We start from the raw sequence: 57671 nt of genomic DNA, 5'->3' as shown, positions 1-57671 counted from the left end.
GCGAGTACGTCCCTGGGGATTCGCTTTCTCGCATCGACTGGAAGGCCACGGCCCGGTTGGCGGAGCCGTATATCCGCGAGTACGAGGCCACTGCCGACCGCCAGACGCTGTTGGTCGTCGACCATAGAGACGAGATGGGTCTCGGCGCCGCCGGGCGCACGATGCTCGATCACGCCCGGAGCGTCGGTATCGCCGTCGTCGCGACTGCACAGCAGTTGACCGACCCGCTCGGATGGCTGGCCGTCGGCGACGACGGCCTCACCGACTTCGTCCGCCCCAAGAGCACCCCGAATCAGTACCAGCGGGCCCAGCGCGCGCTCGAAACGCTCGAGCCGACGGCGGCGGAGCACGCCAACGCGACGCCGCCTGACGAATCTGGGAGCCAAGACACCCCGCGACGGACCGAGAGTGACTCCGCGGTGAGAGCTGACGGACCGCGCGCGCCGACCACGGTCCGGGAGCGGCGGCGCGTCGCGCGGTCCCTGTCGGCCGATGATTCGGCGTTCGCGACGCGTCTCCGTCCGTTTTTCGCCGACACCACGGAGTACCTGCATCGCATCTCCGATGATCCGCTGTTTCAGGGGGTACGAGTCGGCGGGCGGCGCGTGGCCGGCACCACGTGGTTCGTCATCGTCACGAGCGACCGCCGGCCCGCCGAGTTGCTCGAAGCGGTCCGGACGGCGCGACAGGGTGGCAACCACGTCCTCGTCTTTCTCACGCCCTCCGTGCTGTTCGATGCCGTCGATCCGGACGACCTCGGGGCGGCTTACGAACGGTACCGTTCGTTCGAACAGCTGCGTCAACGGCTCGACCAGTACCAGCGCGTCACCGCCTTCGAGGTCGGCCCACGCGACCGACTCGCAACCGTTCTGACGGGTGCGCCGGCTAGCACCGACCAGCGCGGATCAACTCCATAACGATGAGCACACGAACACAGCGACGTGACGGCGCAGTGCGCGACCGGTTACGGAACGGGCTTCGAGAGCGGACGCTCCTCGGGGGTGTCGGCGTCGCCCTCGTCGTCGCCGGCGGCTCCGCGTTGGGTGGACGGCCCGCGATCATCGTCGGCGTCGTGGCGTCGCTACTGTGGCTGCTCGGATCGACGCCTGCGGCCATCGCCGTCGGAACGATCGGCATCACCGGATTCACGGAGCCAGCGACGGTGTCGACGGTGTTCGCCGGGACCCAGACGACGTTCCCGTCGCCCGTCGTCGGCGTCGGTCTCCTCGGTGCCGGCGTCGCCGGACTCGCTTTCGAACCCGTCGTGACCGCCCGCCGGCCGACGCGAGCGCTCGGAATCGGGAGCCTCCTCGTCGTCGCCGTCTTCGCCAGCGTGCTCGCTATCGCCCACCTCGAAGCGCTATCGATCTACGCCACCACCGCCGTCTCCAGCGGGCTCGTCCTCTTTCTCAGCGGTGTCCTGTCTCGAACCGTTACCGTGCGGACGGCGGGCGAGGAGGGCGAGTCGTGAGTCGCGTCGACGAGACGGCGCGGGGAGACGAGGATCGATCCGCCGAGGAACTGCTCGCTCAACTGGAGCAGTTGCGGGCGGAGAACCGACGCTTGCGCCGGGCGTACGCGGCGACCCAGCGGACCCGGTACCGACGCACCGCCGTCGGCCTATATCTCCTCGGCGCCCTGGGGGTCAGCGCAGCGGTACTGTTCCCGAACACCAGGGGCGTCCTGTTTGCCCTCGGCGCGACGGGGCTGTTCGCCGGTCTACTCACGTACTATCTGACGCCGGAGCGGTTCGTGGCTGCGCGTGTCAGCGAACGCGTCGCCGCGGCACACGGCGCGACGCTGCACGCCCTGATCGCCGACCTCGGACTACAGGAGGCACACGTGTACGTCCCGCTCACCGACGGTCACGACGCGCAGGCGGCGGATGTCCTCCTGTTCGTTCCGCAAGCCGCAGCGTACGAACTCCCGCCGTCGCCGTCGCCCGGTATCGCCGCTCCGGAGAACCGTCGGTCGCGGGGGCTGTTCGCCGTTCCGACCGGCGGCACCCTGCTTCGGGAGTTCGAACGAACGCTCGACCGGCCGCTCCCGTCGGATATCGACCGCCTCGCCGAGCAGTTGGCCGACGGCCTCACCGAACAGTTCGAACTCGCGGACGCGGTGCGAACCGAACGTACATCGGTCACGAACGACGGTATCGACCCCTCGACAGCGACGGCCGACGCGAGTGAGACGACGCGTCTAGCGGTCGTGATCGAAGAGCCAGCGTTCGAACCGGGGACGGTCGACGACCCGCTCACCTCGTTCGTGAGCGCGGGCGTGGCGAAGGGCCTCGACGCCCCCGTCGAAATCGCCGAACGCGCTACGTCGGAGGGGGGGACGTACCGTCTCGCCCTCGAATGGGACGAGTCACGGCGCGCAGAGTCCGACGCCTAGTCGTCGGCCACCGCGCTGGGTTCGAAACCGGTATCGACTGAGGGCACGCTGGTGTCGTCGATCACGGACTGGATGATGTCGCGCGCCGACCGTTCGCTAAGTTCGGCGTCGGTGCTGAGCACGAGCCGGTGCCCGAGCGTCATCAGCGCGAGGGACTTGACATCGTCCGGAATCGCGTAGTCGCGCCCCTCGAGCGCGGCGTTGCCTTTGGCCGCTTGGAGCAGATCCAGCGCGGCGCGCGGCGAGGCGCCGTGTGCCAACTGGTCGGTGGTTCGCGTGCCGTCCACGAGATCAAGGATGTACTCCTTGATCTCCGGCGCGACGTAGACCTCCTCGACGGCTCTGCTCGCGCTAGCGAGTTGCTCCCGGGTGACGGCCTGATCGATGTCGTCCGCGCCGAGATCAGGATGCTCGTCGAAGCGGTCGAGTAGTTCAGTCTCGTCGTCCCGGTCGGGGATCCCGGCGATCAGTTTGAACTGGAACCGGTCGCGCTGGGCCTCCGGGAGCGAGAACGTTCCCTCGTACTCGATGGGGTTCTGGGTGGCGATGACGAGGAACGGATCGGGGAGCGAGAGCGTGTCTCCGCCGATCGTGACGGTCCGTTCCTGCATGGCTTCGAGCAGCGCGCTCTGGGTCTTCGGCGTCGCGCGATTGATCTCGTCGGCGACGACCACGTTCGCGAATATCGGCCCGCGCTGCAGGTCGAACTCGCCCGTGTGTTCCCGGTAGACCTCCGTGCCGGTGATGTCCGCCGGGAGGACGTCGGGCGTCATCTGGATCCGGCCGTAATCGAGGCCCGTCGCTCGGGCGAACAGCCGTGCTCCGGTAGTCTTTCCCACGCCGGGAACCCCTTCGATCAGGACGTGCCCGCCTGTCAGGAGGGAGATCGTCAACCCGCGGATGATCGGATCGTTCCCGATCAGCACCGATTCGACGGCGTCTCGAATGTCTGTGTACACGGTACGCGGCGTCTCGACGGGGTCAGTGTCACTCATCGTTGGAATCCTCTCGATCGATCGCTGCGCGCACGACGCGTTCGAGCCGTCCGCGGTCCCACTCCGGATGGTCCTGTCGGAGCACGGCGACGAACCCCTCGACCCGCTCCGACGGCGTCGAATCGTCGCCTGATTCACCCGGTTGCCCGATGTCACCGGTCGGATCGCGTTCGCCGAACGCCTCGCCGCGTTCGAGATACCGCCGCGATGCCACGACTGTCCCGAGGAGGCCGACGAGCGTCACCATCTGAAGCCCCGGACTCCGACGCAGGACGAGGAGGGCGTTGGCGACCGGCGGGACGGGCGCCGCTCCGTCACTGGAGAGCACGACGCGTTCGTGGTCCGCGAGAAGCGCTGTGGCGAGCGCTTCGTTCCCCGGTCGGTCCAGCATCGCGTTGACGAACACGCTCGAATCGCTGAGGACGACCACGCGCCCGTCGGCCACCCGTTCGGTCGTCAGGACGGGGCGCGAGCCGAGTGATTCGGTGCTGTCGAACTCCCCGTTTCGGTTCGTGTCGATGTACGCGAACTCGGAGGTCCGCGCGAGGACCGTCGCCCCACCGGGGTCGACGACGCCCGCGTGATTGAGGATGATACCGGAGCCGTTCGGCAGTTCGGCGTTTTCGGTCGGCTCGGCTATCGGGAGCGCGGGCGACCGGTAGTACTCTCGGGGATCGCGGAGCGGGCCGTCCTGGATTCGGGCGGTCGCTCCGACCGTCTCCAGCAGGGGGGTGCTGTTCGTATCGGCGTCCGCGGTGACGACGAGCGTCCCGCCCCGTTCGACGAACTGTTCCACGTCACCTCGTGTCTCGGGCGTCAGTTCACCGACGCCGAGCAACAGCAGCACCGTCTCGTTGGGCCGCGTTTCGGCCGGGAGCATCGCGTTCGACACGACGAACACGCTCCGGTCGCCCTCGTCGGCCAACGCTCGCAGGTCGGCCGTTCCCGTCCAGTCGGCGTTGTACGCGGCGAACGGCGCTGTGGCCGTCACGCCGGCCGTCACGAGGGCGACGACGAACGCGAGCGACAACCCCGCGAGAACGGCCTGAGGCGCGCCGATGGACAGCGTGCGTCCGAGGACGGAGAGCCGCATGCTGGAATCAGACCCGGTATCGCCGCGCGCCGACGATCACGAGCAGGAGCGTCGCGACGACGACCTGAACGATACGTGTCGAGCCGTCACCGCTCGTCGCCGTCCCGTCGGCGGTCCCCGTCTGCGTGTTCGGCGTGAGCGCCCCGCCGTCGGTCGCCGTCGCGTCTGGCGTCGATGTCGCGTCGGCCGTCGCCGTCCCGCTCGTATCCTGTGAATCCGGCTCGACGGTTACGACGGCAAACTCCGAGAACCCGGGTGTCTCGGCCGTGACGACGACGCCCGTGTCGGTCGATTCGACCTCTGTCGGGATCAGCTGTAGCCCGCCGTCGACGGCCCGCACGACGCCGATGTTCTCGGGGTTCCGATCACCGAGGGATTCCTCACTCAGCGTGAACCGCAGCGTTGCGGGGCTGTCCGCCGCCGCTGGCGGCACCTCGATGTTCACTGATGTCACGACGTCCGAGTCGCCGAACTGCTGGGTGAACGTCGATGACGGCGAGGCGTGGCGTTCGACTGTGAGATCCCCGGTCGCCTGCACCGCCCCGTCGGAGAACGTGATTTCGGTCAGCGTCTCGGTGTCGATCTCGACGCTCACGCCCTGTGACTCGGCGTCCTCGTCGACGATCCCCTTGGTCACCGACTCCGCGACGTTCCGTGCTTGGTCCTCGGCGGGCGTCGTCTCGTCCGACGTGTCGTCCGGCTCCGCGGTGTCGCTTTCGCCGCTACTGCCGCCTCCGCCACCGCCGCCTCCGCCTCCGCCACCACCGCCGTTCGATGTCTCCGCCTCTTCGATGGTGAGCGTCTGCGGGTCGCCCAGTCCGAGGATCTCGTTCTGACCGAGCGCCTGTTCCGAGCCGCGAACGGTCGCGTACACGTCGTACGTTCCGGGCGAGAGCTCGCTCGTGTCGACCGTGGCGCTGTACGTCCCCGAGCCGTCTTCGGTCGCCGTCTCACGGACCGTCGTCCCCTCGTTCGCGACTGCTATCTCGACGCGTTCTCGGTCCTGCCCGCGGAGTTTCTCGATGGTGGCGGAGATAGACACGTCCTCACCCGCCGTGGCCGATCCCGGAACGTTCACGGCCGTCGAGTAGCCCCGGACCACGAGCGGGTGGACCGCTTCGCGCGAGCCGTCCTGCTGGAGCATGAAGGCGTAGGTTCCGGACTCGTATCCGGCCCCGCTGTCGTTCTCGAGGGCGAACTCGAACGTCGTGGTCCCGGTCCCCTCGCGGGCGTCGACGATAGCCTGATCGCTGTTGTAGAGATAGAGCGTGATATCGGTCCCCTCGGGGGCGTTCGCAGTCACCGAAACCGAATCACCGGGGTCGCCCCGTGAGATCGTGGTGATCGTGAAGGTGTCGCCACCCTGTTCGACCGTCCGGTCGGGGACGTCGATCCCTCGATCCGTGGTGACATCGTACTCTCCGTTCGCCCCTGCTAGCGGAGCGCCGAGCGCCGCTATACAGAGCAGAAACACACCGAAGCCGGCGAGGACCGATTGTCGCATGGCCGTGAAATGACCGTGTAATACTAAATATCCCGCGGTCGGTCCCGGTGATCCACCGTCCTGTCGACGAACACTCGCTCTCCCCGCAGAAATGGGGATTCGACACGATGATCGGCCCGTCACTTACGGATCTGTATTATATATTAATACTGATATGATCTGAGACTGCGGAAACACCGATTAGCAGGAATAACCGCATAGAACGGGAAAATGTGCTATTATCTCCGATTTTAGGCCGTGCGAAAAATTGTACGATTATTGAAAAGTTATAAGGGGATGGCGAGCGTCGTATGAAACGCAATGAACACTCACAAGACGGTTCGTCAGGAAGCAGGCACGGTTGGCGAGAACCCGGTCCGACTCGAAGAGGAGAAGACGGCGCGGATCATCGAGGCGCTGAACACGGACCTCGCGGACGCGTACGTGCTGTACCATCAGCTCCACAAGCACCACTGGAACGTCGAGGGCGCGGAGTTCCGCGACATCCACGTCTTCCTGCAGGAGGCGTACGAGGCAGTCGAGGCCGCGGCCGACGAACTCGCCGAGCGGCTCCAGGCGCTCGGCGGCGTTCCCCACGCGAACATGGCTACCCTCTCCGAGGTGGCTACCGTCGACCCCGAAAACGAGGATGTCTACGACATCCGAACCTCGCTGGCGAACGACCTCGAGATGTACGGCGACATCATCGAGAGCTACCGCGAACACATCGAGCTCGCGGAGGGTCTCGGCGACCACGCGACCGCCCAGATGCTGCGCGAGCAGCTCGAAGGCATCGAGGACCATGCCCACGTCTTCCACCACTACCTCGAGGACGACACGCTCGTCCTCGACTCCGCGTCGAACTAATCTACGCGATATCGGGCGCTTTTTCGTCGGTTCGACCGGGAAGTTCGACTTCGATTTCCAGGGTCGGCTCGCCGACGCCGTCGAAGTCGATGTCGAGGTCGACCGGCTCACCGAAGGCGAAGGGGAGTTCCCACTCCTCCTCGACGAGGGTCAGTTCGTCGCCGTCACGGAGTTGCTCGCCGAGGTCGATCAGAAAATCGCCGGCTTCGCTCGCGTCGAGACGGTACTCCTGTTCGAACTCGCGGCCGGTGCGAATCGTCGTTCGGTCGGTGGTCTCTGACTCCGTCATCGATCGTGTCGTCGTCGGCCTCGAACGCCTCTTTTTCGATCCGTCCGCAGCGGGGCGGCGATCACGACTGTTCCCCGTTCGACAGCCGACTCTGCATGGGATCCCCATCGAGGAGGGTCGCGGCGAGCCGGTTTGCCACAGCGGGGCTGATGTTCCCGGCCACCGACATCGCGGCATCCTCGGGGTCGTCCAGATCGAGCACCTCCCCGAAGAACCGCGAGAGGGTGGTGTACGTCCCGTGGATCTCCTCGGCTCTCGCCCGTCCGTCGGCAGTCAGGGTCGCCCCCTCGTACGGTTCGTGCGTGACGAGGCCCTGCTCGGCGAGTCGCTGGAGCATCTCCGTCGTCGCGGACGGGGAGCGACCGACCGCCTCGGCGACATCACCCGGTGGGACGGGTGCCCCCGCCCCTTGCTCGGCGATGTAGAGGACGAGGAGATACTCGGACGCCCCGCTCATCGTCCGGTCAGGCCCTCCGTACCAGATGGTCGCGGACGGTTCGCTGACACGCGGCACAGACATCGTCCAGACGCGTGGCCGTCGTCAGGACCGGATAGTCGACCGGAGACTCCCCGTAGAGATACGGAACGAGGTCGCGGTGGTGGATCTCGGCGCCGGCGTCCCCGGTCGTCGTCTCTCGGAGGAACGCCTGCCGCTGCTCGGTGAGGTCCGCACACCGATCGCGGTGTGCCGCGAGTGTCTCGTGTCGCTTCCGGAGCGTGTCGAACCCCAGCGCCGACAGCGGCGTCTCGTTCGCGTCGGCGATCCAGTCGGTGACCGTCCAGAGGACCGTTCCGGCGTCATCGAGCTGCGCGCGCTCCCGCTCGAGCGCCCGATCCAGCGTCTCGATTTCGGCCTGCCGGGCAGTGGTTTCGGCGACGATGGCCCGCTTGAGTTCCGCCGAGAACGGCGGCGCAGTCGTCGGGGCGAGCGCGACGGCGATCGAATCCGTGAACTCGGCCCGGATGGTCGCGAGCAGAGGTTCGGCGTCGGCCGCGTCGTCGACGCTGTGCGGGCGGACGGTCTCGGCGAAGGCCGTCCGAACCGTTCGACAGCGGTCGTCGGTACTGGACTCCCCGTGGACGGCGCCGGCCGTCGTCGAGATGCCCGACGAGAGCGACGGCGTCGGCTCGGGTGCGATCCCCGCCACCCGGTCGCGGAACGTCTCGAACGCGTCGCGCTTGGCCACGACCGCCGCCCGTTCCGCGTTGACGCGCGACCGGGCCTGGTCGACGTGTGTCTCGACGGCCATCTCAGCCGGTGCGTGGCGGTGCGGCGGGGCGCTCGTTCGAGGCGATTCCGGACGGGGCGCCCGTCATTCGCCCTCCGCCCTCCCGGTGACGATGTCCGCAACCCGCTGGCGATCGAACAACTGCTCGTCTTCGGGAAGTTCCGGGTAGTGATCGCCGTCCTCGTAGCCCGGCCACGCCCCGAACCGGTCGGGGTAGAGCTGTTTCGCCCCCATTTCGATCTGGAACAGGTTCATGATCGGCCCCTGGTAACGCATCCCGGCGGGATAGACGCGGTCGTTCTCGACGGCAGCGAGCTGGCTGCCGACCTCGTGGCTCTCCAGCGACTGCCGGACCTCGTCCATCTGGTAGTTCGGCGTCAGCCCCCACAGGTGGAGGAAGACGTCGGGATCCGCCTCGAGCATCGTCTCGTAATCGACGGTCCCCCATAGACCGCCCCAGTCGGCGTCGTCGAACGGGTCGTGCGCCCCCAGCGGTCGCGTGTCGGCCAACCAGTACCCCGGCTTGTTGAGGTGGTAACTGTAGAAGCTCGATCCGTCGGCCGCGAGCGTCGACCGCACCACCGTCGGGCGCTCCTCTGCCGGCGGCAGGTCGGCCTGGATGGTCGAGACGAGATCGTCGTGAACCCGAGCGAGCGCCTCGTAGCGCTCCTGCTCCTGGAAGACCTGTGCAACCTTCCCGAACAGGTCCCACAGGGAGTAGTAGTCGTAGTCGTCGTAGCCGTCCGGAGGCGTCGCCTGCGTCCCGCTGTAGAAGTTTCCAACCCACGGCGCGACCTGGTCGGCGATCTCCGCGATGTCCTCGCGACTCCAGTTTGTCTGTGTCGACGCCCACGCGGGATCCGCGAGGTGAACATCGCTGTCGAGCGCGTACAGGTGCTCCTTGGATAGGCCGTCGCTCAGGGGGTCGACGAGTCCGTCCCACGCCAGATCGACGCCGTCAAGGCGGTGGTAGTAGTGGCTCATCGTCGTCCCCGACATCTCGGGGACGTAGACCGTGTTGACGGCGTCGCCGCGTCCCAGCGCGACGGCCATGTCCAGATACTGCGGAAAGACGGTGAAGACGCGTTCGGGCACGCTCTCGAACCCCACTGATCCGGCCGGGGACATGGTCACGCTGTACGACCCCGTCGTCTCGGCCGGTTCGGTGGCCGACCCTCCCCCACCGAGACACCCCGTGAGTGCACCTCCCAGGGCGACCGCACCGCACGTGATCGCGTCTCTCCGCGTCGTCAGTGTGCGCGTCGCGTCGTCGCCCACCATGATATTTAGGCCTACCTAAAACAATAAAGCGTTTTCGGATTTTCGGGGCGCCTAAACTCTCACCGAGCCAGCCGCGCGGCCGGTGTTACCTGCCCTGCCAGCTTCGGTAGCCGAGGATGGAGCCGGTCGCGACGACTCCGCCCGTGAGGAAGGGGAGCGGTCCGAACCAGTTCTCCCGGTTCTGCGCGGCGGTCATTCCTTGGGAGTCGCTCGGCGTCGCCGGCGCGTTTTCGTCCGATGTGGCCGCGGCGAACTGGATCGCCTGGTCGGCCTGTCCGGTCGTCGCGCCGATCTGGTAGGTCGCGGACACTGTCGCTGCCCCCGACGGCCGTTCGTTCAACTCGACGGTCGCCGTCTCCGACGCGCCGGGTTCGACCGTCGACATCACCGTCGTCGGCAGCGGCGTCCCCGTCGCTGCACCGGAGACGACGACGTTCTCCAGCGGCGTGTTCCCGTGGTTGCTCACCCGGTACTGGAGGACCGTCGACTCGTTTTGCTCGGAGAGGGTCGCGTAGACGGCCGCGTCGTTTCGAAGTGGTGCGACCTCGATGTCTTTCGTGGTGGAGACGGTTCTCCCGCCGTCGTACTGCAGCGTCGCGTTGAGCTGCTGGGTCCCCGCCTGGGACGGACGCACGTCGAACTCGAACGTCGTCGAGTTCTGCGCGGCGAGCGCGGGCTGAAGTTTCGTCCGGTTCTCTAGTCCATCGCTCCCCGAGAGGCGGAGCGAGAGGTCCGTCAGTTCGCTGTCGCCGCCATTCGACGCCGTCACCCGAACGGTCGACTCGGTGCGGGCGGTCAGACCCGCCGTGTCGACGTTCAACTGCGGCTTCGTCGTCGATGTCGTCGGCTCGGAGACGCTCACGTAGAGGGGGTGACGCGTGTAGATCACGCGGTTCCACTTGCCGTCGGAGTCGTACTGCACCCCGCGAACCTCGACGAGGAGCTTTCGCTCCCCCGCGGACTGAAGCGTCGCGCTGAGCGGCACGTCGATGGTGTCGCCCGCGCCGAGCGTGCCGAGGTCGCTCGCCTCGGCGTAGCGCGTCCCGCTCGCGTCGACGAGCGTCACCTCCGTCACCTGGAAACTACCGCTTCCCGACCCCGAGTGTCGGATCGTCGGTGTGACGGTGATCGTCTCCCCGACCGTCGGTTCGTCGTCCGAGACGCTCATTCCCGAGACGGAGACGTGCGCGGGCGCCGTCGCGACGACGGTCGCTGCACTGCCAACGAGTAGGAAACACAGGAGAACGGCTGTCCACACTGTCCAACGTCGCGTCGTACCGATCGATGGTAGCATCGGTTTTAGGCTAGCCTAAATTCTATAAATAACTGCCGGTCTTTAGGCTGGCCTAAAAACAAGAGTGGGCCGATCTACCGAACGGGTGCTCCCCGACCGCGGCGGACGGTCCGGACCCGTCCGACCGCAAGGTGTCCCGTTGGTTACTGTTCGACGCTCCCGCCGTCAGCATGGGGCGTCGGAGCGCGGTGACCCGAGTCAGCGCCGTCGTGTCGGGCGCGGAGCGGCGTGACCCGTGGTCCCCGTTCCGTCCACTCGATGTCGGCGTCGACATCGAACACGTCCGCGAGCAGCCCCTCGGTGACGACGGTTTTCGGCGACCCGCGCGACCGGATCTCGCCGTCCTTGAGCGCGACCATACGATCAGCGAGTCGCGCCGCCTGTTCGATGTCGTGAAGCACGACGACGACGGTGATGTCGCTCTCGTCGCGTAGCGTCTCGATGATCTCCATCACTTCCAACTGGTGATGGAGGTCGAGGAAGGTCGTCGGCTCGTCGAGCAGGAGAACGTCCGTCTCCTGGGCGAGCGCCATCGCGATCCACGCCAACTGCCGCTGCCCGCCGCTGAGGCTGCCGACGGCGCGGTCTCGGAGATGGTCACAGCCTGCGAGATCGATCGCCCGGTCGACCGCCCGCTGATCCTCGTCGGTGACGCGTTCGAAGACCCCCCGGTGGGGGTAGCGGCCGTGGTACACGAGGTCCTCGACGGTGATTCCGTCGGGCGAAGTGCTCTCCTGGGAGAGCAGTCCGAGCTTTCGAGCGAGTTCTTTCGACCCGTGGGCCTCGACGTCGCGCCCGTCGAGCAACACCGAGCCACGCTGGGGCGCGAGCTGGTCGGCGAGCCCCTTCAACAGGGTGCTCTTGCCCGAGCCGTTGGGTCCGACGAGCGCGGTCACGGCGCCGGGTTCGACCGTGATCGATTCGCCGTCGACGACCGGATCGTCGCCCCCCGGATACGCGAGGACCAGTTCCTCGCCCGCGAGCGATGCGGACCCACCGGCGGTCGATGGGTCGGGGCGGTTCTCGGTGTTCGAATGATCGTCGTGCATCAGAGTTCACCCAGTTTGTCCTGTTTGCGCATGAGATAGAGGAAATACGGCCCGCCGACGAGTCCCGTGACGATGCCGACGGGAATCTGGGCGCTCGACCCGGTGAGGATCTGCAGGCCGAGTCGCGCGCCCACGTCGGCGACGACCATCAGCGCCGGGCCTGCGAACACGCAGCCGACGACGAGTTGGCGGTAGTCGCTGCCGACGACGTTCCGAACCATGTGCGGGACGATGAGGCCGACGAAGCCGACGATACCCGCGACGGCGATGCTCGCGGCGGCGGCCAGCACGGCCACGCCCGAGAGCGCGAACCGGACCCGCTCGACGCTCATGCCCAGCGACCGCGCCGTCCGCTCGCCCAGCAGGAGGACGTTCAACTGCCGCGAACTGGCGAGCGCGAGGACCATGGCGACCACGGTCCACGGCAGGGCCATCCGGACCTGCTCCCAGTCCGTCCCCGTCAGCGAGCCAGTCGTCCACGCGATGGCGGACTGGACGACGCCGATGTCGTTCGCGAAGAAAAACAGCGCCGTCTGCAGGCTTCCGAAGACGGTGCCGACGATGACCCCCGCGAGAACGAGTCTGACGGGCGACGTCCCGTTTTTCCACGCGATGGCGTAGACGATCAGAAATGCCACCGAGCCGCCGACGGCGGCGATCAGTGGCAGGAACGCCGACAGCCCGGAGAACACGACCAGCGTGAGCAAGATCAGCAGGCCGGCTCCCGAGGAGACGCCGAGGATGAACGGACTGGCGAGTTCGTTGCGGGTGACCGCCTGAAAGATCGCACCCGAGACGGCGAGGTTCATCCCGACCAACACGCCGACGAACACGCGGGGCAGGCGGATGTTCCAGACGATGAGGCTGCGGTGGTTCATCTCGGGGAGGTCGCCCCCGAGGAGGAAGGATCGCCACGCCTGCCCGTCGAAGAGCACCGCGGGGTTGAACACGGCCTGCCAGGCTTCGACGACGGTCATGGAGAACGCGCCGAAACTCACCTGGACGAGTCCGCCTGCAACGACGACGGCGAGACTGCCCAGACAGAGCGCCACGAGCGAGCCGTTGATCCAGCCGAGCCAGCCGTCGCGGTGTCTGGCTGCACCGGTGTCGGTCACCGATTCACTGGCCACGAGAACTCACCTTCCTCATCGCGCCGGCCGCAGGTTCACGACCACGTGCGACCACACACCGTCGGTGGCTGTTCGTTCCGACCATCGTTACAGCGCTCCGTCGACGATGGCCGCGACGCGGTCACGGTCGAACAGGTCGTCCTCGACCCCGTAGAGCTGCCGAGCCGTGCGCTCGGTGAGCACCATGTTCGTGATCGGTCCCTGATACAGGCCACCGGCGCGGTAGATGTCGCCGTTCTGCACCGCGGTGAGTTCGCTCGCGGTGTCGTGGTCCCGGAGGAACGACGCGACCGTCTCCTGGAACTCGTCGGCGGATTTGGCCTCGTAGCCGCGGAGCAGCAGCACCTCGGGATCGACCTCCAGCAGCGTCTCGAGGTCGATGGCCGCGCGGCTGCCGTGGAAGTCCTTGACTGCCGTGTTCGCGAGGGCGTCGCGAACGCCGAGGTCGCGCAGGTGTTTGAATCCGGTCCCCTTGCCGATGATGTAGGGGTAGAACGATTCGGGCGCGTCGCCGACGCCCCAGGTGACGGCGACTGACGGGCGCTCGTCCTCACCGGGGACGACCGGGGAGAGGGACTGCTGGAAGTCGGCGTGGACGCCTTCGAACGCCTCGTATCGGTCGACGCGGTCGAACACCCGCGCGAGCTTCTCGAACGCCTCGTAGAGGGTGTAGTAGCGGTAGTCCTCGTGCCAGGGGTAATGCTGGGCGTAGATGCAGTTCCCGAACAGCGGGGCGACGTTCTCCTCGATTTCGTCGACGTCCGATCGCTCCCACCCGTCGAACCGGTTCATGAGGAAGTTGGGATCCATCACGTGGACATCGGCGTCGAGTTCGTAGAACAGCTCCTTGCTCACGCCGTCCTGATAGAGCGGGACCATGTCGCTCGCATCGACCGAGACGCCGGGCACGGCGTCGTAGTACTGGGTATGATAGCGGCTCGTGAGCCAAACGGCCTTCGGCGGTTCGAGGCCGAGCGCCACGCCCATGTCCGCCCAACTGCCGTTGTTCGCCACCCACCGCTCCGGGACGGCGTCGAACGTGACCTCTCCCATTGGCTCGATAGAGACGCTGTGCGACTCGCCCGCGTCCGAGTCGGGCGACGACCCCGCGCCGCCCGCACAGCCAGCGAGCAGTCCCCCGGCAACGACTGCGCCGCCGCATGTCAGATACGCTCGCCGTGTCAGGCCGCTACGGTTCGGTTCCTGCGACATGATGTTTAGGCCAGCCTAAATAGTTAAACCACTTTCGAACTTTAGGTGGGCCTAAATTATCTGAGCGTGACACGACCGGCGGTCAGTCACTCGCTTCCGTGGTGTCCCAGCGTCCGGTGACGGATGCGCGACCCCTCGCTCGACCCGTTACCGTCGAGCGCCACTCCATAGAGAGTCGTGTCGTCCGACCCGACGTACACCGTTCCCGACGCTACCGTCGGCGACGAGAACACGCTGCCCCCGGTCGACAGGCTCCAGCGTTCGTCGCCCGTCTCGCGGTCCACCGCGTAGAGGTTGCCGTCCTGGGAGCCGACGTAGACGGTCCCACCGACGACCGTCGGTGAGGAGACGACGACGTCGTCCGTGGCGACGCCCCATTCCGCCGTTCCCGCTTCCGCGTCGACGGCGTACAGGGTCGTGTCGTAGGCGCCCACAAACACCATCCCGTTGTGAACCGTCGGCGACGACTGAACGCCGAACTCCGAGTCCTCCGTCGCGAACTCCCACGCCAGGTCCCCCGTCGCGGCGTCCAGCGCGTACAGGGTGTCGTCGGACGACCCGACGTACACCGTTCCCGACGCTACCGTCGGCGACGACCGAACGAGGTCGCCGGTTTCGAACCGCCACCGCTCGGTCCCCGATTCGGCGTCGACAGCGTACAGGTTGTTGTCGAACGACCCCGCGTACACCGTGCCGTCGACGACGGCCGGCGATGATTCGGCGGTGTAGCCGATATCGAAGGCCCACTGCTGCTCCCCCGACGCCGCGTTGATCGCGTAGAGGTTTCCGTCCCGGGACGTGACGTAGACGGTCTCGCCCGCGACAGTCGGCGACGCCTTCACCCGATTCCCGGTTTCGAACTGCCACTGTTCGGTACCCGTCGCCGCGTCGACCGCGTACAGCCGAGTGTCCCCCGGGTCCTGTCCCAACCCCGACCCGACGTACACCGTCCCGTCGACGACCTGTGGCGAAGAGTAGACCGTACCGTCCGTCCCGAACCGCCACTGCTCGTCACCCGTTGTCGCGTCGACCGCGTATAGCCGGTTGTCGGCCGACCCGACGTACACCGTCCCGTCGACGACCGTCGGCGACGAGAGTATTTCTCCATCGGTGCCGAACTCCAGCGTGGCTGAGCCCGCGTCAGTGGCGCCATTCGCGCCCCCCGATTGTCCCGCCGGCGTGTCGTCAGTTGACGACGTGGATGCACAGCCAGCGAAACCTGCCATCCCCACACCACCAATCCGTAAGATCTGCCGCCGTCGCGTATCGACCATACGCCACGCAGCAGCCGGTCGAACTAATAGTGTGGTGACCGGTCGACGACGATCCCACCAGTCTACTTCGCCCTCTCTTATGGCGACTATTCCTACCGGCGCCTGTTCCACGGGGTATATACGTCGCCGCGACCGATAGCCATACAACCGAAATACGCGCTGTCCCCGGGACTGGCGTGGACCGCGGCCGATGGCCATCGAAATCGACCGTCGGCGTCCGTTCACGCTAGTCTCTCCTTCACCAGGCGCACTCTGACGAGTTCTGGGATTGCTCTGATCGGATCCCAACCATGGAAATCGAAATCGCAACAATCGGCGGCTACGAAGAAGTCGGCCGCCAGATGACTGCCGTCCGTGCCGGTGACGACATCGTCGTCTTCGACATGGGCCTGAACCTCTCGCAGGTTCTAGTCCACGACAACCTCCAGACGGAGCAGATGCATAGCCTCGACCTGATCGACATGGGCGCCATCCCGGACGACCGGGTGATGAGCGACCTCGAAGGGGACGTGCAGGCGATCGTCCCCACCCACGGTCACCTCGACCACATCGGTGCCATCTCGAAACTCGCCCACCGCTACGACGCCCCCATCGTCGCCTCTCCCTTCACGCTCGAACTCGTCAAGGAAGAGATTCAAGACGAAGGGAAGTTCGTCGTCGAAAACGATCTCGTCGAGATGGAGGCGGGCGAAACCATGCCCATCGGCGAGCGCTGCGAACTCGAGTTCGTGAACGTCACCCACTCGATCATCGACGCGATCAATCCCGTCCTCCACACGCCGGAAGGGGCCGTCGTCTACGGCCTCGACAAGCGGATGGACCACACGCCGGTCGTCGGCGACCCCATCGACATGAAGCGGTTCCGCGAGATCGGCCGCGAAGGCGAGGGCGTCCTCTGTTACATCGAGGACTGTACCAACGCGAACCGGAAAGGGCGCACGCCCAGCGAAGCCGTCGCGCGGAGCGAACTCCGCGACGTCATGCAGAGCATCGAGGACTACGACGGCGGCATCGTCGCCACGACGTTCAGTTCCCACATCGCCCGCGTGAGCAGTCTCGTCGAGTTCGCCGAGGACATCGGGCGCGAACCCATCCTGCTCGGGCGCTCGATGGAGAAATACTCCGGGACGGCCGACCGCATCGGCGCCGTCGACCTCCCGGACGACCTAGGGATGTACGGCCACCGCCAGTCCGTCGACCGCGCGTTCGAGCGCATCATGAACGAGGGCAAGGAGAACTTCCTGCCCGTCGTGACCGGGCATCAGGGCGAGCCGCGCGCGATGCTCACGCGGATGGGCCGCGGCGAGACGCCGTACGAACTGGACGACGGCGACAAGGTCATCTTCTCGGCCCGCGTGATTCCGGAGCCGACGAACGAGGGCCAGCGCTACCAGTCCGAGCGACTCCTCCGGATGCAGGGCGCCCGTATCTACGACGACGTCCACGTCTCGGGCCACCTGCGACAGGAGGGGCACTACGAGATGCTCGACGCCCTCCAGCCCCAGCACGTCATCCCCGCCCACCAAGATATGGCCGGCTTCTCCGGCTACGTCGACCTGGCGAGCGGTCTGGGCTATGACCTCGGCCGCGACCTCCACGTCACCGCGAACGGCAACGTCATTCAACTGGTGTAGGTCGGGTCCGGGCCGACGACGCGGTCCCGATGCAGACGTCGGGCGATTACGCGACTGCGTCGTAGCCCGTGTCTTCGACGTACGCCCGGAGGCCGTCGAGGTCACCGACCGCGCAGATCTTGATCACCTCGGCGGAGGTTCCAGATGGTCCATTACTCAGTTGGGCTGATTCTCCACGCTTAACTATTGGTCATCGCACAACCGAGAAATCGCTCGACCGAACGTATAGTCCTCGACAAGTTTCGCGTGAGAGTTATACTCCTCGATTTCAGCGCTGGTTTTGGAATTGATCCGAAACTCGTTCGATCCGCCGTCTTCGAACGTCGCGTAGAAAACTTCGTCTTCGTCGACGAGATGACCGGCGAACAGATCGACATCACCGGCCTCGTAGCGATCCGTGAATATCCGGTACTTCCACGGTTTCTCGGTGTCTTGGTTCGCCTTCTTCACCTGCACTCTGAGGAGACAGCCGTCCCAATCCGCGACGAGGTCGTACTTGTACTCTCCGTGAGTGTGAGAGACCCGACACCCTTTGTCAACGAGGTCGGCGGCGACGGCGAACTCCGACAGTTCCCCGGCACGGTGGCCATCATTGCGGGACATGGTCCCCCGATATCGCCCGAGCGCCATTACTCTGAGGAAGGACGACCAGCCGTGTATTCGCCTCTCTTCGCTACTCCTGCGTGATCGTAACGAAGTTCAACACGAACTCCTGTGGGAGGACCCCACCGTGGTAGAAGCGGGCGTCCGGGAGCCCCTGGTTGCGGAAGCGCTGGATCGGATCCGCAAGGACACTGATCTTCGTCTCGTCGTCGAGGTAGCCGAGATGGGCGTTCTCGTCGAGGAGGACGCCAGGTGCGTTCTCGTCGAGATCCTCGCCGGCGACCCACCGGCGGGTTACTTTCTCGGCCGCGTCCGGCGGGTGGATGTCGTCGATGTCGACGCTCTGTGGCAGGGAGACGAAGCCGTGATCGGCGAGGATGTACGCGCGGTCCCACTCGCCCTGATCGATCCGCTCGCAGATGATGGCCGAAATCGTCTCGAGGCGGTCGCTGAACAGCGCCTCGAAGTCGGTCAGTTCCCCCTCTCCGGCCTTGTCGAGGTCGTTCCAGTAGTACGCGACGCGGGTGCTCGACCAGCCCGACGCGTCGTCCTCGCTCTGCGTGATGTAACTCCAGCCTTCGTCCTTCAGCAACTTCTTGCGCTGGTGGTTGGTGATCGCGTGGCCGTTGCGTTCCGGAACGAGTTCTCCATCGTCGAGTTCGACGTTGAAACTGAACTTGCTACCGGGCGTGAGCGCCGCCTTCCCGAACGCGGTGTCCGAGGGGAGCGTCCCGACCCAGGCGGCCTCGTCGACTTCGAGGCTCGGGAGGTCACGACGGACGGATTCGGCTAGCTCGTGCGCCAGATCGAAGCGCAAGGCGTCGACGATGAACAGCGCGACGCTCTGGCCGCTCTGGAGGTGGTCTTGCTCCTGGTCGAAGAACTGGTGGGCGTAGTTCTCGCCGACGAAGGGCGAGCCGGCTTCGATCTGGTCGACGACGAGGTCTGCGAGGTCGCTGAGATAGTCGAGATACCGCGACTCCGTCAGCGACGTGCGAAGCTCGTCGAGCGTCGCCGTCGCGGGATGCTCCGCGGGCAGGTCGCCCTCGGGTTCGCCCGAGACGATGAGGTTGTACACGGCATTATCGATCTGCCACGTGCCGTCGTCGACGTCGCCGTAGAGGTCGACGACATCGGTCGTGTCGCGGCGCTCCGCCCACGTCTCGAGTTCGTGCGCGAGGGTGGCGACCTCGACGGCCTGCGCCCAGACGCGCGTCCACGGCACGTCGCCGTAGGTCGTGTCGAGGCGCTGGTGGCGCGTGGACGCCCGCGACGCGCACGTCTCGTACTCGCCCGCGTGGAACGCCTGCGTCCACGCGTCCCAGAGTTCGTGTTCGAGCGAGGCGTCGACGGGACAGTCGGCGAGGGCCCACGGGTCGTCGTGGGTGCGCAACACGTCGTGCCAGAACCGGGCGTCCGGATCGAGATAGACGTGCGCCAGCTCTTCGGCCCGTTCGGGGCCGACCGTGCTCAGTAGCGACTGGAGTTCGGGTCGAGAGATGGCCAGACTGGAACCGGATTCGGGCCGATACTCGGCGTCGAGCAGCGCCTCATCCAGTCCGTCCTCGACGAGCCATTCGGCGACCGCCCAGCGGCGCGTGCGCGTCACGAGCACGCGCTCGTCGGTGACGCCCTCGACGGCCGTGACGCCGCCCTCGACCAGCAGGTCGCGGAGCTGCAGCAGGTCATCGCCGTCGGGGAGGCTCTCGGTGCCGTGTTCGAGGACGAACTGCACCGGGTCGTCGTGCCCGTCGAGGACGATCTTCGTCTGGAGCTCCTGGAGCGTCGGCAGACCACCCTCGCCGTTGAGTGCCCGGAAGAGCGTCCTTGCGACCTGTTCGCGGTCGTGTGCATCCGCTTTCTCGTAGGCCGTCCGGACCGAGGCCGACTGCAGGCGGTCGTTCTCGAAACAGCGCGCTGCGAGTTTGCCGATGTGGGCTTCGACGACGCCGCCGGTGCTCTCGATGTCTCTGAACCAGTCCACGTCGTCGCGCTTCGCCTGGGGGACGTACCAGACGGTTCGGTCACGGGGCGCGTCGGCGCGGAGCTCCAGCGGCGTCCCCTCGGCGGCGTGGAACGCACACCCCCGCGCCTGGCTCACGCGCTCGACAATCTCGCGGAGGTAGCCGCCGTCGTCCCACCAGAGGATCACTGGGTCGTCGTCGGCCGCGTCGTCGATGGCGTTCTGGATGGCGTCTGCGACGCACTCGGGGAGAGTTTTGGTTGCGGGCATGGTTACAGCACCTGGTCGGCGACCTCGCCGTGGGTCTCGAGGTAGCGGAGCAAGGCGTCGATTTCGTCTTCCAGCCCGTATTTCGCCGCTCGTTCTCGGAGGTCCCCCTCGTCGATGTCGACGTGGCTGAGCAGGAGGAGACAGTACGAGCGGTGACGGGAGTCGTCGTCGATCAGCAGCGTGTGACAGCAGAGTTCCGCCGGCGAGATTTCCGCTACGTCCTCGGAGTAGAGGTAGTAGTGGCGGCGGGTCAGCAGAAACTGGAGGTCGAATGCCGCGAACCGAGCGAGGCCGGTTTCGTGGAACCCCTCCGCGTCGACCTCCGTCTCGGTCTGGGCGAGGCATTCATCGTGGTCTTCCCAGAGAATCGTCCCGTTCGGTGCGACGGATTCGAGCCGTTGGCGATGAAGACGGTGGGCGAGTTCACGAGCGAACTCGTGGAGGCGGCCGAAGTCGGCGTTGAAGGCATAGCGACCGTCGTCCGTGCCGACGAGACCGCGGTCGCGAAGTCCCTTGAGGACGCGGTTGACCGTGTTGCGGTAGTTGTCGCTCCGGTCAGCGATCTCGGAAACGGTCCGCGGCTGGTCGAGATAGTACAGCACTTCGAGGGTCTTGCCGGCCAACAGCTCCGAGAAGTCGATGTGAGAGTGCTGACGGGCGAGGTCCTGGTAGAGTTCGACGGCCCGGCTAGCAGACGGAACGACCCGCTTGCGGCGGCCGTCGCGCTCCGTGTAGACGAGACCCTTCTCGCCGAGGTCTCCGACGGCGCGGGAGAGGTAGCTCTCGCTGTGGTCGAGCTTCGTCGCGAGCTCGGAGATCGTGTCGCCGCGGTCGACCGTGGCGAGGACCTCGAGTTCGATGCGCCGGAGCACGATGTAACGTGATACGCAATTTATTTATAAATAAGTTTCCTGTTATGTTACATCGTGGGGCCGGGTTCTGAACGACGGATGTTCGTGGAGCTGCTCAGTCGTCGATCAACACGATACTGCCATCCTCTAGCCCGTCGAGCCGTTCCGTCACGTTCCGAATCCGCTCCAGGACCGCCTCGGATTCCGAGAGCAACTCGTTCACGCGTTCTTCACTCGGTTTCTCGTCCGCATCGACAGCGGCCGTAACCTCATCGGTCACCTCGGCGTTCGGAAGCTCCTGACGCAGTTCCTCGGCGGCCGCCTGCAGCTCGGCCCAGGCACCGCCGTCCGGTCCGGGCGGCTTCGGCTCCGTGGCCCGCTCGATGAGCTGGCGCACCCGCCGTTCCGTGGGTGGTCGCGAGGCGGCGAGCGCCGTCTCGACGGTCTCGGTCGTCGGCGAGTCCGGATGCGCCTCGCGCAATTCTCGGCCCGCCTCCTGTAGCTGCGACCAGAGGCTCGCACCGCCGGTGTCCTCGAACAGGTCACGGACCTGCGCGTACGTCTCGGTCTGCTGGACGACGGCCGAGTCGACGACATCACGTTCCGAGAGGTCTTCGCCGTTCCAGACCGCCTGGAACATCCCCGCCAGATCGTCGAGCACGACGCCGTCGAACTCGCCGATGGCGGCGTCGACGATGCCCCGAACGTCGTCCTCGTTCGACCGCAGCCACGCGCGCAGGTCGTCGCAGATGCTCTCGGGATCGGCGTCCGTGGTAGCCTCCCCCGTAATCCGCCGGTACTGTGTCCCCGTTGCATCGACGCGATGCCCCGCAGCGTCCCGAAGCTGTGACTCGACCGTCGCGACACTGGGGACGGTACTGCTCTCCGCCGTTACCCGCATGCTGTCGGTGATCGACGCGTTCGGGTAACGCGACGCCATCGTGTCCAGTTCGTCGTCGAAGCGTTCCCAGAGCGTCGTCCCGTCTTCCTCGACGCCGAAGAGGTCGCGAGCGTCCGCGAAGGTCGTGGCCTCCGCGAGCACCGTGTCGAGGTCGGTCCCACTGCCCAGATCGGACGTGGAAAGCTCCCCACCGCCGAGGGCCGGTTCGATCGTTGCCTCGAAGGCGTCGAGCGTCACGTCGAACGCTCGGGTGGCGCCTTTCAGCGTGCGTTTGACCGTCGCGCTGTGCTCGCCGACCCACGCGCCGAGCGCAGTCAGCCATTCGTCCGGCCCGTCGCCCGCCGGTTCCTCGCCGAGCACCGTTGCGACGATCTCTCTCACCGCCTTCGGGTCGATGATCTCGACACCGAAGCGAACCTGCAGCGACGTCAGTCCCCCTTTGGTTCGCACTTGCCGACCGATAGCGGCCGGGTCGGACACGTACTCGGCGTCCTGCTTGAGCGCGACGGACTCGTTCGAGGTGGCGAGTGTGATGAGAAGCGCGGCGATCGACTCCTGTGGCGTTCCCCGATAGTCGCCGTTGGCAGTCCGTGTTTGTTGGCGGAGCGTCTCGACATCGACCGCTTTCTGTGACTCGTACGTGTCGATGAACTCGCGACACCACCCGGTGTCGGCGATCTCGGCACTGCCGGTATCGACCCCGAGCATCGCGGCGTCGGCGTCCGAGAGCGGCCACGCGCCGCTACCGCGGAAGAATTTTGCCATCCCCTTCGCGTCGTCCACCTCGACGAGCGGCCGCGAGAGCGTCTTCCGCGACGAGCCGAACACCGCCTCGACCTGATCCGCGACGACATCGCCCAACACGGTAGCGCGTGCGCCGCGGCGTTCGTGGACCGTATACACCGACGCGTCCGCCAGAATCGCGGTCACCGACGATTCGAGGCAGCGTTTGTCGGCGCGGTGCTCGCGCTCGAGGTCCTCGTGGGACTCGGTCTCCTCGTCCAGCACCTGTCCCATCCCGATGATGTTCCGAATCCGCTCGAGCATCGTCTCCGGAACCTCGATGGTGAGCAGGACGTGTTCGCCACCGTCGCGGTCGTCGTTCACGTCCTGCCACGTCTCGACCTGGTCGGAGACGGTGTCGTGATCGTCGGCCAGTACGCGAACCCGGAGCGCGTCGTACTCGGGGGACGGGGCTCGGTCGACCGGTTCGAGGACGGAGTAGTCGTACCGAAGCGGGACGAGGCGCTCGTCGCCGATGTCGGCCTCGTGGCGGCTCCCGTCGCTGCGAAAGAAGTCGTCGTTCTCGCGTAGTCGCGTCTCCAGCCACGCCGACAGCTGGTGTGGCGAAACCTTGGCGGCCTTGTCTTGCGCCCGGCTGAGGATGCTCTCCTGTTCCTCCGAGACGAGCGTATACACTTCGTCTCCCTGGTCGTTCGTCTCGGTGAGGATCTTCTGCTTGTCGACGAGCGTCTCCAACCCCGACTCGGTTCGCTCGACGACGCCGTCGGCGGACGCCGTCACGTCGTCGACCATCAACCGACCGAGGTTCTCGGGCGTCGCGGGGACAGCCGGCGCCTGGTTCAGGAGGTAGAGCCCTTTCGCGAGGCGCACTTCCCAGGCGGCGTCGTCACCGTCGAACGTCGGCACCAGCGTGTTGTCGACCATCTCCTGGACCCAGAGCGGAAGGTACGTCGTCTCCTCGACCAGCAGGTCGAACAGGATATCCCACGTGACGAGCGATCCCGCTTCCTTCGACGCCCAGCCAAACTTGGTGAACAGCGACCGGACCAGGACGAGCAGTGCTCGGCCCTGGATGTCGTCGCGGTCGGCCGAGCGTCCCTGCGTGATGAGTTCCTGCATCACCGCCCGCAGGAGCGACAGGTCGTACTCGCGGAACGGGTAGGACTCGACCGGGTCCGGGTCGGCGCTCGTCACCGCCCCGTACGTCCGGAGCGAGAGGTCGGGCATCGACGCCACCAGCGACGCGACGCGCTCCCGGCCATCGGGATCGGACTTCTGGAGCCACCGTTTTCGCACGATGATCTCCGCGTCTGCGCCTTCGAGCGGGACCTGCTGGTGTGTCCAGTGGTCTTCGGGAGGCTCTCCGATGAGGCTCGCGCGCGTCTCCGGAAGCGAGTACTGCCCGGTGGTGACGACGACGGGGTTCGGACCCCGCTGGAGCGCCTCCATCGTCGCCTCGAACTCACGGTAGCGGTGGCGACTGTCGCCGACGAAGAGCGCCACCTCGTCCAGACCCAGCAGCAACTCGGTTCGCTTGCTCCCGTCGTTCAGGGCTTCCGTTGCGGTCTCAACACGCGAGACGAGATCACCGGGGTCGAACGCGTCGGGCTCGATGTCGTCTTCCGCGGTTTCGATGGCAGCTTTCACGCCCGAACGGCTGTCGAGCGCCGTCCCGGCCGTCTCCGGCATCGCCGGCAACGCGTCGTAGAGCCAGCTGCGGAGTGTGGCCCGCTCGTCGAGCACGTCGTCGAACGTCTTCCCGTCGTGTTCGACCGTCTGGAGCGCCTCCCAGACACCCTGATACTCCATATCGAGCGTCCAGGTCCACTCGAGCAGCCAGTTCGGCCCGGTCGGATATCCGAGTTCGCGGCCGATCGCTTCGAAGATGAGGAACGGCAGCGGTGGCTCCTTCGACGCGTCGCGGTCGAGCAGGTTGAGGAAGATCGGTTTGAGGCGGTCGGCGTGCGAGTCACCGATGGACCGCTGGAGCTCGTCGAACCCTGGCCACTGCTCGGCCAGTCGATCACCCAGAGAGGCGAACTCGGATTCGTCGTCAGCGAGGAAGCCAACCAGCTTCAGGAGGTGGGTCTTCCCTGATCCGAACGTCGCGTGGATGTAGAGGAAGCGCGCAGCCTCACCGAGACGTGTCTGGATCGCCTCGCCGAGTTGCCCGAGAACCCGCTCGGCGCTGTCGGTCTCGTAGAACTCTCTCACGTCGGTCTCGGCCCGTTCGCGAGCGTTGACCTTCTGTACCTCTTCGAGCTGTCGCGTCGGATCGCTGTGGAAGAGGTCGGCGATCGTCACTGGAGATGTACCCCCTGGATCTGGCCGTCGATCTGGTGGGCGGGGTAGTAGTGTGGCGATTCGCCACCGAAGAAGCTCAGCTTCCCCCCGACGACATCCCCGGGGAACGGGATGCCGACCGTGGACTTGACGTTTCGTCGGTCGAGTTCATCGAGCAGTTCCAACGCGCGCGTGAACGGGTACAGACTACCCAGGTTGAGCAGCAGCACCACGTGACTCTGCGTCTCCAGCTGAGCGTCGCCGAGCTCGTGTTCGATCATCCCCTGAACGAGCTCTTCGGCGAGCCGATCCTGCATCGTCTCCGCGATCCGCTCACCCGAGGATTTCTCGCCGCCGATCTCAGCCAGGGGCTCGCCCAGATCGACGAGGAGCTTGTACACGTCGGTTTGTGGGAGGAGTTCGTCGAGCCAGATCGGCTGCACGGTGATGTCGTCTGGAACCACCGGGGATTTCCCTCGGCCAGTCGACCAGGTCTCGAGGCGGTCCGTGACCCGATGTTCGATCGCCGGGGCGACGGCAGCGATGACGAACGGATTGCGGATTCCGTGCTGGCCCTTCGCGAACGTACACAGCTTCGTCTTGAAGTCGCGGAACGGCGACGGACTTCCCTGGCTCATCGAATGATCACCCCGTCGGCCGTCTCCTCGATTTCGAGGGCTCGCTGTTCGACGAGACGCGCCACGCGACGGTTCAGTTTCTGCCGGTCGTCGGGAACGATGCCGATCTGGTCGATGTCGTCGGGCGCTCGGTCGCCGACGATCGACGACAGTTCGTCGAGCCGAGCAGTCAACGCAGCCGGACCGACCTCGACCGCGCCGTCGAGCGGCTCTACTTGCGCCACGCCGTCCGTTACCTCGGCGATCTCGTCCGCATCTGCACCACCCGACAGCGTCGTGATGGCGTTCTCGATCGTTTCGTACCACTGCTGGAGCTGACGCAGCGGCGTGATGTACTCGCCCTCGAAGGCGATGTGGACGCCTGCCGGGAGGGCGGTCGCCGGGCGCACCCAGGGATGCTCCTCGATACGATCGACCAGTTCACGCAGGCCACGTTCGTCGACGAACGTGTTCCACGACCGCTCGAGGTCGGGGGCGAGATCGGGGACCAACTCTCCGGAGAGCGTACTCCACCCGTCCGCCGTCCACCACGCGCCGTCGAACGACGAGACCACAGTCGAACGGGCGTCGACGAGAGAGCGGGCGTCCTCGTCGAGCCAGTCGAACTGACGACTTCCGATCGTGAACACCGCGTCGAGCTGTTGCAGCGTCGGCAGACGACGATTCCAGACGTCGGTCACCTCTTCGACCCACTCCTGTGTGTCGTTCGTCTCGCCGATGACGCCGTCGATACCGTCACCTTGTGATTTGACGGTCGACAGGCGGTCGTCGGTCGCGCCGATCCGTTCGGTCAGTTCGGCAGCAAACGCCTCGAGTAACCCGGCGACTTCGTCGGTTTGAACGTCCGTGTCGACGGCCAGAGTCACGTCCTCGCGAAGTCCAGTGAGCGTCGAGCGAACACGTCGGTTCGCTTCCTGGAGGTGGATGAGACCGTCCGCGACGGTTTCGGTCGTCTCCTTGAACCCACCCGCCTCCAGAAGCTTGCTCAAGTTCGTGCGTGGGAGGAGTGTTAGCCTCGGCGTCGAGGGTGTGTCGAAATCGAGGACGGCGCCGTCTTCCAGCGTGTTTCCGTCTTCGTCGATGGGCAGCAGTCGCCCCTCCCGACAGAACCCCCAGATGATCGCCCGGAGCGCCGGCCGCGCCTCGTCGTAGAACGGCTTCTGTTCGACGATGCCAGCGAGGATCGTATTCATGTTGAGACCCTCGTCGCGGTCGTTCAGCTGTCGACCGGTGAGGGACATGACGTTTCGCTGGATGGTCTGCTTGCCGTGCCCGCCGTTCTGATTCGACGAAGGGACCTGGATCGTCCGCGCCCATGCGGGCAGCGGTGCATCGCCGTCGAGTTCACGCAGCTCGCGCAGTCGACGCTCGTCGATCTGGAGCATCATCGGGTGGAAGTCGTCGGGATACGTGACGCCCACTGCGACCTGAACCGCCTTCGAGAGGCCGCCGATGTCCGTCCGGTCTTTGACGGTGTGCGAGCCGCTCGCCATCGCGCTGGTCAGCTTGCTGCGGACGGCAGTCGCCCGCCGTTCGAGGTCGCGCTCGACTGCTGGAGGGATGTCGCTCGTCGCGATCGCGTCACGAAGCGCCCACCATTCGACCAGTCGGTTACGCAGGTCCTGGAGCCCATCGGTGTCGATGTCCCAGTACAGTGTGTCTGCATCGGCTCGTTCGTGCGCTGTGCCCGGGCGAACCCCCCGGACGGCGACGTCGATATCCAGCCCCTCCTCGGAGTCGACATTGGTCTCGAACGTCGTCCCGTCGAGTTCGAAGTGATACGAGACCGGGTACTCGTCACCGGACTCACCGTACGGTACGGATTCTGGGAGCGGCAGGTCCTGGGTGATGCGCTCCCAGAGGTGTTCGTCGAGCGTTTCGACGACGGCGTCCCAGTCCGGGGCCGCTTCGTTCTCCTCGGCCTCGTCGTAGATGAGGCGCTCCTCCTGTGTTGCGAACCGGTAGCGAGCCCCGCTCTCGCCCTGCGTCGGCCGGATGAACTTCTGCAGCCGATCCAGTGACTCCTCGACGCGGTTCGTCGTGCTGATCCAGGACTGGCCGTTCAGGTCGCTCATCACGGCGACCGCGATGTTCCCCTCGTTCAGCGGGACGATTTCGTGCACGTGCTGGAGCAGGAGGACCGCCTTCGCGACGTCGAGGTCGAACGTCTGTAGCTCACTCCCGCCGTCGGCTACCTCGTCCGCGATGCCGGTCGTCTCCTCGACGCCCTCGACGACACGCATATCCTGCGGGAGGATTTCGCGGAGTTCGGGCTCGATCAACTCGAAGAGGTCGACCAGCGAGATGATCCGGTCGTCCTCGCCGTCGTCGATCCAGTCCACCAGTAGCCCGTGCATGAGCGCCAGAATGGCCCGCGCAGTCCCCGAGAAGATGGACTTCGCCGGATCGTTCGCCTCTCGACGGAGGTTGAACAGGATCTCGAGGAACAGGGGCGCGTGAGACGGGAGGAACGGGTAGAACTCGACGAGTTCCTCGTCGTCGACCGCATCGAGTGGTGGTTTCGTGTTCTGCTTGATCTCGTTGTAGACGAGCGATTCGGTCGGCTTCACGTCGGCGTCATCGAGGATGCGCCGGACCGCGTCTTCGCCCGGTTCTGACTTCTGGAAGAGCCGCCGTTTGGCGATGTCGCCGACGTGCTTGCTCGGGAGCTGATACCGGTGGGGGAACCGGTCTTTGACGATACTGAAATCAGCTCCGTGGGCCGCGAACTTCGGTTGGCCGTCCTCGATTTTCGCCTGCGCCGTCGCGACGAGCTGGATGTCGCCCTCACCGATGTCGTCGACGTTTTCGGCGAGCGTCTGCAGCTCGGTGAGACGCTCGAAGTCGGTTCCGATGAAGAGGCTCACTTCGTCGAGCAGGAGAACGAGCTTGACTGGGTCCTCGAATTCCGCTTCGCGTGCCTGCCGAAGCGATTCCAGTCGACTGACGACCGCCTCGGGGTCGATATCCGACGGCTGGAGGTCGGTGTAGCCGTCACGCGTGCCCGTCACTTGTTCGAACAGCTCTGGAAGCACGACATCGGACAGCGCGCTGTACTGCTGGATGTCGGTCCAGAGCTCGTCCGGTTTCCACTCGTATCGTGGATCCTCCGGGGTCACCCCGTCGACGACGGCTGCCGCCCGATCCCGTCGTTCCGACCATGCCTCGGTCGTCCGGTACCAGTCCTCGAAGTATGCGACATCGAGCTGGGACGACAGCCCGGTGGAGACCCCGTCAGCAACGCCCGTGAGTGTCGAGTTCTGGTGGGCGTGCCGAAGGACGATTTCACTGAAACTGCGTTGCTTCTGGCCCTGATATTTCAGCAAGTTCACCGACACCGGGATGACGTGATACGCGGCATGAACACGTTCCCAGTCGCTGCGCAACGCATCGAGGTCGCGTTCCGCCGACGTGTCCGGAACGAGGTCACGCCAGATGTCGTCGCGACGCTGGAGCCACTGGGTATCCATCAACCCATCCAGAACGGTCAGCAGGTGGCTCTTCCCGCTGCCGTAGTAGCCATAGAGCCAGTAGTTCGCCCCCGTGCGCATGTCCGCCGTGTCGCCGAGGAGTCGGTTGACGAAGTCTTCGAGGAAGCGCTGGGAGTCGGCCGTAACGTGGTATGACTCGATGGCGTGCTCCCTGTGCTTGTGTTCGCCCGCAGACCGGTCTTGACGATCGATCCGCACTGATTCTTCGAAGTCTTCGGGCAGGTCGTCGAACCACGTTGCGTCGACCATCAATCAGCCCCCTCTCGGGTGATCCACGCGTACGGCTCGTCCACCGGCCGCAGTTGGAGGCTTCCGTGGAGTTCGACGAACTCCCACGCGTCCGTCTCCGCTACTCTGTCGTAGAGCGCCGCCCATCGAGCACTCGGCTGGAACAGGTACTGGAGCCCGACTGGCGACTCGACCGACGCGTCCTCGCCTGCTTCGTACGAGTGCCCCATTGCGACGAGAAGCGGGGCGTCGCCCAGCGATGGGGGGGTGCCCACGACCGTTCGCTGGTTCTCCAGAACACCGACCTCGCGCATGACTGATCGGAATCCTTCGCCCCATCGCTCAGTGGTCGAGTCGGCGTAGTCGAACGGGGTCCCGTCAGCGGACTTGAACTGCTTCAGGACGGCCGTGAGTGTCTCGGTGGAGAAATCGAGCGCGTCAGGATGGTCCGCCAACAGTCGCTGCGCGTACTCGTGGACGACGTAGCGACCGAGCGCGTCATCGGCGACGAGATAGGGATAGAGAACCTGGGCTTTGTCCCGCGGCGTCGCGCAGGCATCCAACACGCTGGGAACGTCACGCGGGTTGGGGAGGCTGGCGGGCGCGTTTTTGAATCGCGACGTGAGGACGCGGGAGAGCTCACGGAAGCTCTCCCGCGTGCTGCGGTTCGCACGGCGTTCCTCGAACCAGACCTCCTCGACCCGACTCCAGGTTCCGTGTTTCTGGTACAGGCGCGCGAGTTCCTCGGCTCGTCCGACGGGAAGTCCACACATGGTTAGATCCATGGTTACTTCCGGCGGCGAGAACTCGCGGGAGAGTGAGGCCAACTGCGGTCCCCCACCATCCGAACGGATCGTCATAGGCCGAGGAAGTCTGCCGATCTACTTTACTGTTCGTCATCGCCCGCCCCGTCTACGTCGTCTACTGGCTGGCGACGCGGTCACGATCGAACGGTGCACTGAGGACAGCGCACTCGCCGTCATCCAGGAGCGATACGCCCGCGGCGAACTCCCGGACGGGGAATCCGAACGGCGGTGCGAACAGCGGGAACGTACCGATCCCTTCGAGTTCGGGCTCACGGTGAGCGCTTCGGAACCCTACAGTTAAGTTCACCAATAGAGTACCATATTGTATGGTATACACAATACAACTGTCTGTGTCCGGTGATTTCGACCGGGTCGTCGAGACAACGATCGACGCTCTCAAAGACGAAGGGTTCGGCGTCCTCTGCGACATCGACGTGCAGGCGACGCTCAAGGAGAAACTCGGCGAGGAGTTTCGACAGTACCGCATCCTCGGTGCGTGCAATCCGACGCTCGCACACGAGGGTCTGAGCGAGGAAGTCGAACTCGGCGCACTCCTCCCCTGCAACGTCATCGTCTACGAAACCGACGACGGCGAGGTCATGGTGAGCGCGGTCGACCCGCAACAGCTCGTCGGCATCGCCAACAACGAGGCACTCGACGAGGTCGCGAACGAAGTCCACGACCGATTCGAACGCGTCCTCGCCAGCGTCGCTGACGCATTCGAACCCACCTCGGAGGCCTGATATCGATGTCGTCCTCGAATCAACTCGACACTACGACGATCGTCCTCCTCGTCCTGGGGGCGATCGTCGTCCTGCCGATGCTCACAATGGGGATGGGGTTCGGCGGAATGGGCTACGGAACGACCAGCTGGTGGTGGCCACTCGTCGGGATGCTCGTCCAGCTGGTCTTCCTCCTCGTTCTGCTGGGAGGGGGATATCTCGTCTTCCGCCAGGTGACACGGTCGAAATCGTCTCAGAATCCCGCGATGGAGGAGTTACGCACGGCGTACGCTCGTGGAGACCTCACCGACGAAGAGTTCGAAGCTCGGCGAGACAAACTCGAACGCTCGGAATGAAGTAACCACGACAGGGGGCGTCTAATCGAGCCCCAAGTACGCGATTGACACAGTCACACTGGGGACATCTGCCGGAGGATCTCGTCGACGCCGAACGCTGCGGCCGCCCCAGCGTTCGGCTGGTGACAGACATGCGTAGAAGATGCAACGCCATACGACTGGCTGATCCCCGTACAGTGAGGGTTCACCGATGAAACGGCCGTTAGTGATCGTGGCCCGCCATCACACCATCGGCTGCCCGGTGGCGTCTTCGTCTGGACGCTCCTCGAAGGTCTCCTTGCAGGTCTGTGAGCAGAAGTAGTGCGTCTCGTCGTCTGTCGCCGGCGGCTCGCTGTCGTCGGTCCGCATCCCACAGACGGGGTCTCGGTACTGGCCGGGCGGACCGAGACCACGGCGAGGCGTACACCAGAAAGCCGGAGAGCGCGAACGCGATGAGGGAGATAGAACCCCTCACGGCGACTGTGGCCGTTCGGAACGCGCCACACTCCTCGGGGGTCCAAAACACGTCCTTCGGAGGGTTGTTTAACACAGGGCGGCTATCAGGGGATGGTGTTAACAACTGCGCGCCCATCAGCCGGGATAGGATGGGACTCCTGAGTACACTCCGCAGAGCCGTCGGGGACGATTCGTCGACTCTGTGGGAGTGCCGAAACTGTGGGGAGACGCTTTCAGAAGACTCCGATGAGTGTCCGAGCTGCGGTGCTGAGGATGTCGCCTGCTACGAGTTCTGAAGCGGATCGCGGCCTCTCATCGCCTGCCGATTCGGTTAGAGTGGAAGTCCATGGTGAAAGCCCACGGCTTTAGTCGTGGGTTGACTTCCGACTGTACTTCTCTTCGAACTCACCGATGAGCTGCCCCATTTTGGCGTACCAGTCATTGAGCGTCCGCTGCATCTCGGTCGTGATCTCCTCAGCATCACGCGGATGGTAGACGTGGTAGTAGCCGCCCTGCTCGTAGTTCACTTGTTCCTTCTGGATGAAGCCAGCTTGGAGAAGACGCTGGACGCCACGATAGGCGGTTGATCGCTCACGGTCGACCTGTTCTGCGATTTCGTCGACGGTGAGTGGCTCCTGTTGAGCTTGAAGCAACTGGAAGATGTCCTTATCGATCTCTTTGAGGTCGTGGAAACACTCCAGCAACCCCTCGCACTGCATATCTTTTCGGAGCATCTCGCTCATTGAGTCAGCCATTACCAGCGGAACGTAGGAGATATGGCCTCAAAAGTATTTGTATAGTTAGCACAATACTATCCCGGTCTATGATGTGGTGAGTCGACACAAAGTTCCGGTCTCGTCGTTCCGGAGTCGGCAGACTGCAGCGAGGACGACAGCGCTACTGACGAGTAGCGCGGCCCCGAAGATGAGCACGGTACTCACCGTGTTGAGCTGGTCGATCCCGTAGACCGTGCCAAGCTTGTTCGACGCGACCGCCACGCTCCCGGCCAGCAACATCGCCGCGAAGTACCCCTTAATCTCGTCTTCATCGACGAGATTCGTCGCCCACGCACCGATGCGTGCCCCGAGGGCGCTTCCAACGAGCAGGAAGACGACGACCGGGACTGCGACCGACCCGGATTGTGCGTACGTGAACGCGCCGAACGCGCCCGAAATCGTGATTTGGAGGATATCCGTCCCGACGGCGATAGCGGCAGGGACGCCGAGCCCGTACATCATCGCGGGCATCAGGAGGAATCCACCGCCGACGCCGAGGAACCCCGAGAGGATGCCGATGACGAGCCCAACAGCGAAGATGAGCGTCCCCGAGACGCGAATACCGCCACGTAACGTCACCATCGGTGGGATGTGGATTGACTGAACCCGGTCTGCGAGGTCGCCACTGGCTTCGGTGTCCTCATCATCCGTCCATGCGTCGCGCAGCGTGAGCAGGCCGACAGCGGCGAGAAGCCCGACGTAGGCGACGTTGATGATGAGGTCGGCCAACCCGGTGGCTTCGAGGAAGAACACGACGCTCTTCCCGCCCTCGATTCCGAGGGTCATCGCTATCGTCATGATCACCGCGAGTTTGTAGTCAACCTGTCCGTGATCCCGGTGGCGGAGCGCACCAATAACGCTCGTCCCGAAGACGAACGCGAGTCCGCTCCCAACGGCGACCGTTGACGGATACCCCATCACCAGCAGCGCGGGCGTCACGAGGAACGATCCACCCATGCCGAAGAACCCGAAGAGGGTCCCGATGAGCAGCCCGAAGCCGACGAACACCGCGAGCATCACGAGGCTCATGCCGAAGATGGCCATCTTCAGGCACCCCCGATCGCGTCGACCACGGCCGGTCCGACTGTGTTACTGAGCGCACCGTACCCAACGTACAGGACGATGGCCTCCGCAAGGACGAGTCCCACGGTGGCTACCGCCTGCGTTGAACTACTCAAGCTCTCAAGTCCGAACATGGGACCGACTCTCTGCTATCTTGCTTTGAATTTCCATCATTATACAATATTACTGGCCAGCCTCGATCCTGTAAGCGTGTGGGACAGGGATTAGCTGCCTCCTGTATCGCCGCCCCGGAACGAGCGAGCGTATCCCTGGACGTACGCACCGAGGAACATGCCCGCAATCGCCCAGAGGATGGGGTAGTTGCCGACGCCGAAGCTTGCGTAGGCCGCGCCGGGGCAGATCCCGGAGAGACCCCAGCCGACGCCGAAGATGGCCCCCCCAATGACGACGTTGTGGTCGAACTCTTTCACCCGCCGCGTGTACTCACTAGCGGTGAGCGGCGCGCGGTCCAGATAGCGCGTCGCGACGGTGAAGGTGATCCCCGTGACGATGGCGGCGCCTCCCATCACGAACAGGAGGCCGAAGTCCTCGAGCTGGAGGAAGTCCAAGACGACCTCCGGGCGGGCCATCCCACTGATGGCCAGTCCCAGTCCGAAGATCAGCCCCCCGATGTAAATGACGGGGAGGACCAGCGGACTGCGGGCGGTGTCACTCATGGAGCCACCCCCAGTGCCTGCACGAGTTGGGCGGTTCCGATCGCGAACGCCAGGAACGTCACGACATTAACCAACGAGGTGTTCGACAGCGAGCCGACCCCACAGACGCCGTGGCCCGACGTACAGCCTTTCCCGAGACGTGTGCCGATGCCGACGAGGACGCCGCCGCCGAGCAGGCGCCACCACTGAACGTCAGTCGTCCAGATGGTCGGATCGGGTGCGAGGGCGAGCCCCCAGATGGCCGCACCACTGACGATGCCGAGCGTAAACACGACTCGCCAGCCGCGCGATTGGACGTACTTGAACCGGTTGAATCGGTCGACGGTAGAGACATACGAGAGTGTCGACTCGAGGAACGTGCTCGCGCCCGCGATGATCCCGGTTGCGAGATAGATGACCGCCGCGCCGAGCCCGACGAGCAACCCGCCGAGGAGATACGGCAGTATCCCGCGCGGGAAGTGGTCGCTCACTGCGAGCAGCGGGACGAGTGACGCCATCGTTAGTTAGTCAGTGCCTCTTCGCTGGCGGCGCAGTTGTTCGGCCCGAGCTCGAGTTCGAACGCCGCTTCGTCGTCAGGAGCCTGCTGGCCGAGGTTGGCCGCGATAATGCCCTCGTAGTTTGCCGGCTGCGGCGGCGTGTCGGCGACGATGAAGTCGACGAACTCGTCTTCGTCCATGGCGAGCGCGTCCATCCGGTCGATCAGGTCGCCGAGTTCCGCGGTGTAGGTGCCATCGGCGTTCGGCGTCGCCGAGTCACTGACATGCGCCGGCGCGACGATCGTATCCTCCGGGAGCGTCAGGACCTGCTCCTGGAGGCTCTCATAGAGCGTCCGGGCTGCATCCTTCGCCGCCTCGGGATCCTCGAGATCGGGTCGTGCAACGCTCTCGGTGAGGAGACCGTCGCCCGTGAACAGGACGTTGCCCACTTTGTACGCGGTCATACCGGTCGTATGCCCGGGCGTGGAAATGACCTCGATTTCGACATCACCAACGGCGAGGGTGTCCCCATCAGTGACCGTCTCGCAAGATCGCTCGTACTCGACGCCACGCTGGGTAGCTGCCTTCGGAAGGACTGCCGTCGCCTCGGTCCTGGTGGCGAGACCACGAATGCCAGAGATGTGGTCGGCGTGGACGTGTGTGTCGAGGGCGTACGTGAGGTCGGCGCCCAGAGTTCGCGTGTCCTGGACGTACTCGTCAGTAAACGCGCGAAGCGGATCAATGACCGCGGCCTCGCCGTCAGAAACGATGAGATACGCGAGGCACCCGCTGGACGGCCGCCGGTACTGGGCGATCGTTGCGTCGACGTCACCAGAATGCTTTGCGTTCCGGTTGGCTAACGAACCGCTTCCCGATTCGTGAACGTCAACGTCGAGCTCCTGGTACTCGTAGATACGTGCCCAGCCGTTCATACCGCGTGCGAGGTGATCGACATCGTATCCGTCTTCATCGAGGTACTCAGCGACGAGCTCACTCGACCCGCCCTTCGCACAGAGGACCGTACTGCGCTGGTCGTCAGGCAGCTCCGAATGAAGGTCCTCAGGAATGCCATCGAGTAACTCGAAGTACGGGTAGTTCACGATTGTGACGTTCTCGGCTTCGATGTGCCACTCTTCGAAGTCCCCCTCCGAGCGTACGTCGAGGATGAACACGTCCTCGCCGCTGTCGATTCGCTGCTTCAGTTCGGTTGGCGTCGTCGATTCGACCGTTTCGTCCGGATCGGCATCTTCCCCTTTGGTCATCGTCACTCTCGTCTATCTACTGCTGCCAAATAAGCCTTTGTATAGTAGTTCATATTATACACAACACTATATCGCGATATTCTGCTAATTAGGCCCCAAAAAGGAGTTTTGGAGGGATGTCTAAAAGGGTATTGTACTTAGGTAGAACTACTACCGGCACGCTTTTCTAAGACCGGGCAGTATTGGGTAATGAAGCCAAGACCATGATACAGTACGATGCCACTGAGACTCTCGACGTAAAGGGCGAACACTGTCCAATGCCGGTCGTCAAGACGAAGCAGAACATCGACCAGCTCGCTGAAGGCGCGATCCTCGAGGTTCTCGCGACCGATCCCGGAAGTATGAGTGACCTCGGCGGCTGGGCCGATACAACCGATGGCGTCGAGATCGTCGACCAGCAGGAGGGCGACGACGTGTACAGACACTACGTGCGCAAGACCGAGTGATCATGAGTACCGACACGCCTGACGCGTCATCCGAGGCACCCTCGCGTGCAGCGCTGGCCGCGCGCGTTGACGCACTCGAGGATGCGCTCGCCGAGGACGACACCAAGAAGATGAGCATCATCGCCACGAAGGGGACGCTCGACATGGCGTACCCGCCACTCATCCTCGCGAGCACGGCCGCCGCGTTCGGTTACGAGGTGACCGTCTTCCATACGTTCTGGGGGCTCGACATCCTCCACGAAGAACGCTCGCAGAACCTGAAGCTGAGTTCGGTGGGCAACCCCAACATGCCAGTCCCGAATGCCGTCGGCGCCTCTCCCCGGAATGGACCGCGTGACGACGAAGCTGATGGAGAACAAGATCGATGACAGCGACACGGCCACGATCGAGGAACTCATCGATACGTCCCTCGATATGGGCGTCGAATTCCAGGCCTGTCAGATGACGATCAACCTGATGGGCTACGACGAGAACGACTTCTACGACGGTGTGACGACAGGTGTGGGTGCTGCCACGGCCATCCAGGATATGGCTGACGCCGATATTCAGCTCCTCATCTAAGTGGGGTCGCTACATCTCACTCTGCACTCTGGGAATCAGCAGATAGAGAAACTTCTCGTGGCAAGTCGGGGATCGCGAGATCAGTACGACGTAGCAACTGCGCGTTGATCGCGACGATAACCGTACTCAGCGACATCAGGAGCGCACCGACAGCGGGCGACAGCAGAATCCCGATCGGCGCAAGGACGCCCGCTGCAAGCGGGAGTGCGAAGACGTTGTATCCGGCTGCCCAGACGATATTCTCCTGCATCTTCCGGTAGCTCGCCTTGCTCAGCTTCACGAGCCGAACCACGTCCAACGGGTTGTTCTGGACGAGGATGACGTCGGCCGACTGCACGGCGACGTCGGTACCGCTTCCGATAGCGATGCCGACGTCGGCCCGCGTCAGCGCCGGCGCGTCGTTCACGCCGTCGCCGACCATCCCCACGAGCTTGCCCTGGTCCTGGAGTTCCTGCACTTTCTCGTCCTTGTCTTCGGGGAGGACCTCCGCGAACACGGTGTCGATGCCCAGTTCGACGGCAACGGCGTCGGCGACGTCCTGAGAGTCGCCAGTCAGCATCGCTACTTCGATGCCCAGGTCGTGGAGGGCGTCGACGACGCGGAAACTCTCCTCGCGAATCACGTCGGCCATCGCGAAGGCGGCGATCAACTCTCCGTCGCGGCTCGCGGCTTCGCCGCTCGCACCGTCCGAGGACTCGCTCCGCTCGCCCTCGCGGACGAGATACACCACGGTCTGGGCGTTCTGACCAGCTTCATCAGCGAAGCGCTGGAGATGATCGGGAACCTCCCTATCGAGCTGGGTCAACAGGTTCGGCCCACCGACGTACACCTCGGTTCCACTGTCGGACGCGTCCGCCGAGCCTCCGTCGACGCCGGAGACATCGACGGTCGCGCGGACGCCTCGGCCCTTGATCGCCTCGAAGCCGGACGCGTCAGGAACGGGTAGGTCTCGCTCGTTGGCGGCCTCGCGGATCGCTCGCGCGATCATGTGTTCGGAGTCGCTCTCGACGGCCGCCGCCAGCGCGAGCGCGTCGGCCTCGCTCACGCCGTCGACGGTCGCCATGTCGACGACGCCGTGCTCGCCCTCGGTGAGCGTCCCCGTCTTGTCGAAGATGATGGCGTCCAGATTCCGCGCGTCCTCCATCGCGATCCGGTCGCGAACGAGCATCCCGTTCCGCGCGGCGAGCGACGTGTTGATCGCGACGACCAGCGGGATGGCGAGTCCGAGCGCGTGCGGGCAGGCGATGACGAGCACCGTGACGACGCGCTCGATGACGGTCGCATCGAACGAGACCGCGAGCGTCCACGCGATTGCTGTCACGACCGCCGCCCCGAGGGCGACATAGAACAGCCAGCCGGCCGCGCGGTCGGCCAGCACCTGTGTCTTGGATTTACTCTGCTGGGCTTCCTCGACGAGGCGCATGATGCCCGCAAGCGTCGTCTCCTCGCCGGTCGAACCGACACGCACGCGGAGACTCCCGTCGCCGTTGATGGTGCCGCCGATGACCTCGTCTCCGGGTTCTTTCGAGACCGGTTTCGACTCCCCCGTGATCATCGACTCGTCGATGTCCGAATCGCCCTCCTCGACGACGCCGTCGGCCGGGATACTCGCGCCCGGTCGGACGAGGACGAGATCGTCCTCGGAGAGTTCGCTCACCGGGACTTCCTCGGTCTCTCCATCGTCAGTAATCCGCTCGGCGGTATCGGGCATCAGCTTCGCCAGTTCGTCGACCGCGCTCGAGGCACGCCGCACGGATCGCATCTCGATCCAGTGCCCCAACAGCATAATGTCGATCAGCGTGACGAGCTCCCAGAAGAATGCCGACTGCGTGGGAAAGACCACGCTCGCGAGACTGTAGACGAACGCGACCGAGACGGCCATCGAGATCAGCGTCATCATCCCCGGCGACCGGTCTTTCAGCTCCGGCACCGCCATCCGGAGGAACGGAATCCCACCGTACGCGAAGACGATCACTGCGAAGACGGGATTGATCCACTCGCTCCCCGGGAACGCTGGGACGGAGAACCCGAGCCACTCCTGTAACATCTCGCTGTACAGCAGGACGGGAATCGACAGGAGCGTCGAGACGAAGAAGCGCCGGCGGAACAGCTGCTCGTGGCCTTCGTGCATCCCGCCATGACCCTCGCCGTGTCCCTCGTGAGTGCCGTGGCCGTGCCCTCCGCCCTCGTGTCCAGCGGGCTCGTGCTGCTCGTGGACCTCCCTCTCACTCTCCGCAGCAGGGTGAACCTCTTCCTCCAGTAGCTCCTGTTCTACCCGTTGCTCGTCAGATTCGGCGACCGCTTCATCGTGCTCGCCGTGCTGGTGACTGCTGTCGTCTTGGTGGTGTTCCCCTCCCTGGGGATTCTCATTTGTCTCGTTGTGGTCGACCATAGATCATATGCTCTGTAGAGGTGGATCCGCCGGCCTCCTGAATCTTCGCCCCCGAAACTGTCCAGCAGGACCAGCGTCGGCAAGCTTCAAAGACAGGTTGCCGTTGTCTCGAAGCGGTCCGTGCTATCCTCGGGCCTGAGCAGTATACCCCGCGTCTGCGACGGCCTCCACGAGAGCTGTGACATCTGTTTCACCATCGACGCTCGCCTGTTCGCTCTCACTGTCGACGGTCACGTCAGTCACGCCTGAGACCTCTTGAAGCGCCTCTTCGACCGTCTGCTCACAGTGACCGCACGACATTCCCTCTACGGTGATGGTCGTCGTCATACAGGAATACATACGGTCTCCTCTCTTTAGCGGATTTCCCCTTCGATCATGTTGATACACCACAGGGGAAACTTTGAATTCGAAGTTTCATCTACAGCCGTAACGAAACCGTCCCCCGGTTCTCCAACTGTCGACACCAAGGATGTTCAGCTGGGATTTGAGGACCTTCAGATGTCCGTCAGTGGTCGTGTCCCTCCATCACCATCGGATGCCCGGTGGCGTATTCGCCGGGGTCCTCCTCGAAGGTCTCCTTGCAGGTCTGCGAGCAGAAGTAGTACGTTTCGCCGTCGTGCGTCGCCGATGGCTCGCTGTCGTCGGTCCGCATCCCACAGACAGGATCCCGGTACTGACCGGGTGCACCGAGGCCGCGGCGGTAGACGTACACCAGAAAGCCGGAGAGCGCGAACGCGATGAGGTTGAGGTAGAACGTGTAGTTGAGCTCGAAGTACGTCTGCTCGGTCGCCGTCTCCCCGCCGGCCAGATCCGGAACGATGCCGAAGGCGTCGAACAGCAGTTCCATGAGGAAGCCAGTGAACGCCATCGTGACGAAGAAGACGCCGAGGATGTACAGCATGATCTTCCAGCCGTAGTACTTTCGGTAGACGTTCAACACGGGAACCGTGATGAGGTCGGCGTAGACGAAGGCGATGACGCCGGCGAAGCTGATCCCCCCGCCCCAGAGGGCGACGGCGAAGGGAACGTTGCCCATGCTGCCGACGAAGCTGATGACGGCGATGGCGACGCCCATGATGGCGTTCTCGGCGGTCACGAGCAGGCCATCGCCCTGGATGAACAGGGCGTTCCACACCCACTGCGGGACGAAGACGATGACGAACCCCGAGATGAGGAAGCCAGCGATGATGTCCTTCCAGATCATCGACCACTCCTTGCGGAACTGGTTCCCGACCTTGTACCAGCCTCCCCACGACCGCAACTCCTCGCGCCACCCGCCGCGGCTGGACATCTCCTGGCGGTAGGTCTCCATACAGCCCTCCGAGCAGAACTTCAGCGTCTCGCCGCCGTCGGCCGTGAGCGTGTACTCGTCTTTGCCTTCCATCCCGCAGGTGGGGTCCTCGGCGACGCCCGCTCTACGGTCGCGCTCGTTGAGCGTCTCCCGAACCTCGTCGAAGAGGTTCTCGGGGAGCGTGAGGTGGACGATGACCGCCATGACGGCGATGAGGATGAGGCCGCCGAGCAGTTCCGCGACGAGGAACTCCCAGCCGAGGAGGATGAGGATCATCAGTCCGAGTTCGACGATGAGGTTCGTCGACGCGAACATGAACGCGAGGAAGTTCACCGCGTGGGCGCCCTTCTTGAACAAGCCCTTTCCGATGGCGACGGCCCCGAAACTGCACCCGCTGCTCGCCGCGCCGAACGCCGTCGCCTTGGCGAGACCGTTCAGATCACCATCGCCCAGAACCTGAGCCATTTGCTCCTTGGAGACGTAGACCTGGACCAGACTCGTGACCGTGAGACCCATGATGATCGCCCACGCCGCCGTCCAGAGGAATCCGACGCCGATGCGGAGTGCTTCGAACACGCCGCCCAGTATCGTTGCCTGCATAGGTGTACCATCGTAGGGATCGTCTATTGCAGTTGCCCCTAGGATAATCCGCTTCGGCGACACCTCTACTGCGGATTCAAAGATTGAACCCCTTGGCTAGCTATGGTTCTAAGGCACAATCGCATTAACCCAGGATCACGTACCTGACACTAGGGACGGCCTCTCGGAGGAAACAGACATGCCTCAACACACGGACGACACACGACTCGTAACGATTCTACTCATCGTCATCGGTGCGTTCATCATCTCCCCGATGTTCTTCATGGGCTTCGGGATGATGGGTTTCGGCCCGATGATGGGCGGTATGTGGGGCGGTGGAATGTGGGGCGACGGAACGATGCCTGGCTGGATGTTCGTCGTCGGTATCGTGATGCAGCTCCTGTTTCTTGCTACCCTCGTCGCCGGCGGCTACCTCCTCTACAGCGCGGTCGCTGGCAGCGAGCGCGACTCCGACCGGGCGCTCGAAGAGCTCCGGCTCGCCTACGCCCGTGGCGAACTGACCGACGAGGAGTACGAACAGCGGCGAGAGGCGCTCGAACGCGACGCGGAATCACGATGAGGCGGATCTGATGGGTGTCGGCGGCGTGCGATCTCCGTCGCAGAGTCCGTTCGTCACGCAGAAGGATGGGCGCTGCAGGATTTGAACCACGGTCGCTCGCTGCACTCGCTCCCTGATTCAAATCCTTCGCGGTTCCATTGCTGCCGCTCACGGGGTTGTTCGCGGCAGCAAGTGGGCGCTGCAGGCCCTGGTCATTGAGCGTGACTACCCTTCATTTTGGCCGCCTCAGGCGCTGTAGTAGATGGTTCGGGATAGGCAGTAACCGGGACTCGTGGGATTCGCTTGACTCGAAACGACCAACCATGGATCTCGAACCAATCGATCCCGAGACCGCGCTCGAACTGTACCTGAAAGACAAGCAGAACGAACTGGCTGAGGCCTCACTCAAAGGGAAGAAGTACCGGCTCCAGCACTTCGTCCGCTGGTGTCACGAGAAGGGCATCGAGAACCTCAACACCCTCACGGGTCGCCAGCTGCACGAGTACCGACTCTGGCGGCGTGACGACGGCGACCTGAACAAGGTCAGTGAGAAGACGCAGATGGACACCCTGCGAGTGTTCGTTCGGTGGCTGGAAGCCGTCGACGGCGTCGAACAGGATCTCAGCCAGAAAGTGCTGTCCCCGGCGATCACCCCGGACGAGAACTCCCGGGACGTGATGATGGACAGCGACCAGGCCTCGTCGGTTCTCTCGCACATGGAGAAATACGAGTACGCCGAACCGCAGCACGTCGCACTCACGTTGATGTGGCACACGATGATGCGAGTCGGCGGCGTCCACGCGATAGACGTCGATGACTACAACTCAGAAGAACAGTACGTGAAAATCCGGCATCGCCCCGATACCGGCACCCCGATCAAGAACAAGGGCGATGGTGAGCGACTCGTTGCACTCTCAGACGACATCTGCGATCTCCTCGACGACTGGCTGGACAACAAGCGACCCAACGTAACCGACGAATACGACCGAGAGCCGTTACTGGCCTCTCGGCAAGGTCGCCTGCAGAAGACGACACTCCGCACCTACGTGTACCGATGGACGCGTCCGTGCACGTACGGCGAAGAGTGCCCTCATGACCGCGATCCGGAAACCTGTGAGGGCACCGTCCAGCACGCGGCCTCGAAGTGCCCATCGAGCGTCAGCCCACACGCCATCCGGCGCGGAAGCATCACGCACAGCCTCAATAACGATATGCCGGATAAGGTCGTCAGCGACCGCGCGAACGTCAGTCCGAGAGTGATCGAACAGCACTACGACCGCCGCACGGAACAGGAGAAGATGGAACAGCGGAGGGACTACCTCGATAATCTGTAGACAATATTCACGCAATACGCCCGTTGAGGTTAGGATCGCTCGTCGATCAACCCGAACCCATTTTTGAACTGAGCCAGACTATCATATTTCAATAGCCGGAGATACGAGAAGAGTCGCATGTACATCGGTGTCGATGGATGTCCGGACGGGTGGATTACAGTTCAATTCAACGAGGGCGGCTACGAATCCTCTTGTCTATACAAGGATATCGAAGAGCTCTGGCAGGAATACGGCGAGACGGCGGAGAGGATCTTGATCGATGTGCCAATCGGTCTTCGGGAGAACTCCAACGCGAAGCGCCCGTGCGACGATGCAGCTCGTGGGAAACTTCGTCCGGAGCGTCACTCCAGCGTGTTTCCCGTTCCAGTGCGGGCTGCTGTTCACGAGGAAAGTTACGAGGACGCAAAAGAGACGCAGGAAGACCGCACTGATGGAAGTCTCGGCGTTCAGTCGTGGGGTATCGCCGATAAGATTGCCGAACTGGATACCTTCCTCCGCAAGACAGAGCCGGATGCCGTTGGAACGATCCGTGAATCCCACCCTGAAGTCTGCTTTTGGGCGCTGAACGGGGAATCCTCCACGGAGTACTCGAAAACGGGCCAACCGGCTGCGGCGTTCTGGGAACGAATCGAGATACTCGAAGCCATCGACGGTTCTATCGTTGATGCCGTCCGCGATGTTACGACCGACCTCGATGCTGAGGTCGGTAATGATGACGTCATCGATGCGTTCGCGTTAGCGCTTACTGCCAGTCCAAAGACCGGCCCGCTTCACACTCTTCCTGACGAGGGATTAGAGAGGGATCAGGGCGATCCGACCGGTGATCTCCCGATGGAGATGGTATACGCGTATCCGTAGATCGGCTTTGAGATGTCGAATAAAGGAATCTACCTGATTTCGCCATCTACCTACCCCCACCGCGAGGCCAAACCGTTTTGCTGTTTCTCGAACCACTTGCGGTCATTCATGCCCTCGGAACAGCCACGAACACCCGAAGTCGAGGTCTCAGAAGATAGCGACTCTGGATTCAAAGTGAATATCTACGATGGTGAGTACCTGATCCAGGTTCGACCGGGCAAGAACGGGTATCAACTCAGTTTGGCATCGAAAACGGGGATGGGGGATGCGGCGTTTCTCCGAACGTATGGACGGGAGGAACGGTTCCGTGAATTGCTCGAAACAAAATTCGAGGCTATCGATTCGGATGCAGTATTCGAAGTTCTGGAAGAACATTTTGATGAAGAGGAGTATCGGATTGTAAATCTCAAGGAGAGCGTCAAGACATTCCACGGGCGTGGGGCAGATCTCTTCGTGGAGACAGGGGAGACGATCCCGACGTTGACCGATGATCGAGACTATCGGGACGACCAGTGGTCAAAGGACAAGACCTATCGAATCAGGATATGGCCAGCCAACGATCTGTGGGTCGAGGTCGTAGACGCCGATAATGGAGAACAGGTCGCTGACTATTGGCCAAACAGTCTTCTCGAAAACATCCGGAACGAAGAGAAGGACGACCACGACCGAGAGCGTGGTCCGACCTCTGTACCAGGTGTCCACGCACCCATAGGGTCACCAAGATTGGATAACGCACCTGTTGTGCACACTCACATCGACTGTACCCACTTAGAACAGCTTGAGAACACGCAATTCAATCCAGCGGGTGAGACACCTCCCAAAGTACCCGCCGGTGAATTCGGTAAGTTACCGCTTCGCTGGTGTTCTACATGCCGATATCGGGAGCCCACGCCTGATGAGATCCGTCAACAGTATAGACCCTGATCCGCGTGATCTCCTCAGCAGAACTAGCGATTAGTCGTGATTGAAACCCGAGTTGGGATCATCGTCGGCGTTCCGGAACTCGTCCTCGAAACGTTCGCGTTCTTCAGTGTCGTCCGGGAGGTCGTAATGGAGCTTCTGAACCCGCGGTGAGACATCGCACCGCTGCTCAATACCCTCCGCTGAGACGCCCCTATTCTTCTGATCGGTGATATACCCGCTCCGGATGTGGTGCGGGGCTCGACTACTGGGACACTTGAAGGCGGAGTTGTTCTTCTGCGCTGCTTCGCAGTCCTCGGGATCGCGGTCGTGTGGACAGTCTAAACCTACCGCGCACGGTCGAGTCCACTTGTAGGCGATCTTCTGTAGCGTCGACGGACTCATTCTCCCGTCACCTTTGGTGAGCAATGGTTCTCTCCCCTCCTCGTCAGTCGCGGGCGGTCTCTGATCATTGAGATAATCCTGAATGATCTCTGGAACATCACCGTAGAGGGTTATCTCCCGTTCGCTACTCTCGTCATTCTTGAGCGGTGTTGTTTCGTCGGTTTCGTACTGGAGAATCCGCTCCTCGTAGGCGAAGTCAGGCACATCACGGCCGATCAATCCACCTTTCCGAGGACCTGACTGACACAGTAACTCCATCGAGACATGCTCTACATCGGCGTACTCGTATTTCCGAAGGTAGTCCAGCGATGCTTTCGCTATCTCCGGGTCAAGCTTCTTCTCGTCGACACCTTCTCCCCCAGCATAGTCTATTTCCGGGATTTTGACGGACTTCTCGAAGCGAACCGGAGCCATCCGATGTTCGATCAGATACTGAATGAACTCGCGGAAGAGGTACATATCGTCGCTAAGCGTCGTGTCCGCTAATGGTTCGTCCCGCGGCAAGGACTCGTACTTCCGCCATTTATCGTATTGCTCAACGTCCTCACTCGTGAGGTCCTCGGTCGATTCGATGAGCGCCTCGTCTTTGAGGTACGTCTGGAGGTAGTCTAGTTTCCGCCTGTACTGTCCTGTTGATTCGACTTCTTCCAATTTCTTTTCACGGAACTCATCCAAGACCGCCTCCATGGGGCGGGACTTCAGTGATAACTCGGGAAATGAGTCCGCCATGTGGTCCACGACTGTGGACGCAATTTGTTCGAGTAATTCCTCTGGAGGATCACCCGAGAGGTGTTGTTTGAGGAACTCTACGTCGTCGAGATGGTCGGGCATTGGTTGGGATTGTTAGTTTGGAGTTTCGTGGTGGGCGCGTCTCACTTGAAATCGTCAAGTGAGCTGTCGAAGTCGGTGCGCGTGCTGTACTGTGTGTGGGCGTCGTCCGGTAGGATTCGACGGATGTGTTGCCTGAATAGGATGCGTCTGTACCGTCTCCGTTTCTCAGGAGTGAGGTAGAAATCCCGGACGGCTTTGGCATCGGTTGCGCCCTGCTCCTCGGCGATTTCACCCGCGGTTTCCAACAAGTCTGACTCTGCATCCGCCAAGATGTTGTAGTAGAAGGCTCGGCCGTGCTTCGGAGTACCCGCTTTACCGTCAACTTTCACGCCAGCTTTCCGGCACAAGTCTTTGAACCGCCGACGCATCTGTTTAGGGCTCAAGAACGACCGGTTCGGTGCGTCACTCGGGAAGAGGTACCCATTCCAGTTTGGTCGCTGTGCCCGTTCGTCGAGCAAGTTAGCGAGTGCATCGAGGCCGAACATGAGGGAAACTTGACCCTGTCCGTTCTTTCGGTCAGGTTCCTCGAATTCGATGTATGAATCGTGTACGTCGAGCGTGATCTGGTCCACATGGACGGCGGGGAGTTCCTTCGTGCGAACACCCCAGACGCAGTACCCAATTATCAGCATTCGCTCTTCGTCCGTCTCGGCGACGACCCACAGTCTCCGAATCTGGTCAGGCGTCAGAGGCGTCGAGTCAGACTGCCAGTCCCACCGGAACTCATCTTCAATGTTCTCCATCGGATCGTAGGCAATGCGGTCGGATCGGTCGAGCCACTCGAAGAATCGATGTGCAGCGCGCACGTGATGGTGGGTCGAATCGTCCGAGGTCAGCTCCTCTCGGAGGCTCTTGACGACCTCCTTGAAGGATTCGTAGACATCGGTCTTACGTCCGGGGTCGTTTGCTATGGCGAGGATTCTGTCATCGTCGTATTCGTTTGCGAACCGACGGAGAACCTCGTTGATCCGCGCACGCTGTGTCCGCGTCGTGGAGGGTCTCCAACCGCGACACTCGATGCGATCATCGAGGTATGCGTTAGCCCGTTCGATGGTAGCGACGTCGTCGATGCTCCATTCGTACTCTTCCGATCCGCCTGCTGAGGTGAGTAGAATGAAGAATTCGGGCGTTCCCATATCGTGTTTCTCACGGAGTACCCACCGGAGGTGCGAGTAGCCGTTATCGGTCAGCCATCGCACTGCCGGGTAATCCCGTGGTGATTGTTGGTGATCTGTTCTCCATTCTTCGAGGAGTTCTTCCCCGATTTCCTGAAGGGTAGCCAGATCGTGGCTCCAGTCACGATACCCTTCGGGTTCGTTTGAGTTGTCTTCTGGCCTGTTCGCCATATCTCCCCATTACGGTGGTGGTAAAATATCTCTTGTCAACATACAAATATGTATCTCGTGGGGATTTGTGGACGATCAAAATATGTATCACCGGCAAATTTTTAATACCAGCCCAAGAGGGCGGCGGTCGCACACCCAGTACTCACAGACCTCATAATTGCCCCTACGATCATCCCGAACGATAATCTCCAAACTCTGACACAATTGCACATGGCTGTGTTGAATTCTATGACACGAAACTGTCCGAGTCGCTCCACAAACAACTCCAGGGGTGGTGCGAACTGCACGGGATCGGGTCGATAGAAACAGGGGCAGTACAGAGAACTGTTGCGCGACACGCCGTCCTGAGTGTTCTTCTAAAAGCGACGGTGTACGAGTGGTACCGGTGTCGCGGCGTTGTTCCACCACTCTCCGATTCGGTACAACAGGCGTTTCACAACGCACGGAAGCAGACAATGGACAGAGCGTTCGATCAGTTCGTTCTTGACCACGTCGCGGAACTGGCTGATGAGGACCTCCTGGAAGCTACGTTGGCTCACCGGGATCGATTGCTCTTCACACCCCAGCCAACGGAAGAGATTGGGAAGCTCTACGCGGAGCTGACACCGAGTGAGTATCGACAGTCACTCGGGCAGTTTCGGACACCGCCGGAAATTGCAGTGACGATGAAGTCCTGGGCAAACCGCGATGTCGACCACCTTCTCGACCCTGGAATGGGAGCCGGCGTACTATCCAGCACGTTTCACCCGCGCTGGAGTCTGAACACTGACCCCACGCACGTCGACGGGATCGAACGTAGCCCCCTCGCACGGCTCATGGGCGCGACAGCACTCACGTTGGGTGGACAGCTGAATACGCCGCGAACACACGACTTCCTCACTCTTGATCCAGACGAACTGCAACACGACATCGGCGGGATCGTGTGTAACCCCCCATACACGAGCGGGGACGCGCTCCCGAAAGAGTACAAAGAACAGATCAACGCCGACATAGAGCAATCGACAGGAATCGACGTCAGTGCGCGGTCACCACTCTACACGTACTTCATGTACCACAGTCGGTCGTTCCTATCTTCGGGCGACCGTGCAGCGTTCCTCACGCCGGATAGTTCCCTCACGACGGCCTACGGCGACTCACTCAAACAGTTCCTACTTGACGAGTTTTCCATCACCGCGCTCGTTCAGTTCGACCCAAAAGGCGAGTCGGTCTTCGAGGACGCCCAAGTCACCGCACTCGTTTCCTTCTTAGAAGCAAGTTCTGGTGGTAACGAGGGGGTGACGCGCTTTATTCGCGTGGACGAGTCCATCGATTCGAGTACGCTTCGTAACGCAGTGCAGAATGGGGAGCAGGGTGAGACTGAGTGGGGATTCATCAATCACGTGCCGCAAGCGGATCTCGTACCCGGGCAAAACTGGGCAGCACTATTCGATCCCTGCGACGTAGATACAAGCGAGCTGACTGAGCTCGGCGAGTTCGTCACGATCCACCGCGGGAAGTCCACCGGCGATGTGACCTTTTTCTGCCTGACCCAGGACGAAGTCGACGAGTCCGGAATCTCTGAGAAACACTTGTCTCAACTCATTCGCCAACCAAAGCTCGTCCAGGGGTACGATTTCCGTGGAGAGGATTGGGAGAAATTACAGGCTGCTGGTGAGGAGGTGTGGCTACTAGACCCAGACAAACTACCAGGAGTCCAGAAGTCACGGGAGGACTTCGAGAAGCAAGTGCTATTCAACGCTGACTCGCTCCCAAGGAACAGCAACGGCGAGGTGCCGAACGTCGTTTCGTATCTACAGGATAGCGTCTACCGGACCAATCCGCTCGGAGCGAACGTAATCGAGAACCGCCCGTACTGGTATCGCCCCCGTCGACAAGCCTCGCCTCGGTTCTTGGTGCAAGACGCCGGTCGAGACGGCTTCACGTTCATCCTCAACGAGACAACGGCGAGAAACATCAACAACTTCCGTGGATTCTACGACGTGTCCCTTGATGAAACTGAGCTGAAAGCGTTGCTCGCATACCTGAATAGCAACATCGGACAGCAGGTGATCCAAGCACAGACACAACCGCAGCAAGGCGGCTACGAGAAACTCAGTATTAACGCGCTCAACGAACTCCCCGTTATCGATCCGACATCGCTCAAAGAACCTATCGTGGCGACTCTAGCCGACCTATTCGACGAGTTGTGCGAAACTGCCAGAGAAAATGGCGATTGTGAATCGGTGTTAGAGCGTCTCAACAGTCTGCTCCAGCAAGTGATCTGATGCCTAGTCTGTTTTTCAGCCGAAGATTCGCTCTTTGAGCTACGTGACTCCGTACTGTGACTTCAACGACTCATACTCGGTAGGATTCGGAAGCACTGTGTCGCCACCACTCCGCTTCTCGACTCCGTCCTTGAGAAACGCATAGAGGTCCGAGACTGTGGATTCCAAACCGTACCATGTTGCGGTATTGCGTAGCTCTTCCTCGTCGATTTGTACGTGCTCGATGAGGAGGAGCGCGTAGCTCACTCGCCTCGACCCAGTGTCGTTCACGAGACTGTGACAGACAACTTGGGCAGGAGTGAGGGGCTCGTCCGGTGCGTACCAAAACGCCGGTTCACCTGCCAAGAAGAACTGCAGGTCGAATGCGGCGAACCGCGCAAGTCCAGTCATCTCCCACTCGTCAGCGGCTTCGAGAGCCGCGGTATCGTCTTTGGTGTGGACGTGGACGAGTGCCCGCTCGGGATCGAACCACTCGACTGTGGCACTTGGCGCGAGACGCCGGACACGGGTGCGGTGCTCGTGCAGGATAACAGCTTCTGCGAAGTCGTGTAACGGTTGTAGGCCGGGGACGAACGCATATTCCGGCCCGGATGGGGCGAGCATCGCGCGATGTTTCAACGGGTCCAACGCGTGGTGGACCGCCTGTCGAGTGATGTCAAGTCGATCTGCGATTGTCGTTGCGCGTCGAGGTCCATCCAGAAACCAGCAAATGCGTACTGTTGCCGGTGAGAGCAAATCGGCCCACTCGACGTGCCCCAGTTTAGAGACCAGGCCTCGGTACGCTTCGATCACGGGGTGGCCAGTAACGCGTAGAAGCCGCTGATTGTGGTGCTCCCTGGACTCGCCAATGAGCCCTTTGGTGCGTAACTCGTTGGCCGTTCGGTAGATCTGCGAAGTGCTGAGTCCAGTTTCGTCTGCGAGCTCGTGCACGGTCGCTTCACGCCCATCGTGAAGGGCGTCGATGAGTTCGAGTCCCGCGTTTGTAAGCACTGCTGTAAAATAGAATAGTGAATCAGTAATAAGTGTTATCGGAAATGAGTTTACGATATCCTGTTCCAATCAGTCACTGGTCGAACAGGCGGTGATGGTTTTCGAGCCACTCGATCTCGTGGTACGTCACGTCATCCTGGATGTCGTATTCTAACGGGAGCGGGTTCGAGGGGCGATTCGTGTAGGTGAGGTTAATTTCGATACAGGGTCCATGATCTGAGACGCAATCAAATCCTTCGTCACTGGGAGTTACGACGCTGAACCACCGGATTTGGAACCCGAAGTGGTCGCAAACATCTCTGACGACTGCCGCATCACAATATGGCGTATGAACCCACAACTCGCCGCCAGCGTACGCCTGATCCTTGACGCACCAAACTTCATCGAGTGACCGAAGGAATTCCGCTGCGCGGTTGTAGTGCGCCTCAGTCAGGCGTTCCCACCAGTAGTATCGCTCGACCTGATCGACGAGCAACTGGAGGCAGTCGCTACACACATCGTACTCAGAGTCACCAAGCGAGACATCGTGGAGTTCGGCATAGTGCGTGGTGTTGCACGCATCGCACGCCAGGATGGAGCTTGTCTCCCGACACGAAGAACAGTCGGTAGGGTCAATCGGTTGAGGAGGCGCGTCGCTACACTCTGTCTGTTCAGACTTGCCTGCGTCAGTATTCTCGGTCATTGGTCTCTAACCGAGAACCATCAGTCACGTCTGTGACTGGGTTCCCGGCTAGAGCCGGACCGACGGTAGACCAACCATCTGCAGTATTAGACAGCAGTTTGCTGTAAATAGTTTCTGTGCGCTCCAGCAGTGACCTCTAACAATATACTTGGCGCAGGACTTCATGACCTCCTTGTCTGTGGTTACCACACCCTGACTAACTTTAATACAGTTGCCACGATATCCCGTAATTGACGTCCGAAACAAATCTCGAAAACGGAGAATTTCGCTACATGGTCGATACTCGCTTCAAACCGCGGCGTGCTCGTTCTCGCTTAGCCGCGGGTCGCGTGTTCGGCGAGTATCTACAAGACCAGGGTGCGAAGAGTTCGGCCGAGAATCGCTGGGTTTGCGTCGCTATCGAACGCGAAAGTGCGACGCAGTCCGGCGATCTCCGGACACTCTCACCCGCATAACCCGGCTCCCACGCGGACTACCCGTCAGGGGCTGGGGAACACGGGATTGCCGCCTGCTTTCGCCTAGGACTCGCTCCGCTCACCGCGGCACGCGAGTACGGCGACTGAAGCTCGCGGCAGTTTGGTCTGCGTTCGTTCCTGACAGTGGAACGAACGAGCGATTCAGTACGCGCTGAGCGTACGAGGAGTCGCTAGCACACATCTCCGCAGCGTTAGCTGCGGCTACGTCGAGCCCCGGAGTCTCCGTTGGCGAGGGACGCCGGACTTTGAATCCGGAGGTCGCCGGTTCGATTCCGGCCGGGGCGACATGCCGACGTGGTGTAATCCGGCGAGCATACGGTCCTGTCACGGCCGTGATCCGGGTTCAAATCCCGGCGTCGGCGTGGATGCGTGGCGTGGCCACGTGGGGATACCCATCGAGGTAGGCAGCCCGTTGGTGCGATCAGCTGGATCGTTCCCACGATGCTGGGCCCAGCAGGGTCTGCAACCTACATGAGCCGGTGTGGTATTCCCGGGAGCACCCGAAGTACGCCCCCGCGATGAGACGCACAATCACGACTACCCGTTCGTGGTTGCGCAGTTGGAAAGTCGTACAGATAGATAATCAACTGCCGAACGCTCGGCAGTATCCGTGAGCCGATGGTCCAGCGGGCGACGATCTGTGCCTTGGGCGCACAGGACCGAGGTTCGAATCCTCGTCGGCTCAGTGTGCCGTGTCTGGGGAATGGTGACCCCACTGGCCTGCTACGCCAGCCCCGGCGACGGGTTCCCGGTTCAACTCCGGGACACGGCGTGATGTCAAAGAATATTTGCCCTGACTGCAACGAGGAAGCGTTCCGCCACGTCCCGCTCGGTGAAACAACGTCCATCGACACGATTGGAAGTGTGAGAATCTGCGTCACCGGCGACGGCGCTTACTTCCACGGAACGAGGTGACCGCCTTTCGCCCCTACCGTGACTGGGTGTTGGTGACCTCGCTTACTCCAAAAGCGAGGGTCAGAAGCTGAGCAATACGCATCTTCCGACATCCCGTGAGTAGCGCGAAGGGGGCTCGTTGGGGCTTGCTCCGACGGCGTGTGGTGAGACAAGCAGATTGGTGACTGCGCTCGGTTTGAAACCGAGAGCTGCGAGGCTTCGGAGTTCGACTCTCCGTCTCACCGTTGGCGGGATTTCCCTAGCCCGGCCAAGGGACCGCGTTGGAAGCGCGGCGTCCGCGAGGGCACGAGTGTTCAAATCACTCTCCCGCCGCTGCGTGCCGAAGTGATTCGCAGAGTCATTAGCGATTCTCGAATTGTGCCGCCATGCCAGAGTGGTCAAACGGACACGGTCGAGGACCGTGTGGTTAGTCCTTCCCAGGTTCGAATCCTGGTGGCGGCATGCCGGTCACTGTACCGGTACACGATTCCCTGTATTCCCTGTCGCCGTACCCAAGTGGTCAACGGGAAGCGGCTCAGAACCGCTGGCGTAGGTCCTTCCGAGGTTCGAATCCTCGCGGCGACATTTCTCCCTGTGGTCTAGCGGCTACGATGCCTCCCTGTAGAGGAGGAGACGCACGTTCGAGTCGTGCCGGGGAGACTGCGGGACGGTGGAAGAGCCTGGCATTCACGCTCTCGCCGAGTTTTTACCGGAGATCCGGTGCGACGGTGAGGGCTCCTTCATCTCACTTGTAACGAGAACACGCAGGTTCGAATCCTGCCCGTCCCACTGGCCGATGACCCTTTCCAGGAGAGGCCAACCCGCTCCAGTGGAGTAGCGGCCAAACTCACGGCCCTCTCACGGCCGAGCCCCCGGTTCGAATCCGGGCTGGAGCATGTGGGCCCGGAGCCTATGAGGACAGGCGAGCGGCTTTTAACCGCAGGATAGCGGGTTCGAATCCCGTCGGGCCCTCTCGATGCCTGGGATACCCCCCTGGTGGGGGTGCCGGGCTGTTACCCCGGTCGCGGGAGGTTCGAGTCCTTCCTCAGGCGCTCGGAACCAATTGCAGTGAGGCTCCCGGAGTCTCCGTTGGCGAGGGACGCCAGTCTTTCAAACTGGAGGTCGGGGGTTCGATTCCCCTCGGGAGCACTCGGGAACTGGCAGTGGACAGTGACGCTCTGTGTCGTACCAGCGAGGTAGCGACGCAGACCGGTGACGCGTCCTCTGTCGGTTCCCATAGCGTGCGGTCGACGAGACGGTGCGTTCCTTCAGCCCGCAAGGCCCACACCGGGAGTCATAGCCCGTCGCGCCGTCAGTTTCCCGACCGCACGTGGCGACCGTCGAGTCGGGGCGTTGCTTCGCCAGGAACTCGCAGGTTCAAATCCTGTCGGTGGCCTCGTCCATCGAGAACATCCCGGACAAAGAGAGCACGTGGGTGCTCTCGACACCGGATCCGCCTCGACAGTTTCCCGGTCGCCATCACTCATCCCGTGGCCGTCGAGTTGGAGCCATCCTTCGCCTCTGGAGCCGGAAGTCCGGGTTCGAATCCCGGCGGTGGAATCCGTTCGTCCACCGTAGTGTAACCAGGTAGCACGCTGTTCCGGCTCCAGCAGTTTTCCGGCCACTCTCATGTTCCCGTAGCTCAGCCTGGACAGAGCACCGGCCTTCGAAGCCGGGTGTCGCACGTTCGAATCGTGCCGGGGACGTTCGCTGCTTGCACCGCAGGTGAGCAGCACTGGTATCGGAGTCGCCTGTTGCGGCTCCGAGTGATAGCATGGAATTCAACAAGCCAAAGCAAACGGTCGCGGAGGCGACGCGAACCACCAACTACGAAGGTGGGGAAGCGTTCGACCCTGCCGACCCTCGACTCGCACTGTACAAGCGCACGATCAACCAACTGCTGGAGGGCTCGTTCTACGAAACCGATGACGAGCAACTCGCTGCTGTCGTCCGGCGGTTCGACGCCGCGGCAGACGAGGATCCGGAGTTCGTCCTGAAGCTCGCCGCGTACGCGCGCCAGGAACTCTACCTGCGGGACATTCCACAGGTCCTGCTCGTACTGGCAGCCAACGACGACCGGTTCAAGGATGACTCACCCGAGTCACTCATCCGCGAGTGGGCACCGGCGATCATCCAGCGGATGGATGAAACGGCGACCGCCCTCGCTATCCACGACCAGTTGTTCGGCGGGACTGCCCCGTGGCCGCTTCGACGCGGCATCGAAGACGCGCTCGTTTCGATGGCGGACGCCTACACGCTGGGCAAATACGAGCTGTCGCGGCGTGAGGTAACGCTGCACGACGTGTTCAATCGCGTCCACCCGAAGCCGGTCGACGCCGACCAGGAGGTGCTATTCGAGGAGTTCATGCGCGGCGACCTCGACGACTATCCCGACGTCGAACCGTTGCCATCGCCCAACACCTGGGAAACCGTCATCTCCGAGCGCGGCAACACTCAGGACGCTTGGGAGACGCTCCTCGAAGACGACGAATACACGCTGCCGATCTTCGCGTCGATCCGGAACCTCCGGAACATGCTCGAAGCCGGCGTCGACGAGGACACCGTCGTAGGGCACCTTGACTTGGAAGCAGTCCGGTACGCGCCGCTGTACCCGTTCCGGTACTACCAGGCGTACACCGCGCTCCAGAATGCTGACGTCCAAGCACCAGCGGTCGAGCAGTGGCTGGAGGACGCAATCGACGTCGCTGTCGAGACGGTGCCTGACGGACTCGGAGACACGTTCGTCGCCGTGGACCTCTCAGGGTCGATGGACATGGCGCTATCCACGAACAGCACGCTCAGGCTGAAGGAAATCGGTGCGTTGTTCGGTGCGATCCTGGCCGACCAAGGTGCCGAGGTTGGCGGGTTCGGTGACGACTTCCAGACCGTTCCGATGCACGTGAACACGCCAGTACTGCAGCGTCAAGGTGCGGTACTGGCCATCGACGAGGACGTCGGGAACTCGACGAACGGCTGGAAGGCACTGGAGTACCTCCGCGACCGAGGCGAGCCGGTCGAGCGTATCGTCGTCTTCACCGACATGCAGATTTGGGACAGCACGCCATTCACAGCACGCGATACCCAGACGGTCAAGGCGGCGTTCGACGCGTATCGGGACGAGGTCTCCTCGGACACCGCATTGTATCTCGTCGATCTCGCGTCCTACGGCGACCTCGTGACGCCGGAGGGATACGAGAACGTCTACAACGTTTCCGGCTGGTCGGAGAACGTCCTCTCGTTCATCGAACACGCCGAAAATCCGAAGCAGGTCATCGATGAAATCGAGGCCTTCGAACCTGCATAGTGTTGCCCTCTCATCTTTCCCCGTCAAGTGCGAGTAGTGTAGTTCGGTATCACGCGGTCGTGCCACGACCGAGACGGGCGTTCGAATCGTCCCTCGCGCACTCGGAGCGCAGCTCGTGAATCAGACAGCCCGAGCGACGCTCTTCAACAGAGGTGACATCATGGCAATCTCCAGTGACAACGACCCAGAGCCGATGACGACTGCTGTCGTCACGATCCGCATCCCGTGTGGCGCAGACGGCGACCTCGTCACCGACGCTGAAGAGCGCATCTCACGTCCCGAGGACATCGATGCCGTCACGGTTGACGACCTGCACGGTATCGCTCCGAAGCTTTCGGCAACGACCATCACCGTCGGCATCACCATTCGTTGGACCACGACAATGACCGATGCGCAGGTGAGGAGACGGCTCGCCGAGGTCCCTGGCCTTGAGTCAATTGAGCGGATCGGATGAGGTGTCAAGAACACGCCTCTCCCGACGATTTATGCGGTTGGCTCTCTGTATGAGCAACATGGAATACGCGGGTGACCGCGTGGATAAGAAGGAACTCCGTCGGGAGCATCCTAGCGGATGGCTCTACCTTACGCAGCACGACGCGATCCCGATCCTCGTAGATGCGTTACTCGATCTTCCGCCGAACTGTGAGTTCAACAAAACTGAACTCGCAGGACACGCCGGCGTCACACGCCAGACCGTTGGTAACTACACCGACCTTCTGCTTGAAGTCGAGCTTATTGAGGAGGTCCCGAATACGTCTCCACGTCGATACCGGGTCGCAGACAGCAATGTCGTCCGAGAACTCTTCGAGTTGAACGGCGCGCTCAACAGCGTCGGTGATGAGTAGCAGTTGGAACGACGTCGAAGACAAATATGAGCGACTCAAACGCGCCTGAGCACCTCGACGCGAAGCACGAACGCAACCGCGAGCAGCGCATCGAGAGCATCAAGCGGTGGGTCGACTACATCAAATCAGAGCCGCCCGAGAATTGGGGGCCACAACAAAACGCTGTCGTCAACGACCAACTCAATGCGGCCCAGAGCGTACAGACCCCGGCGTCTCATCAGCAACACGTAAAGGACGTGGCGGCCGAGATCCTCGAAGCGAGCAGCGAGTCCGACGCTAAATCGAAGTAGCCGAGTCACTCGCAGCATTGCCCGAATAGGGATATGTTGTCGCGTCTACTGAACGAATTCCGTTAGACAATACTCCGACCAGCCTACACCACCAGGCGAGTACTCACACACGCACCTGCGTATCTACGTGAGTACGTACATAGGCACGTACCCTAGGCGGAGGTAGATTTTAGGAGGGGAGTCACTTTGTCGACGGCATGTTTCGACGGTCGTTCCTCGGGACTCTCTCAGCAGTACCGTCACTTCCGCTGATCCCCGACCAAGTCCGTCAGGATAAGCGCCAACCCGTTCCGTCCGAAGGCAATCTCATGTTCTGGTTCCATTTCTACGGAGCGATCAAACGCGACCGACCAATGAGCACGGAGTGGGCGCGCGAAAAGACCGTGGAGGAGCTGAATCTTCAGAACCTCACCGAGGAGGAAGCCATCCGCCTCTTAGAATTGGCGAACGAAGGGGTGTACGACACTGACGACGTGCCTGAACGATGGCGTACCCTTTTCGAGAAGATGGAACAGGAACTGTGAGGTACGAGGAACTGCGCGGATGCAGACGGGATCTATATCTGAAGTGCTGAGTTGAGTGGAGGGGGCCGAAGTTGGACGCCAAAGTCTCTCGCGCGCGCCGCCAATTACACTCTCTACCCAAGTATTATGTCC

General features: G+C 62.8%; 50 protein-coding genes, 13 tRNA genes and 3 pseudogenes (1 of these 66 cut by a window edge). 32 read left to right on the top strand and 34 right to left on the bottom strand.

The genetic code is table 11. The features are described from left to right. The 3 genes in view from MXB53_RS09585 to MXB53_RS09575 are tightly spaced (at most 2 nt apart) and all read left to right on the top strand, a layout consistent with a single transcriptional unit that may run on beyond the window. Positions 1–917, top strand: partial view of a DUF58 domain-containing protein gene (locus tag MXB53_RS09585; protein ID WP_248897143.1) — the 3' portion only. Its footprint begins 616 nt before the window's first position; 917 of the gene's 1533 nt are visible here — the last part of the coding sequence; the start codon falls outside the window, past its left edge; the stop codon is at positions 915–917. Between the two features lie 2 nt (positions 918–919). Continuing rightward, entirely contained in the window at positions 920–1471 is a 552-nt protein-coding gene (locus MXB53_RS09580; RefSeq protein WP_248897142.1) for a hypothetical protein, read from the top strand. Continuing rightward, entirely contained in the window at positions 1468–2394 is a 927-nt protein-coding gene (locus MXB53_RS09575; protein WP_248897141.1) for a DUF7982 domain-containing protein, read from the top strand. Before MXB53_RS09580 ends, MXB53_RS09575 begins: the two co-directional genes overlap by 4 nt. Here the strand turns inward: MXB53_RS09575 and MXB53_RS09570 are convergent. The 3 genes and pseudogenes from MXB53_RS09570 to MXB53_RS09560 form a co-directional block, all read right to left on the bottom strand. Beyond that, positions 2391–3389 carry an AAA family ATPase gene (locus tag MXB53_RS09570; protein WP_248897140.1) on the bottom strand — a complete coding sequence of 333 codons (999 nt, stop codon included), beginning with the start codon at positions 3387–3389 and terminating at the stop codon, positions 2391–2393. The two genes, MXB53_RS09575 and MXB53_RS09570, sit on opposite strands and share 4 nt — an antisense overlap. Beyond that, positions 3382–4416: pseudogene (locus tag MXB53_RS09565) on the bottom strand (DUF4350 domain-containing protein); the annotation flags it as partial. The pseudogene MXB53_RS09565 and the gene MXB53_RS09570, both read right to left, overlap by 8 nt. A gap of 73 nt (positions 4417–4489) precedes the next feature. After that, entirely contained in the window at positions 4490–5986 is a 1497-nt protein-coding gene (locus MXB53_RS09560; protein WP_248897138.1) for a hypothetical protein, read from the bottom strand. A 300-nt stretch (positions 5987–6286) separates the two neighbouring features. On the opposite strand from MXB53_RS09560, the gene dpsA reads away from it, so the two are divergent. Then, positions 6287–6832, top strand: a complete 546-nt coding sequence (gene dpsA / locus MXB53_RS09555; RefSeq protein WP_248897137.1) for a DNA starvation/stationary phase protection protein DpsA — start codon at positions 6287–6289, stop codon at positions 6830–6832. 1 nt (position 6833) lies between these two features. Here dpsA and MXB53_RS09550 read toward each other — a convergent pair whose 3' ends face one another. The 9 genes from MXB53_RS09550 to MXB53_RS09510 all read right to left on the bottom strand — a co-directional run bounded on the left by MXB53_RS09550 (position 6834) and on the right by MXB53_RS09510 (position 15542). After that, positions 6834–7121: an amphi-Trp domain-containing protein gene (locus MXB53_RS09550; protein ID WP_248897136.1), complete on the bottom strand. Its 288-nt coding sequence runs from the start codon at positions 7119–7121 to the stop codon at positions 6834–6836. A gap of 61 nt (positions 7122–7182) precedes the next feature. After that, positions 7183–7578 carry a metal-dependent transcriptional regulator gene (locus MXB53_RS09545; RefSeq protein WP_248897135.1) on the bottom strand — a complete coding sequence of 132 codons (396 nt, stop codon included), beginning with the start codon at positions 7576–7578 and terminating at the stop codon, positions 7183–7185. Between the two features lie 7 nt (positions 7579–7585). Next, positions 7586–8371, bottom strand: a complete 786-nt coding sequence (locus tag MXB53_RS09540; RefSeq protein ID WP_248897134.1) for a DUF7260 family protein — start codon at positions 8369–8371, stop codon at positions 7586–7588. Between the two features lie 63 nt (positions 8372–8434). After that, the gene (locus tag MXB53_RS09535; protein WP_248897133.1) at positions 8435–9631 is read right to left on the bottom strand and encodes an ABC transporter substrate-binding protein; all 1197 of its coding nucleotides are present in this window, start codon (positions 9629–9631) and stop codon (positions 8435–8437) included. A gap of 85 nt (positions 9632–9716) precedes the next feature. Next, positions 9717–10889, bottom strand: coding sequence for a COG1361 family protein (locus tag MXB53_RS09530; protein WP_248897132.1), 1173 nt, complete (start codon positions 10887–10889; stop codon positions 9717–9719). Between the two features lie 179 nt (positions 10890–11068). Beyond that, positions 11069–11974, bottom strand: coding sequence for an ABC transporter ATP-binding protein (locus tag MXB53_RS09525; RefSeq protein WP_248897131.1), 906 nt, complete (start codon positions 11972–11974; stop codon positions 11069–11071). Further along, positions 11974–13104 carry a FecCD family ABC transporter permease gene (locus MXB53_RS09520; protein WP_248897130.1) on the bottom strand — a complete coding sequence of 377 codons (1131 nt, stop codon included), beginning with the start codon at positions 13102–13104 and terminating at the stop codon, positions 11974–11976. Before MXB53_RS09520 ends, MXB53_RS09525 begins: the two co-directional genes overlap by 1 nt. 87 nt (positions 13105–13191) lie before the next feature. Next, complete coding sequence (locus MXB53_RS09515) at positions 13192–14316, bottom strand: ABC transporter substrate-binding protein (RefSeq protein ID WP_248897129.1); 1125 nt, start codon at positions 14314–14316, stop codon at positions 13192–13194. An 86-nt stretch (positions 14317–14402) separates the two neighbouring features. Continuing rightward, positions 14403–15542, bottom strand: a complete 1140-nt coding sequence (locus MXB53_RS09510; RefSeq protein ID WP_248897128.1) for an outer membrane protein assembly factor BamB family protein — start codon at positions 15540–15542, stop codon at positions 14403–14405. A 338-nt stretch (positions 15543–15880) separates the two neighbouring features. Between MXB53_RS09510 and MXB53_RS09505 the strand changes: the two genes are divergently transcribed. Beyond that, entirely contained in the window at positions 15881–17224 is a 1344-nt protein-coding gene (locus MXB53_RS09505) for a ribonuclease J (protein WP_248897127.1), read from the top strand. A gap of 183 nt (positions 17225–17407) precedes the next feature. Here the strand turns inward: MXB53_RS09505 and MXB53_RS15960 are convergent, their stop codons facing one another. The 8 genes from MXB53_RS15960 to MXB53_RS09465 form a co-directional block, all read right to left on the bottom strand. Then, on the bottom strand, positions 17408–17827 hold the full coding sequence (locus tag MXB53_RS15960; protein WP_425601202.1) for a group I intron-associated PD-(D/E)XK endonuclease: 420 nt from the start codon (positions 17825–17827) through the stop codon (positions 17408–17410). 70 nt (positions 17828–17897) lie between these two features. Then, complete coding sequence (gene pglZ / locus MXB53_RS09495) at positions 17898–20060, bottom strand: BREX-5 system phosphatase PglZ (protein ID WP_248897125.1); 2163 nt, start codon at positions 20058–20060, stop codon at positions 17898–17900. Between the two features lie 2 nt (positions 20061–20062). Then, entirely contained in the window at positions 20063–20932 is an 870-nt protein-coding gene (locus MXB53_RS09490) for a MarR family transcriptional regulator (protein WP_248897124.1), read from the bottom strand. Between the two features lie 94 nt (positions 20933–21026). Continuing rightward, complete coding sequence (locus MXB53_RS09485) at positions 21027–24860, bottom strand: hypothetical protein (RefSeq protein WP_248897123.1); 3834 nt, start codon at positions 24858–24860, stop codon at positions 21027–21029. Next, positions 24857–25477 (bottom strand): BREX protein BrxB domain-containing protein, encoded by a 621-nt coding sequence (locus MXB53_RS09480; protein WP_248897122.1) that lies wholly within the window; start codon positions 25475–25477, stop codon positions 24857–24859. The genes MXB53_RS09485 and MXB53_RS09480 overlap by 4 nt, the downstream gene beginning before the upstream one ends. Next, positions 25474–29217 (bottom strand): hypothetical protein, encoded by a 3744-nt coding sequence (locus MXB53_RS09475; RefSeq protein WP_248897121.1) that lies wholly within the window; start codon positions 29215–29217, stop codon positions 25474–25476. The genes MXB53_RS09480 and MXB53_RS09475 overlap by 4 nt, the downstream gene beginning before the upstream one ends. After that, entirely contained in the window at positions 29217–30056 is an 840-nt protein-coding gene (locus MXB53_RS09470) for a hypothetical protein (protein WP_248897120.1), read from the bottom strand. Before MXB53_RS09470 ends, MXB53_RS09475 begins: the two co-directional genes overlap by 1 nt. A gap of 61 nt (positions 30057–30117) precedes the next feature. Continuing rightward, on the bottom strand, positions 30118–30309 hold the full coding sequence (locus tag MXB53_RS09465) for a hypothetical protein (RefSeq protein ID WP_248897119.1): 192 nt from the start codon (positions 30307–30309) through the stop codon (positions 30118–30120). A 19-nt stretch (positions 30310–30328) separates the two neighbouring features. Between MXB53_RS09465 and MXB53_RS09460 the strand changes: the two genes are divergently transcribed. Both MXB53_RS09460 and MXB53_RS09455 read left to right on the top strand, forming a co-directional pair. Then, the gene (locus tag MXB53_RS09460; protein ID WP_248897118.1) at positions 30329–30745 is read left to right on the top strand and encodes a DUF302 domain-containing protein; all 417 of its coding nucleotides are present in this window, start codon (positions 30329–30331) and stop codon (positions 30743–30745) included. A 5-nt stretch (positions 30746–30750) separates the two neighbouring features. Then, positions 30751–31080 carry an SHOCT domain-containing protein gene (locus MXB53_RS09455; protein WP_248897117.1) on the top strand — a complete coding sequence of 110 codons (330 nt, stop codon included), beginning with the start codon at positions 30751–30753 and terminating at the stop codon, positions 31078–31080. Between the two features lie 222 nt (positions 31081–31302). Here MXB53_RS09455 and MXB53_RS15810 read toward each other — a convergent pair. From MXB53_RS15810 to MXB53_RS09425, 7 genes and pseudogenes are all read right to left on the bottom strand, one after another. Next, a pseudogene (locus tag MXB53_RS15810) lies at positions 31303–31522 on the bottom strand (permease); the annotation flags it as partial. A 358-nt stretch (positions 31523–31880) separates the two neighbouring features. After that, on the bottom strand, positions 31881–32270 hold the full coding sequence (locus MXB53_RS09445) for a helix-turn-helix domain-containing protein (protein ID WP_248897115.1): 390 nt from the start codon (positions 32268–32270) through the stop codon (positions 31881–31883). Positions 32271–32336: 66 nt separating this feature from the next. Next, positions 32337–33335 (bottom strand): sulfite exporter TauE/SafE family protein, encoded by a 999-nt coding sequence (locus tag MXB53_RS09440; RefSeq protein ID WP_248897114.1) that lies wholly within the window; start codon positions 33333–33335, stop codon positions 32337–32339. Positions 33336–33337: 2 nt separating this feature from the next. Then, positions 33338–33487: a DUF7512 family protein gene (locus MXB53_RS15955; protein ID WP_425601201.1), complete on the bottom strand. Its 150-nt coding sequence runs from the start codon at positions 33485–33487 to the stop codon at positions 33338–33340. A 90-nt stretch (positions 33488–33577) separates the two neighbouring features. Then, positions 33578–34030 (bottom strand): DUF6691 family protein, encoded by a 453-nt coding sequence (locus tag MXB53_RS09435; protein WP_248897113.1) that lies wholly within the window; start codon positions 34028–34030, stop codon positions 33578–33580. Continuing rightward, the gene (locus MXB53_RS09430) at positions 34027–34527 is read right to left on the bottom strand and encodes a YeeE/YedE family protein (RefSeq protein ID WP_248897112.1); all 501 of its coding nucleotides are present in this window, start codon (positions 34525–34527) and stop codon (positions 34027–34029) included. The genes MXB53_RS09435 and MXB53_RS09430 overlap by 4 nt, the downstream gene beginning before the upstream one ends. Before the next feature lie 2 nt (positions 34528–34529). After that, positions 34530–35768: an MBL fold metallo-hydrolase gene (locus MXB53_RS09425; protein WP_248897111.1), complete on the bottom strand. Its 1239-nt coding sequence runs from the start codon at positions 35766–35768 to the stop codon at positions 34530–34532. Positions 35769–35971: 203 nt separating this feature from the next. Between MXB53_RS09425 and MXB53_RS09420 the strand changes: the two genes are divergently transcribed. Both MXB53_RS09420 and MXB53_RS09415 read left to right on the top strand, forming a co-directional pair. After that, positions 35972–36214, top strand: a complete 243-nt coding sequence (locus tag MXB53_RS09420) for a sulfurtransferase TusA family protein (protein WP_248897110.1) — start codon at positions 35972–35974, stop codon at positions 36212–36214. 2 nt (positions 36215–36216) lie between these two features. Next, a pseudogene (locus tag MXB53_RS09415) lies at positions 36217–36775 on the top strand (DsrE/DsrF/DrsH-like family protein). A gap of 16 nt (positions 36776–36791) precedes the next feature. Here MXB53_RS09415 and MXB53_RS09410 read toward each other — a convergent pair. The 3 genes from MXB53_RS09410 to MXB53_RS09400 form a co-directional block, all read right to left on the bottom strand. Beyond that, on the bottom strand, positions 36792–39167 hold the full coding sequence (locus tag MXB53_RS09410) for a heavy metal translocating P-type ATPase (RefSeq protein WP_248897109.1): 2376 nt from the start codon (positions 39165–39167) through the stop codon (positions 36792–36794). A gap of 123 nt (positions 39168–39290) precedes the next feature. After that, positions 39291–39494 (bottom strand): heavy-metal-associated domain-containing protein, encoded by a 204-nt coding sequence (locus MXB53_RS09405; protein WP_248897108.1) that lies wholly within the window; start codon positions 39492–39494, stop codon positions 39291–39293. 178 nt (positions 39495–39672) lie between these two features. Continuing rightward, the gene (locus MXB53_RS09400) at positions 39673–41058 is read right to left on the bottom strand and encodes a permease (protein WP_248897107.1); all 1386 of its coding nucleotides are present in this window, start codon (positions 41056–41058) and stop codon (positions 39673–39675) included. Positions 41059–41236: 178 nt separating this feature from the next. Between MXB53_RS09400 and MXB53_RS09395 the strand changes: the two genes are divergently transcribed. The 4 genes from MXB53_RS09395 to MXB53_RS09380 all read left to right on the top strand — a co-directional run bounded on the left by MXB53_RS09395 (position 41237) and on the right by MXB53_RS09380 (position 44712). After that, positions 41237–41617: an SHOCT domain-containing protein gene (locus tag MXB53_RS09395; protein WP_248897106.1), complete on the top strand. Its 381-nt coding sequence runs from the start codon at positions 41237–41239 to the stop codon at positions 41615–41617. Between the two features lie 302 nt (positions 41618–41919). After that, positions 41920–42930, top strand: coding sequence for a tyrosine-type recombinase/integrase (locus MXB53_RS09390; RefSeq protein ID WP_248897105.1), 1011 nt, complete (start codon positions 41920–41922; stop codon positions 42928–42930). A gap of 117 nt (positions 42931–43047) precedes the next feature. Then, on the top strand, positions 43048–43788 hold the full coding sequence (locus tag MXB53_RS09385) for a DUF429 domain-containing protein (RefSeq protein ID WP_248897104.1): 741 nt from the start codon (positions 43048–43050) through the stop codon (positions 43786–43788). 108 nt (positions 43789–43896) lie between these two features. After that, positions 43897–44712, top strand: a complete 816-nt coding sequence (locus MXB53_RS09380) for a Rossmann-fold NAD(P)-binding domain-containing protein (RefSeq protein WP_248897103.1) — start codon at positions 43897–43899, stop codon at positions 44710–44712. Between the two features lie 30 nt (positions 44713–44742). Here MXB53_RS09380 and MXB53_RS09375 read toward each other — a convergent pair whose 3' ends face one another. Beyond that, positions 44743–45924, bottom strand: a complete 1182-nt coding sequence (locus MXB53_RS09375) for a hypothetical protein (RefSeq protein WP_248897102.1) — start codon at positions 45922–45924, stop codon at positions 44743–44745. Positions 45925–45965: 41 nt separating this feature from the next. Beyond that, positions 45966–47270, bottom strand: coding sequence for a hypothetical protein (locus MXB53_RS09370; protein ID WP_248897101.1), 1305 nt, complete (start codon positions 47268–47270; stop codon positions 45966–45968). 455 nt (positions 47271–47725) lie between these two features. Between MXB53_RS09370 and MXB53_RS09365 the strand changes: the two genes are divergently transcribed. Next, complete coding sequence (locus tag MXB53_RS09365; protein ID WP_248897100.1) at positions 47726–49534, top strand: Eco57I restriction-modification methylase domain-containing protein; 1809 nt, start codon at positions 47726–47728, stop codon at positions 49532–49534. 39 nt (positions 49535–49573) lie between these two features. Here MXB53_RS09365 and MXB53_RS09360 read toward each other — a convergent pair whose 3' ends face one another. Continuing rightward, on the bottom strand, positions 49574–50524 hold the full coding sequence (locus MXB53_RS09360; protein WP_248898095.1) for a winged helix-turn-helix domain-containing protein: 951 nt from the start codon (positions 50522–50524) through the stop codon (positions 49574–49576). 73 nt (positions 50525–50597) lie between these two features. Continuing rightward, positions 50598–51206, bottom strand: coding sequence for a hypothetical protein (locus MXB53_RS09355; protein WP_248897099.1), 609 nt, complete (start codon positions 51204–51206; stop codon positions 50598–50600). 685 nt (positions 51207–51891) lie between these two features. On the opposite strand from MXB53_RS09355, the gene MXB53_RS09350 reads away from it, so the two are divergent. From MXB53_RS09350 to MXB53_RS09265, 18 genes are all read left to right on the top strand, one after another. Next, positions 51892–51967 (top strand) — tRNA-Gln (locus MXB53_RS09350). Between the two features lie 3 nt (positions 51968–51970). Continuing rightward, positions 51971–52044 (top strand) — tRNA-Asp (locus tag MXB53_RS09345). 250 nt (positions 52045–52294) lie between these two features. After that, positions 52295–52367 (top strand) — tRNA-Pro (locus MXB53_RS09340). Between the two features lie 456 nt (positions 52368–52823). Continuing rightward, a tRNA-Ser gene (locus MXB53_RS09335) sits at positions 52824–52909 on the top strand. 47 nt (positions 52910–52956) lie between these two features. Beyond that, positions 52957–53038: transfer RNA gene (locus tag MXB53_RS09330), tRNA-Leu, on the top strand. Positions 53039–53078: 40 nt separating this feature from the next. Then, positions 53079–53161, top strand: a tRNA-Leu gene (locus MXB53_RS09325). 3 nt (positions 53162–53164) lie between these two features. Then, a tRNA-Tyr gene (locus tag MXB53_RS09320) sits at positions 53165–53236 on the top strand. A gap of 4 nt (positions 53237–53240) precedes the next feature. Next, positions 53241–53365 (top strand) — tRNA-Thr (locus MXB53_RS09315). 34 nt (positions 53366–53399) lie between these two features. Next, positions 53400–53472, top strand: a tRNA-Glu gene (locus MXB53_RS09310). A 3-nt stretch (positions 53473–53475) separates the two neighbouring features. Further along, a tRNA-Lys gene (locus MXB53_RS09305) sits at positions 53476–53548 on the top strand. A gap of 101 nt (positions 53549–53649) precedes the next feature. Further along, positions 53650–53725: transfer RNA gene (locus MXB53_RS09300), tRNA-Glu, on the top strand. Positions 53726–54207: 482 nt separating this feature from the next. Next, positions 54208–54282 (top strand) — tRNA-Arg (locus MXB53_RS09295). Between the two features lie 68 nt (positions 54283–54350). Next, a complete protein-coding gene (locus MXB53_RS09290) occupies positions 54351–55880 on the top strand; it encodes a TROVE domain-containing protein (RefSeq protein WP_248897098.1) in 1530 nt (509 codons plus the stop codon). A gap of 27 nt (positions 55881–55907) precedes the next feature. After that, positions 55908–55980 (top strand) — tRNA-Gly (locus MXB53_RS09285). A 60-nt stretch (positions 55981–56040) separates the two neighbouring features. Next, entirely contained in the window at positions 56041–56334 is a 294-nt protein-coding gene (locus MXB53_RS09280; protein ID WP_247123360.1) for a hypothetical protein, read from the top strand. 49 nt (positions 56335–56383) lie between these two features. Continuing rightward, positions 56384–56725 (top strand): hypothetical protein, encoded by a 342-nt coding sequence (locus tag MXB53_RS09275; RefSeq protein WP_248897097.1) that lies wholly within the window; start codon positions 56384–56386, stop codon positions 56723–56725. 26 nt (positions 56726–56751) lie between these two features. Continuing rightward, positions 56752–57015: a DUF8150 family protein gene (locus tag MXB53_RS09270; protein WP_248897096.1), complete on the top strand. Its 264-nt coding sequence runs from the start codon at positions 56752–56754 to the stop codon at positions 57013–57015. A gap of 308 nt (positions 57016–57323) precedes the next feature. Next, positions 57324–57539 carry a hypothetical protein gene (locus tag MXB53_RS09265; RefSeq protein WP_248897095.1) on the top strand — a complete coding sequence of 72 codons (216 nt, stop codon included), beginning with the start codon at positions 57324–57326 and terminating at the stop codon, positions 57537–57539. Positions 57540–57671: the final 132 nt, after the last annotated feature.

This window comes from Haloplanus sp. XH21 (assembly GCF_023276355.1).
Lineage (GTDB): Archaea > Halobacteriota > Halobacteria > Halobacteriales > Haloferacaceae > Haloplanus > Haloplanus halobius.
The sequence above is the reverse complement of the archived record's forward strand: the minus strand, read 5'-3'. Positions and strand labels throughout refer to the sequence as shown.

Coding starts and splice junctions, on each gene's coding strand:
- MXB53_RS09580 (WP_248897142.1), top strand. CDS start 920: ATGAGCACACGAACACAGCGACGTGACGGCGCAGTGCGCGACCGGTTA.
- MXB53_RS09570 (WP_248897140.1), bottom strand. CDS start 3,389: ATGAGTGACACTGACCCCGTCGAGACGCCGCGTACCGTGTACACAGAC.
- MXB53_RS09560 (WP_248897138.1), bottom strand. CDS start 5,986: ATGCGACAATCGGTCCTCGCCGGCTTCGGTGTGTTTCTGCTCTGTATA.
- dpsA (WP_248897137.1), top strand. CDS start 6,287: ATGAACACTCACAAGACGGTTCGTCAGGAAGCAGGCACGGTTGGCGAG.
- MXB53_RS09550 (WP_248897136.1), bottom strand. CDS start 7,121: ATGACGGAGTCAGAGACCACCGACCGAACGACGATTCGCACCGGCCGC.
- MXB53_RS09545 (WP_248897135.1), bottom strand. CDS start 7,578: ATGAGCGGGGCGTCCGAGTATCTCCTCGTCCTCTACATCGCCGAGCAA.
- MXB53_RS09540 (WP_248897134.1), bottom strand. CDS start 8,371: ATGGCCGTCGAGACACACGTCGACCAGGCCCGGTCGCGCGTCAACGCG.
- MXB53_RS09535 (WP_248897133.1), bottom strand. CDS start 9,631: ATGGTGGGCGACGACGCGACGCGCACACTGACGACGCGGAGAGACGCG.
- MXB53_RS09525 (WP_248897131.1), bottom strand. CDS start 11,974: ATGCACGACGATCATTCGAACACCGAGAACCGCCCCGACCCATCGACC.
- MXB53_RS09515 (WP_248897129.1), bottom strand. CDS start 14,316: ATGTCGCAGGAACCGAACCGTAGCGGCCTGACACGGCGAGCGTATCTG.
- MXB53_RS09510 (WP_248897128.1), bottom strand. CDS start 15,542: ATGGCAGGTTTCGCTGGCTGTGCATCCACGTCGTCAACTGACGACACG.
- MXB53_RS09505 (WP_248897127.1), top strand. CDS start 15,881: ATGGAAATCGAAATCGCAACAATCGGCGGCTACGAAGAAGTCGGCCGC.
- MXB53_RS15960 (WP_425601202.1), bottom strand. CDS start 17,827: ATGTCCCGCAATGATGGCCACCGTGCCGGGGAACTGTCGGAGTTCGCC.
- pglZ (WP_248897125.1), bottom strand. CDS start 20,060: ATGCCCGCAACCAAAACTCTCCCCGAGTGCGTCGCAGACGCCATCCAG.
- MXB53_RS09480 (WP_248897122.1), bottom strand. CDS start 25,477: ATGAGCCAGGGAAGTCCGTCGCCGTTCCGCGACTTCAAGACGAAGCTG.
- MXB53_RS09475 (WP_248897121.1), bottom strand. CDS start 29,217: ATGGTCGACGCAACGTGGTTCGACGACCTGCCCGAAGACTTCGAAGAA.
- MXB53_RS09470 (WP_248897120.1), bottom strand. CDS start 30,056: ATGACGATCCGTTCGGATGGTGGGGGACCGCAGTTGGCCTCACTCTCC.
- MXB53_RS09460 (WP_248897118.1), top strand. CDS start 30,329: ATGGTATACACAATACAACTGTCTGTGTCCGGTGATTTCGACCGGGTC.
- MXB53_RS09455 (WP_248897117.1), top strand. CDS start 30,751: ATGTCGTCCTCGAATCAACTCGACACTACGACGATCGTCCTCCTCGTC.
- MXB53_RS09445 (WP_248897115.1), bottom strand. CDS start 32,270: ATGGCTGACTCAATGAGCGAGATGCTCCGAAAAGATATGCAGTGCGAG.
- MXB53_RS09440 (WP_248897114.1), bottom strand. CDS start 33,335: ATGGCCATCTTCGGCATGAGCCTCGTGATGCTCGCGGTGTTCGTCGGC.
- MXB53_RS15955 (WP_425601201.1), bottom strand. CDS start 33,487: ATGTTCGGACTTGAGAGCTTGAGTAGTTCAACGCAGGCGGTAGCCACC.
- MXB53_RS09435 (WP_248897113.1), bottom strand. CDS start 34,030: ATGAGTGACACCGCCCGCAGTCCGCTGGTCCTCCCCGTCATTTACATC.
- MXB53_RS09430 (WP_248897112.1), bottom strand. CDS start 34,527: ATGGCGTCACTCGTCCCGCTGCTCGCAGTGAGCGACCACTTCCCGCGC.
- MXB53_RS09425 (WP_248897111.1), bottom strand. CDS start 35,768: ATGACCAAAGGGGAAGATGCCGATCCGGACGAAACGGTCGAATCGACG.
- MXB53_RS09420 (WP_248897110.1), top strand. CDS start 35,972: ATGATACAGTACGATGCCACTGAGACTCTCGACGTAAAGGGCGAACAC.
- MXB53_RS09410 (WP_248897109.1), bottom strand. CDS start 39,167: ATGGTCGACCACAACGAGACAAATGAGAATCCCCAGGGAGGGGAACAC.
- MXB53_RS09405 (WP_248897108.1), bottom strand. CDS start 39,494: ATGACGACGACCATCACCGTAGAGGGAATGTCGTGCGGTCACTGTGAG.
- MXB53_RS09400 (WP_248897107.1), bottom strand. CDS start 41,058: ATGCAGGCAACGATACTGGGCGGCGTGTTCGAAGCACTCCGCATCGGC.
- MXB53_RS09395 (WP_248897106.1), top strand. CDS start 41,237: ATGCCTCAACACACGGACGACACACGACTCGTAACGATTCTACTCATC.
- MXB53_RS09390 (WP_248897105.1), top strand. CDS start 41,920: ATGGATCTCGAACCAATCGATCCCGAGACCGCGCTCGAACTGTACCTG.
- MXB53_RS09385 (WP_248897104.1), top strand. CDS start 43,048: ATGTACATCGGTGTCGATGGATGTCCGGACGGGTGGATTACAGTTCAA.
- MXB53_RS09380 (WP_248897103.1), top strand. CDS start 43,897: ATGCCCTCGGAACAGCCACGAACACCCGAAGTCGAGGTCTCAGAAGAT.
- MXB53_RS09375 (WP_248897102.1), bottom strand. CDS start 45,924: ATGCCCGACCATCTCGACGACGTAGAGTTCCTCAAACAACACCTCTCG.
- MXB53_RS09370 (WP_248897101.1), bottom strand. CDS start 47,270: ATGGCGAACAGGCCAGAAGACAACTCAAACGAACCCGAAGGGTATCGT.
- MXB53_RS09365 (WP_248897100.1), top strand. CDS start 47,726: ATGGACAGAGCGTTCGATCAGTTCGTTCTTGACCACGTCGCGGAACTG.
- MXB53_RS09355 (WP_248897099.1), bottom strand. CDS start 51,206: ATGACCGAGAATACTGACGCAGGCAAGTCTGAACAGACAGAGTGTAGC.
- MXB53_RS09290 (WP_248897098.1), top strand. CDS start 54,351: ATGGAATTCAACAAGCCAAAGCAAACGGTCGCGGAGGCGACGCGAACC.
- MXB53_RS09280 (WP_247123360.1), top strand. CDS start 56,041: ATGGCAATCTCCAGTGACAACGACCCAGAGCCGATGACGACTGCTGTC.
- MXB53_RS09275 (WP_248897097.1), top strand. CDS start 56,384: ATGAGCAACATGGAATACGCGGGTGACCGCGTGGATAAGAAGGAACTC.
- MXB53_RS09270 (WP_248897096.1), top strand. CDS start 56,752: ATGAGCGACTCAAACGCGCCTGAGCACCTCGACGCGAAGCACGAACGC.
- MXB53_RS09265 (WP_248897095.1), top strand. CDS start 57,324: ATGTTCTGGTTCCATTTCTACGGAGCGATCAAACGCGACCGACCAATG.